This is a genomic window from Dokdonella sp. (genome assembly GCF_041395345.1).
Classification (GTDB): domain Bacteria; phylum Pseudomonadota; class Gammaproteobacteria; order Xanthomonadales; family Rhodanobacteraceae; genus Dokdonella.
In genome coordinates this window covers 57,672-114,627 of record NZ_JAWLAR010000007.1, presented here as the reverse complement: position 1 = coordinate 114,627, position 56,956 = coordinate 57,672, and the positions used below count along the sequence as shown (strand labels likewise).

Below are 56,956 nucleotides of genomic sequence, written 5' to 3'. Positions count from 1 at the left end.
TGCCGATCAGGGCGCGTGTCGTGCGCGTGGGTGCCTGATTTTTTTAACCTCGATGCGAGCGTTGGACTATCATGCAGTTCGTCTTCCGGATCCGGATTTCGGCGACGGTCGTGGATTGACGTGTAGCACAGCCCAGTCGAGGAGAGCTCTGGTGTCTTTGAATGTCATCGGTGTTGGTGTTGGACGTACCGGTACCTATTCGCTGAAGCTTGCGATCAACCAGCTGGGTCTGGGGCCGTGCTTTCACATGGAAGAGGTTCTCAAGAACATGGCGGTACAGGTTCCGCTCTGGTCAGAGGCCCTGCAGGGACGCGCGGACTGGGAAACGATCTACAAGGGCTTTACTGGTGCCGTGGACTGGCCGACTGCCGGCTTCTTCCGCGAGCTGCTCAAGAAATATCCGACAGCGAAATTTGTGCTGACAGAGCGCAGTCCGGAGAGCTGGGCGGACAGTTTCGGATCGACCATCTTCAAGCTGGTTGCGGGCAAGGACAAGGCGCCACCGGAAATGCGAGCCTGGCTCGACATGGCTGAAGCGGTCATCGCCTGGACGGGATTTCCTCCCGATCTGGACAGAGAGGGCTTGATGGAGGCGTTCGTTGCGCACAATAGAGCTGTCAGGGAGTGCATTCCGTCCAATCAGCTGCTCGTGTTCGAGGTCAGGCAGGGCTGGGAACCCCTCTGCGACTTTCTGGGCACGCCAATACCGGCCGAGGAGTTCCCGCGATCCAATGATCGCGGAGAATTCTGGGATCTGGTCAACGCAGGCGCCTGAAGCTGATCGATGCAAACGGAGAAACTGCAGCAATTGATGAGCAAGGCCATCCGGCTCCATAAGGCCGGGGAACTGGAAGCGGCGAAGAACCTCTATGCCAGTATCCTCGGATTTCAGCCCCGGAATCCCGATGCCCTCCACCTGTACGGATTGGCCTGTCACCAGTTGGGCGATCACGCTACGGCGGTAGCGTACATCCGGCAGGCAGTGGATCTGGTTCCCGACCAGCCCGTGCTGCGGAACAACCTCGGCGATGCCCTGCACAAGTCTGGTGATCTGGTCGCTGCAACAGAGCACCTACGAGAGGCCTTGGCGCTGCGTCCGGACTATGCCGGTGCGCACATGAACCTGGGCTCGGTTCTGGCCGATTCGGGTGATCATGATGCCGCGCTAGAGCACACTCGCGAATCCACGAGACTGGATCCCGGGCGCGCCGAGGCCTGGTTCAACCTCGGCATGCAGCTGCTCGATCATGTCGAACTTGAGGAATCCATAGCCTCTTTCCGGAGAGCCCTCGCGCTTCGAGCGGCTTATCCCGCTGCAGCCAATAGCCTGCTCTACGTACTCAATCTCCTGCCCGATGCGGATCCCGTAGAGGTGGCCGACGAGCATCGCCGTGTCGCCTCGGACTTGTTCGGCAACGCTGAAATTCGGTCCAATCGGGCTGATCGTTCGGAAAAAATCCGCATCGGCTATGTCTCGGGTGATTTCTGCGCCCATGCGGTCAACTATTTTTTTGAACCGATCCTGGAACACCATGACAGGACGAAGTTCGAGATCTACTGCTACTCCGATGTGGCGAGACCCGACCGCGTGACGCAGCGCCTTCAATCGCATGCGGATCATTGGCGCGAAATTTCGGGTGCGTCCGATGATGACGTCGCGAAACTGATCCGGTCGGACAGGATCGACGTGTTGTTCGACCTCGCCGGTTATACCGAACACGGGCGACTGGCCGTTTTCTCTCGCAAGCCCGCTCCGGTCCAGGTCAGCTGTCTCGGCTATCCCAATACCACCGGTCTCGGTGCCATGGACTACCGGATCGTGGATCAATTCACGGCACCCGCGGGTGAAGCGATGCCCGGAACCGAATCCCTGCTGCGCTTGCCCGATGCGTTCGCGTGTTTTCGTCCGCCTGGCCATGCGCCTGACGTTCGGGCAGCTCCGCTCGAGAAGAATGGCTTCGTCACGTTTGGCAGTCTGCACAAGCTGGAAAAACTCAATGCCACGGTAGTCGAGGCGTGGGCGAAAATTCTTCTGCAGAATCCGACGGCGCGCCTGCTCATCGCGCGCGACCAGCTCGATGCCTGGCATCAACGCCGGCTGCATGAACGTTTCACCGCGCTGGATGTTGGGCCGGAACGCATCGAAATGGTGCACCTGTCCGATCCGGCACAGAGTTTCTTCGATGTGTTTTCCCGAATCGATGTCCTGCTCGATGTGTTTCCGTGGAGCGGACACACGATCGCCTGCTGCGCGCTCTGGATGGGAGTGCCCGTTGTCACCTTGCGCGGCAATTCCCACGCCGGTCGAATGGTCGGCAGCGTGCTCGCCGGCTTGGGCTTGAACGAATGGATCGCTGCTGATGTGGACGCCTATATCCGCATGGCTGGGGACATTGGCCGTGACCCTGCGCGGATTTCCGAACTGCGCGCCAGCCTGCGCAACCGCATGGAAGCGTCGCCACTTCGCGATGAAGCCGGATTCACGAGGGGGCTGGAGTCGAAGCTTGTATCCCTGCTGGGGCACGGTTTTGCATCATCGATTTGATTTCCCGATGACCACCGGCACTCAGGATGCCTTGCCGGCCCTGTACATGTCCCGTTCCAGGGCGATGGCAGCGCCAACGCATGGGCGCGCCACGACACGTTCACAGTAGGCTGTGAGAGCAGGCCAGGAACCGAGTTCGACACCCGCTGCCTGAATCAGCAGCAGCGCCCAGATCAGATAGGCATCGGCCACGGTGAATCGATTGCAGATCAGGTAGTCGCCGGTCTTGTCGAGTCGGCTTGCGGCGAACGAAAGAGGCAGGACCAGTTGTTCGCGTACCCAGGCCTTGACTGTATCCGGCGTGCCCTTCGCGAAAGTGGGGAACAGGAAACCCTTGTGCAACTCCGTGGCGACGAAGCTCAGCCATTGCTGCAGTTCGTAGCGGGCGGGGTCAAGCGCGGAGGGAGCCAGTCCTGACCCCGGGTTCAGATCTGCGATGACCTGCAGTACGGCCGCGTTTTCGGTAAGGATGCCGCCATCGTCGAGTACCAGCACGGGAACCTTTCCCAACGCCGATATCGCGCTGAGGCTGCCGGCTTCTCCAACGAGTGATTTGTCGCCGAACAATTCGACGCGGTGATAGTTCAGTTCGATGCCTGCCTCAAGCGCGGCAATCCGGCTCGCCAGCGAACACGCCATCGGGAAGAAGTAGAGATCAGCCATGGTATCTCCTGCACGGGCGAAGTTCCTTCGCCGAATCGGACGAAATGGGAAAAGCGTTGCTCAGGCGGCGCGGTCGGGCCATTCCAGGGTCAGGCCGGCGAAAGGCGGGGTCGAGTCGAGCAGATCCCGTGCACTGGTCCTTTCGAAGAAATCCACCGCTTGCTGAGCCGAACGCGGGGCTTCGGCGGGCGAGGTTCCCGAAAGTGGTGGCGCAGGGTAATACTCGATGCCGAACTGGATGGCCTGCGCAATGGACTCGCCACCGATCAACTGGGCAAAGTGGAGTGCAGTGTCGATGCTGGCCGACACGCCTGCGCCGGTCAGGTATTTTCCATCGCGAAGATAGCGTTCGGCCACGAACTCGGCACCGTGGTCGGCCATGCGATGGCGATCACGCCAATTGGTCGTGACCTTGCGCCCCTTCAGCAATCCCGCGCAGGCGAGCAGGGTGACGCCATTGCAGATGCCGATTGTCCAGGTGGACGTGCTGTCGAGGCGACGCAGGCTTTGCAGGAATTCGGGATCCTGCTCAAGGGAACGACCACCCGGTCCACCCGGGACATAGAGGATGTCGGTGCGGGTTGTCTCGTCCAGATCCCGAAAGGCCAGTAGTCCAAGCCGTCGTGTATCGGCAACCACGACGCCGCGCGAAGCGGCGACGAATTCGACGTCGATACCGGGCAGGCGCGCAAGTACTTCGTAGCCGCCAACCGCGTCCAGGGTCGTAAGCCCGTCGAAAATCACGATGGAAAGTTTCATGGAAGGGATTCCGCAAGTTGGAGGGATCAGGTCGCGCGGCGCGATTACGTCTTCAACGGTTGAAAGCGCTGTCGATAGTCACGAGGGGAAACTTTCAGTTCATGCAGGAAATGACGCCGCAAGGTCTCGGTGCTGCCGAGACCGCATTGATCGGCAACGAGTCCAAGGTTTTCGTGACCGTCCTCAAGCAGGCGCCGTGCCGCCTCGAGGCGCAGGCGAAGGATGTAGCGTGCCGGCGTCATGCCCACTTCGCGCCGGAAGCAGCGGGCGAAATGGCGCGGACTCATGTGCGCGTTCTCTGCAAGCCGATCAAGCGACAGGTCGGCGTTAAGATGATCGGCAATATGCGCCTGCACCCGACGCACGGGATCGTGATCGGCCAGTTGCGCGGAGAGTTGCGCGCTGAACTGTCGCTGCGTACCGGGCCGACGCAGGAACAGCACGAGCCAGCGCGCGATGCCAAGGGCGATGTCGCGGCCCAGGTCCGCTTCGACCAGCGCCAGCGCAAGATCGATGCCGGCGGTAGCGCCAGCGGACGTCCACACGTTGCCGTCGCGGGTGTAGATAGGGTCGGCGTCTACTTCGACTTCCGGATAGGTGCGGGCAAGGCGCTTGGCGAAGGCCCAATGTGTCGACGCACGTCGTCCGTCGAGCAGGCCGGCTGCGGCGAGCAGGAAGCTGCCCGTGCAGATCGAGGCCACTCGTTCGCTGTTGCGCGCAAGGCGCTGAACCTGCCGGAGCGTCGCTTGATTTCTGGTCTGCTCCTCGACACCCGTACCGCCGCAGACGATCAAGGTCTGCAGGGGGCCGCGAAGGCGAGCCCAGGTCGTCGTCGGATTCAGCGACATGCCGCTCTCGGTGGCCACGGCCTCTCCATCCGGTGATGCAAGGCTCAGGCGATAGAAGGCGGGGCGTCCCTGCGATGCCAGCCAGCGGTTGGCGCCGGCAAAGACTTCGAACGGGCCACTGACATCAATGCCCTGGCAGCCGGGGAATATCAGGAAGGCAATGTGGCGGGTCTTCATGCAGCCAATCTAGTGCGATACCGGGATGGCTGCAATGACTGAAAACCCACAAAAAAGGACAGCTCAACAGCGGTATTGCGCACTCCGTCATCGCGCCCATTGGCGGGGGCGCGATGACGGGGCTTGTTGCGCGCTGCTTCAGGATCGCGGGGAGGCCTGGGCCGCGATGCACCGAGCGCATGGTTCTGCGACATTCATGGCGGGCCGCTCAGGGTTGCTCGAAGCCATTCGCAAAGATGGCGTCTGGCGGCGGTGGACCCACGAGGAATCCGGCGGCAGCACTCGGCCCGTTGTTGTAGGCACTGTCGACCGCTTGCACTGTCCAGGTGTAGGAACCGTCCGGCAGGCCTTCGAATGTCCATGCATTGGCTCCGCGCACGCCGCCGGGTTCGGGATTGCGCTGGGCAGTCGATATGGCTACGCCATTGCGATACAGACGCACATCGTAGGTCAACGAGTCGACTGGAGTGAGGTCATCGCTGGCCGGAGCCCATGACAGCGAAACCGTGCCATCGCCGGCATCGACTGCTCCGAGCGTGTTCGGCGCTGACGGTGGCAGGTTCTGTGCAGGGACAGTGTTCACATAAAGGTGCATCTGTGTTTCGATGAGTCCGTTGCCACCTGGCACGAAGTAGGAACCGGCAATGAAATAGTCGAGATCGCCTTCGCCGTCGATGTCGAGCCAGCTGAAGGAGCCACCGCTGAAGCCGCTCGCCCGTGGTGCCGGCAACTGGTTGCCCGAGTCAACGAAGATTCCGCCGTCGTTGTTGTAGACCTTGGCTCGACCTTCGATCTGCGATCCCGAGTTGTAAGTTCCGGCAAGCAGGATGTCGATGTCGCCATCGGAATCGTAGTCTGCCCAGGTGGCTGCCGTGAGATCCCACCAGCCTTCGCAGCGAACGCAGTCAATGACCTCGAATGGCACAAAGTTTTCGTCGTCATTTCGATAGATGCGGAGCACGGTGTCGAAGCTGCCATCGGTTTCGCGGATGTTTCCCGCGATCAGGATGTCGAGATCGCCATCGTCGTCGTAGTCGCCCCATTGTGCCTCGCCGTGCTCGACGCTCAGCGTGCCGAGAATGTCCTCGCCGACAAACACGCCGTTGCCATCATTGCGGAAGCGACGGATGAAACCGTCGTCGGTCAGCGGCGCGAGATGGACGATCAGCAGATCAAGATCCTGATCGCCGTCGTAGTCCGCCCAGCTGGTCTGGGCGTGGCGGGATTGGCCGAAGCCGGCGTCGACTTCAGTGAATAGCCATCCACCCGTGCCGTTGCTGCCGTCATTGCGCATCAGGGCGGTACGAAAAGTGAATGTGGTGTCGTCGTAAACGGATGGAAGCAGGAGATCGAGATCCCCGTCGTTGTCATAATCGGCCCAGGTGATCGAGTTGAGATCAAAGTCGGCCTGGTCGTTGTCCTCCCAGTAGCCCGGCAGCTCGGTATCGGTTGCGACCAGCGTACCGGCATCGTTGCGGTAGAGCACGGTCAAGCCATTGCTGCCGACCAGCAGATCCTGATCACCGTCACCGTCGGCATCACCCCAGGCAAGATCGGACGCCCCGGAGCTCAGATCGCCCAGCGGCATTTCAATGTAGGAAAACTCCCATTCCGTCTCGCTGACAGACCCGTCATTGCGCAGCAGGACCAACTGATCAACCGCACTGACGTTGTAGACCACGTAATAGCCGAAGACCGCGATGTCGAGATCACCGTCACCGTCATAGTCGGCCGGCGCGGCTGAGGTTACCCAGAAGTCCTCATCCTGCGGCGTGACGAAAAGGGGGTCTAGCGGCGTGACTTCCGTGAAATCACCAAAAGTGCCGCCCGGGCCGGGCTGGACAACGATAAAGCGAAGGCTGTCGTCGCTGTCGCCGTCATCGTCGGTAACGGTCAGGCGAACGTGATAGGTGCCCTCGACCGTGAATACATGAGTGGGATTCTGCTCGGTCGAAGTGGATTCATCGCCGAAGTCCCACAACCAGCTCTGGATGCTGCCGTCATTGTCCGTGCTGGTATCGGTCAGGCTGACCGCGAGTCCGGTGGTCAGGTAGTCGTAGGAGGCCATCGGCGGCTGGTTGACCGGCTCGCCGGGTGGCCCGGAAAAATGACGAATGGCGCCGCGCCAGCCTGCAATCCAGGCGTCACCCTCGGGACTGGCCGCGAGACTCGCGAAGCTGCCGAGTCCGGGATCTCCGGAATCCATCACGGCCCAGTTCTGGCCGCCGGTCGCGGAGTACATGGCGATGCCATCCCGCGTCGATACCCAGAGTTCGTCCGGGCCGATCAGCACGATGTCGGTAATCTGATCCGTGGTGTTCGGCGTGGGCAGGGTCTGCCAGGTCAGGCCGCCGTCGTCGCTTCGCACGGCGTAGCCCGAGCCGCCCACGGCATAACCGATGTTCGTATCCCAGAAGTCCATGTCCCTTATGGAAAGCGCGGATCCGGGAAGTTGGACGCTGGACCACGAAGCGCCTGCATCGACCGATCGATAGAGCAGGCCGGAACTGCCAGCCGCCCAGCCACTGGTACCGGCGAAATCCACGGCGACATAGGTTCCCTGGAAATCGGTGACCGGGGTCCAGCTGCTGCCTGCGTCGGTGGTGTGGAAGAGTGCGGCGCCGCTGAAGCCGCGGCCGATGACCCAACCATCGTTCAAGCTGCTGAAGTGGAGATCGGCGGCGGTCAGGCCTGCCGGGGCCGCCGAAGCTGCGGTCCACGAAGCGCCGGCATCGTCGCTCGTGAACAGGGTTCCCGTTTCGTTCACGGCGACAATCTGTTGCGGCCCGACGATCTGCACAGCCTCGAGATTGTCCGATCCCAACGCGGCTTCAACCAGCCATTGCGCAGAGTCCGCTGCACGATGCATGACCAGGCCCGAGTCGCCAACGGCAATCATGTCGCCATTCGCGAATCGCTCGATTGCATTGACCGATGTTCCGAGACCACTCGATACCTGCGACCAGCTGGCTCCGCCGTCAAGAGTGCGAATCACGAATCCGTCGCCGAAGCCGAAGTAGCCGGTTTGTGCATCGGAGAAAACCGGCACCGCGGTGGCGAGAAAGCCCGGCCTTGGTCCGGGTGTCGAATAGGTTTGTGACCAGGTCAGGCCTGCGTCGGCAGATCGGTGCAGGTTGCCTGCTCCGTCAGAGGCAATCACGATGCCGCTGGCTGGCGCGCTAAAGGCGAGCGGTGTGGCGAATTCATCGGAAGGGATTACTTCGCCCAGGTCGGACCAGCTTGAGCCCGCATCGGCGGAACGGAAAATGCGGTCGTCGAAGTCTGGGAAAGTGCCGCTGCGGCCCCAGGCGAGTACCACATCGGACCCCAACACGAACAGGTGGTCCCGACCTTCCGCGTCGATGCCCGTCGACCAGGTGGCACCGGCGTCGGTGGAGCGCACCAGAGTGTCATCGACAATGGCCACCGCTACCGAAGTCGACAGGAATTCAACGGCGACTGCATTGCCGGCAAAGACTGGAAGGAATGACGTGCCTCCATCGGTGGTTCGAAAGATGCCCGTTGTCGAGATGCCAAGGCCGGTTTGAGCGTCGGCGAACGAGAATCGCCTCATGTTTTCGGGCGAGGGTGACCATGACAAGCCGCCATCCACGCTGACGAAGGCCTCGAAGTTTCCAGTGGCGACACCAAAATCCGGAGTCTGGAATTCCATGAAGTAGGCTGATCCGAGAAGTGGCAGTTCTTCCCATGTATTGCCGCCGTCGGTGGTGCGATAGTTGACGTTGCCCCAAAGCCAGCCATGCTGGCTGTCGAGGAAGAAGATGCCATTCAGTCCGGTATTGAGATCGAAGGGAATATCGCGCTGGACCCAGGTTTCGCCACCATCGACGGAATCGAACAGTGCGCCGCCGTCATCGAAGGAATCATCATCCGTGGCAACAAGGACGCGACCCGGTGTGGGTGCTGCGATGCCGCGGATCTGGAGATACGTCGGCAGCGGGCCTTCTTCGTTCCATTGCGCCGACACGGGTGCCGCCTTGAATGCTGCCAGCAGAATCGTGGCAAGCAGAACCGACCACACGTATCGCGTTGCCGGATTCGCGCAGGCGGAATGACCTGGTTGGAATGCATGAATCATGATCGGGCTCCTGGTCTTGCGACCACGGTTGGCTGCGAACACTGCGATACCAGAAACAATTCGAGATCGACCGCAGGAGTTGGAACGGGGATCCCGGCACGGGAACCCGCTTGAGTGTCCCTTAACCATTCTGTGTCGGACGACCGCTGGGTGTTTTCCCCCGCGGACTCTGGTTTCTTTCCCGCAACGGCGAAGACAGGGGACGCGCGGACGGCCTGTGAGCGGGCAAGCCGTGCCTGGAACCGAGCAGCTCGAACCAGTTCCTGATGCGGCAATGTCATTCGTGGGTATTGGGAATGCGTTGCTCAGGCGCTTCGCAGCATCAAGCCGAAATGCTCGTGGGCTCGATCTTTCTCAATGGTGCAGCCTACACGCCGTCTGGAGAATGCGTGCTGAATAGACTGGCCGGATCAGGTGTTGACGGAGCAATGGGAATTGCTGCGTCGGGCAGCTCAGGTCGGTCGCTCGACTGGCCTGCGGCGGGAACGAAGCATGCCGTCGATGGCAAAGATCGCCAGTGCCAGCCAGATCAGTACGAACCCGATCATGCGCTCGCGACCAAACGGTTCGCCAAGAATCAGCACGCCGCAAATCAGTTGCAGGGTCGGGGCGATGTACTGGATCAGGCCGACCAGCGAGAACGGTATGCGCCGCACGGCATCAGCGAATGCGATCAACGGGGCGGCGGTCAGTGCGCCACCAAGAATCAGCAGCAGACCTGCCCATGCGCCCCAGCCGCCTGCCTCGACCGCTGTGAGAAACCCGCCTCGACCCTGCGCCTCGCTCCAGAGCAGGAATCCGAGCACGGGCAGGAACAGGTAGAGGCTTTCGACTCCCAGTCCGCGCACGGGGGGAACGGCCACGATCTTTCGCACCAGTCCATACATGCCGAAGGAGAACGCAAGCGCCAGCGCAATCCACGGAAAGTTGCCGTAGTTGAAGGTCAGCCAGAGTACGCCACAGGTCGCGATCAGAACGGACAACCATTGCGCGCGATTGAGCCGTTCACCCAGCAGTCCGACACCGAGAACCACATTGAGCAGCGGATTGATGAAATAGCCGAGACTGGTCTCGACGACATGCCCGGCATTCACCGCCCAGATGTACAGACCCCAGTTGACAGCGATCAGTGTTCCGGACAACGCCAGCATCCAGATCGCTCGCGGTTGCTGCAGCGTTTCGCCCAGCCAGCCCCGCCCGTAGCGCCAGAACAGCCAGCCGACCACCATCAGGGTGCTCCAGACTATGCGGTGGGCAATGATCTGCAGCGACGGTACGGCCTTGAGCAGATGCCAGTACAACGGCATCAGGCCCCAGATGCAGAATGCGATCAGGGCGGCGATCAGGCCGCGGCGATCCACTGGTTGAGTGCTCAGGGGTCTTGCTCCTTTCGTATGCACATTCTTGCGCGCTGGCTGGCTGGAGCCGCCACAGTTCTGCAATGCAGCAAGCATCGCATCAATTTCTCGGCAAGTCGCGAAGGCAGGATGATGGTAATTGTCCGGCACGGCGTTAGAGTAGGGCCACTCTTGCCGCTTCCGGAGGTTCCATGTCCACACCTGACCGCAAGACCGCCAAGGACTTCGATCCCGAAGTCTTGCGCCTGTTCGATCAATACGTCCACGGCATGATTGATCGTCGCGGATTCCTGAAGGGCGCCGCGCGATTTGCTGTCGGCGCGAGCACGGCGGCCGGCCTGTTGGCTGCACTGTCGCCAAGGTTCGCAGAGGCGCAGAAGGTGAAGCCGGACGATGCCCGGCTGGTTACCCGGTACATGGAGTTTCCATCGCCCGAAGGGTATGGCACGGGTCGGGGCTATCTGGCGCGGCCCGCCGGGGTGGATGGATCGCTGCCGGTGGTTCTGGTGGTGCACGAGAATCGTGGCCTGAACCCACACATCGAGGATGTCACCCGTCGGCTTGCGCTGGAGGGCTATATCGCCTTTGCCCCCGATGCGCTGTTTCCGTTGGGCGGCTATCCGGGTGATGAAGACAAGGCGCGTGCCCTTTTCCAGGAACTCGACCAAGCCAGGACCCGGCAGGATTTTCTTGCCGCCGTGAACATGCTCAAGGACATCGATGGCAGCAACGGGCGCATGGGTGTGGTGGGATTCTGCTACGGCGGCGGCATGGCCAATTTCCTCGCCACCCGGCTTCCGGATCTCGGTGCTGCGGTGCCTTTCTATGGGCGTGCGCCGGACCTCGAAGCGGTGCCTGACATCAGGGCCGAATTGCTGGTTGTGCTGGCCGGGAATGACGAACGTGTCAATGCGGGCTGGCCGGACTACGAAGCGGCGCTGAAGAAGGCGAAGGTCCGCTATGCGCTGTATGAGCCTGCAGGTACACAGCACGGCTTCAACAACGACACGACGCCGCGCTATGACGAGGCGGCCGCAGCCGAAGCATGGAAGCGCATGCTGGCGCTGTTCGACAGGACGCTGGTCGAGGCGTAATCGAGGAATGCGTGCATGTCGATTGTTCTGACCGAATTCGCCCGCACGCGCCTGTTCCCACGCGAGTCGCGACGCAACACCATCAGGGATTGCACGGCGGAGGAATTCGAGCGTCACCTCAATGAGCAATTGCCGGAAAAAGTGCTGGACGGCTACGCGCCGTTCTGCAAGTTGCATGTGCATCGCAACTGGACCTCCACGCGTTGTATCGCGATGCCAATTACCGACGAAAACAGGTGTCATCTGCGCTCGACCTACGAAGCGCGAAGTTCGGACGAATTGCCGGTGCTGGTGCGCTGGTTCGAAGGTGTCGAACCTCCGGTGGCCAGCTATCTGATCGCAATCCTCTACAGTCGTGACCAACTGGAGAAGGAAGCTGCGCCGATCACGTCAGACTGGGGCGTAGTGGGTTGTCTCTACACATCCGAGCCCGCGGAAATACCGATGGCGCCGATCACGATGATGCGAAATGCGTTGGGCGTGGAGCAGGGCGGATCCGGCGTTCCGCTCGATCGGCAGGCCTACTATCGCAGCGTGGCCTACTGGAATGCGCATGCGAACTGGCGTGGTTAGCCGTCTGTCTTGTGCAGACGTCCCGGAGGCGCTGCGATCCCTCCTGGTCAGTGCCGGACTCCTGCTGTCGGCGAGCGCCGTTGCCGCAAACCAGCCCTCCATTGTCGTGTTGATGGCCGATGACCTCGATGTCGCCACACTCGATATCGCACTGGAGCTCGGCCTGATGCCGACACTGGAGTCCGAACTGGCTGCGGAAGGTCTTCGATTCGACGAATCATTCGTGACCGATTCGCTCTGCTGTCCGTCCCGTGCAAGCTTCCTGACCGGACAATATCCGCACAATCATGGTGTGCGGCGCGGCCAGTCGGCACCGGGGGGCGACGGATCGTTCGCTGCATTCGATGACAACCTGACCGTGGCAAACGTGCTCCTCGATGCAGGCTACCGGACTGCGCTTGTCGGGAAGTTTCTCAACGGCTACGGCTACGAAATTCCGCGCAATCACCCGGAGTGCAACAGTACCGAGTGCAAGATGCGCTACGTGCCGTCGGGCTGGAGTGACTGGCAGGGATTGCCTGACTACGGCGAGTTGAATGGCACGCCCGGCTACGCCGGTGCCTACTGCATGTACAACTACACCGTGAATGACAACGGCAACCTGGTGACCTACGGCACGGCGAGCACGGACTACCAGACCGACGTTATTGCAGAGAGAGCCGGGGCGTTGATTGATGAGGTTGCACAAGACGGTGCACCGCTGTTTCTTGTCGTCAGCCCGCTGGTGCCTCACTATGAGTTGTGTGTGCCTGCGTTCGGATCGTTCGACTGGGACATTCGCCCGGCGCCTCGCCATGTGGGCTCACTTCCGCTCAATGTCAGCCTCGATACGAGCAAGCCTTCGCTCGGCGAGGCGGATGTCAGCGACAAGCCGTACTGGTTCGCGGACGAATATCCCGTGCTGCACCCAAAGCAGATGTTGACGCTGAACCGCCAGTTCCGGCATCGACTCGAAGCACTGCGATCGCTGGACGACCTGTTTGCCAGGATCAGGCAACGCCTGCTGGTGGCCGGTCGCTGGCATGACACCTATGTGTTCTTCACCTCCGATAACGGTTGGCTGTACGGCGAGCATCGTGTGCCCGGAAAGGTCCTCGCCTACGAGGAATCGATTCGCGTACCGCTCATGCTGCGCGGTCCCGGTATCGCCCAGGGAGAACGGCGCGCAGCGATGGTACTGAACAATGACCTGGCACCAACGATTGCGGAGCTTGCCGGTGTCTCGCTAAGTGCTGGCGCTGACGGGCGCAGTCTCGTGCCGCTGTTCCTGCACGACAATCCGCCGGACTGGCGTCGTCGCTTTCTTGTCGAACATTTTCGTGATGTCGCGCCGGCGCCAGGTTCCTATCTCGACTATCTGGCCGTGCGCACGGCAGCGGGCGATTCCAACAATACGGGCAACCAGATCCTGATTGACTGGCGTACGGACTGGCTGGTTGACCCGTCACCGGCCGGGATCGAGCATTACGACCTCGCCAGTGATCCCTACCAGCTGGATGCGCTGCCTGCAGATTCGTCCTTGCGTGCCACGCAGCGCGCTGTGCTGAAAGCGGGACTGGCCTTGCTGCAGAACTGTGGGGAGGCGGGCAGGGTGACCTGCATGGATGCGGAACGCATTCCGGAGCATCTGTTTTTTGCCGGCTTCGATTGAGTCCGGGTCCGGGTCTGCTGAAGTTCGCTCCATCCTCATTCCGCAGTCGACCGCCGCGCTGGGCGGTCGATGCGCCTTTTCCGCCCTGCGCGGCTCCGACTTACACGACGCCCTGGGCGATCATTGCGTCGGCAACCTTGACGAAGCCACCCACGTTGGCACCCTTGACGTAGTCGATGTAGCGGGACTCTCCGGCGACACCGCCGTAGTGCTGACAGCGGTCGTGGATCTCCTGCATGATGTCGCGCAACAGGCGCTGGAGTTCCGGCTCTTTCCAGGTGATTCGAGCGGAATTCTGGCTCATCTCGAGGCCGGAAACGGCGACGCCGCCGGCGTTTGCGGCCTTGCCCGGCGCAAACAGGATTTTCGCGCTCTGGAACAGCTTCACTGCATCCAGCGTCGAAGGCATGTTGGCGCCTTCCGCGACCGCAACGACACCGTTCTTCAGCATCAGTCTGGCATCCTCGTCGCTGATTTCATTTTGCGTCGCGCACGGAAAGGCGAGCTCGCCGGGTACCGACCACGGGCGATGGCCGGCATGGTATTCGGCACCGAACTCCTTCGCATATTCGCTGATCCTGCCGCGACGCTTGTTCTTCAGATCCTTGACGAAGGCCAGCTTCTCGGTCGAGATACCATCCTTGTCGAAAATGAACCCCTCCGAGTCGCTGAGCGTGACCGGCTTTCCGCCCAGGGCCAGAACCTTTTCGACGGCATGCTGTGCCACGTTGCCTGAGCCGGAAATGATGCAGGTACGACCATCGATCGCTTCACCGACGCGCTTGAGCATGTCTTCCATGAAGTAGACCGCACCATAGCCCGTCGCTTCCACGCGAATCGGACTGCCGCCAAACTCCATGCCCTTGCCGGTCAACACACCGACATAGCGATTGGTGATGCGCTTGTACTGTCCGAACATGTAGCCTATCTCGCGGCCCCCGACGCCGATGTCGCCGGCCGGAATGTCGGTGTCTTCGCCCAGGTGACGATACAACTCGGTAATGAACGACTGGCAGAAACGCATGATTTCCGCGTCGCTCTTGCCCTTGGGGTCCAGATTCGCGCCACCCTTGGCGCCGCCCATCGGCAAGCCGGTCAGGGCATTCTTGAAGGTCTGCTCGAAGGCCAGGAATTTCAGGACGCTCTGGTTGACTGTCGGATGGAAGCGGATGCCGCCCTTGTACGGGCCGATCGCGTTGTTGTTCTGAATGCGGTAGCCACGATTGACACGCACATGGCCTTCGTCATCGTGCCAGCAGACCCGAAACGAAATGACGCGATCCGGTTCGGCCATGCGCTCGAGGATCTGATGATCGTTGTACTTCGGGTGATCCCTGACATGCTCGAGGACATTCTCGGCAACTTCCTTGACTGCCTGGATGAATTCAGGCTGTCCGGGATTGCGCTTTTCCAGACCTTCGACGAATTCCTGCAGCGTGGGTACCTTGTCGCGTGTCATGACCATTCTCCCCTGTGAATTGGAGCTCACCTGGAGCGGCAAGCTGCCGTCATCTGCCTGTGTTGTTCGCTGGGTTCAGCCGGTTCCGCCTCAAGCTGCAGAATGCAGCCAATCCGCCGCGTACTCTTTCGTGGATCTGGCCGAGCCCCGTCGCTTGAACACCATACTCCCGCGACCTGCACGACAACAACAAAAAGGCGGATCTTTGCTATTGAGTAGTACGCTGGCCGACTCGCAACTTCGATGCCCGAGTCCGCATCATGTGCAGGAGTTCCACATATCGCGTGCGAACCTGCGGGGAATGTCCATGCTGATGATGTCCGCAAATCGCCGCGCTCAGTTGCCGCAATTCGGACCATGGAGGAATTGACTGGCGTGAGTGCTCGCCCGGACCGAGTCGACGACCGCTGTCGCCCCCAACTTCCAGAATTGACCCGCCCGGAGCTACTTTTTCGACTTTCCGGTCTTCCTCGCGCCGCTCTTTTTTGGTGTCGCGTCTTCGGCCTTCGGAAAATCGCCGATGACGCTCTTCACAGGACATACGGACACGACGGGGCACTTCTTGCAGCCCGCGACGATGGCAATCGGACAAATGGTCATTTCATTTCACCTTTTGATTGTCCGTGTTCGGGACCGGTCAGCGCATTCTAGCCCTTTGTGTGTCGCGTGCATGCCTGTTGAGTATCAAACGAGGTATCCCAAGCTTGCGCATTTCACGAGGCGCCGGCCTCGCCGTCGTGGACAGGCGCAGTCGGCATTGCTGTTCGAGCTCGGCTTGCTTGCCCTGCCGATGATCGTCGGCAGCGTCCGGGCCTTGCGGCGAGCGACGAGGCAGATTGGGGGCATGTACGGCGGAGCTGCAATGCACAACGACAGCAGCGGGATCCCCGCATCGAATTCCCGCAGCAGGGCCGGCGCAATGCAGGTCTGTACGGGTTGCGGCTTGAATTGGCCAGTGATTGGGCGTATTCAGTTCTCGGTGCGGGCTTTGGCGCGGCGGATGCTGACGCGATATCAAACCCCAATGGCTGGACAGGCGAAGCGGTGGCTGCGATGAGAACAATCGTGCTTGGTGTCGCCTTGCTATGCGCCGGCTGCGCCCAGACCCCATATCGTCCCATCGTGGACAGCGGCGTCAGCCGTGGGAACTACGAAGACGATGTCATGGACTGCCAGCAACTGGCCGCGCAGCGACCTGCGGCAGCGCCCGCTGCCAGCGGTGCCACCATAGGCGCTCTGGTGGGTGCATTGTTCGGGCTTGCCGTGGGGCTTGATGGTGACGATGTTGCCGAAGTGGCGGCCTGGGGTGCGGTCAGTGGCGGTATCAACGGTGCAGCCTATGGCTCCGCTGTACAACAATCGATCGTGGCACGCTGCATGGAAGGACGCGGCTACTACGTGATCGCCGAATAACCGAGCAGCGTGGTTTTCGGCAAGAGTAGGCAAGGAAGTACTTGGACATTCCTGTCGCTCGTCAATTGGACACCAGGGAGATGTCATGGCTCTTTCCACAATGGAAGCCTTTGGAAAGAGCCTCTTGCCGAGATGAGTTCGCTTTTTCTGTTGGCTTTTCCTTGTGGCTGGAGCAGTTGCGCCGCTCACTCTCGTGATCTGGATGTTCTGCAAAGGACCCCTGCAGTTCGGCCTTTTTGGCTGGGAGCATCCGGGCTCTCCGTATGATCTGTTCTCTCTCATGGTCCTCGCCTACTTCGGTTGCTCGGGCGTCGCTTCATTCGGTCTGCTGTGAGGCAAACGATGGAGATGGACTGTCGGACACCTGGTTGGAGCAGCAGGGTTGCTGATTGCATTGGGCCACGTATTCATGCACCTGCTCATGGAAGGAAGACAGGGCCGATTTCAACGGGAATTCGACGCTGATGCGATTGCGTCCAGTATCCAGTCGGATAGCGCCATCGAGGGAAGGCGACTACCGTTGAACGACGGATGCACCGACTGGATGTGACCAGTGCGCCTCGTCGCCAATTTCGAGGACGGCAGGCGCTGGCTTGCTGCTTTGCCGGCGGGCATTCCTCAACGACCACCAGCAAACCAGACCGACAAGGACGGTGACCGCCAGGGTGACCAGGTCTTTGTGAACCGGAGATGTGTTCAGGGCCAGGTTGCTGATGACACCCTCCTGTATGGAATTTCCCGCGCCATGTGCAATCGCTGCCGGCCAGAACGAGCCCGCCCGCAATGTCAGCCACGCCATGAACATCGAAACCGCCACAAGCTGGATGGGCGAGATCAGAAAGGCGCCGAGGATTGGAGTTTCCGGGTAGTTGTAGCCGTAGAGAAGCACCGGCAGATGATAGAACGACCAAACCAGGCCCAGCACAACGATTCCTCGACCGAGCCCCCACCTTTCAATCAAATGTTGTTGCAGAAAGCCTCGCCAGCCGAACTCCTCACCAACGGCGACGAGGGCGCTGATTCCAGCGAACAATGCGCCGGTCACCGCGATGTTGGTCAGCAACAGGGGCCATGACTGGTTGCCTGTGCCCAGTAGCCAGGGTCCGCCAGAAATGTCGGCACCCGATGCCGAAAACTGAAACCAGCCCGAGTGTCCCCAGCCTGCCGCTTGAACAATGGCAAGAACCGCGAATGCAGTTGCAGCCGGTATCGCGATGCCGAGAGCGATCATCGGAATCATGGGAATGGAGGGCTTCCAGAGCAGCCCAGTTCGCGACGGTTTGAATACCGCAATGAATGCAAGGGCAACGAGCCCGGGTACAAACATGGCCGCTATCAGCCAAGGCATTGCCGCGGGTGAATCAGGCTGTCCCAGCGAAACACCAATAGCGACCGTTTGCAGACTCCATGACAAGGCAAAAACGAGTGCAATGTACGTGGCGATGGCACGCGTGCTCATGACGAATTCCTGTAAGGTCGAATCGTTGAAGAAGAGGCGGGGCCTAGCCTGCGCGCGCAAACATTCGAAGTACGCGGGTGAGTACAAGGCTGCACAGAAGCCAGGCGCAAACGGCAACGAAAATTGAAATCGGAAACAGCCAGTTGCCGAGCAGGTCCTGCGCCGTGGATGGATCGTCGATGTATCCAAGAAAAGCAAAGCTTGAACCTGCCCAGAGGCCAACATGTCCAGGTTCAAACAGCTTCCAGACGGCTGCAACAAGGGCGCTGATACCGGCGCCGGCGATGCAGACAACGAGCGCGAATCCAAAGAGGGCAATCAGGCTTCGGTGAATGCGCCGCGCGACAAACATGAATAGATGTGTGGTGTGACCGGTGCCCAGCGCGGCGGCCGCATCGCGTTCGTCGATGAAATGCCGCGCATAGAGATCTGCGCTGCCAAAATCCGCAAGAATTTCTTTCGCCGAGGTGCCGGCATCGAGCGCCTCACTGATATGTGCGGCCGCTTCCGAGACGATCTCGTCGCGTTCCTGTACAGGAATGCTTGAGAGCGCCCATTTCAAGCGACGTAACCACTCATTGGTTGATCCATCCGCTGTGTCGGGGGTCATGTGGTTCTCCGGACAAGAAAGCGATTGAGATCGCTACTCAGTCGCTGCCACTCGCTGGCCTGTTCAGCGAGCTCGGACTTCCCTGATTCACTCAACTGGTAGTACTTGCGTGGTCTGTTGGCGGTGTCGTCCAGCGTCCAGGCAGAACTGACAAGGCCGCTGCGCTCGAGGCGGTGGAGCAGGGGATAAATCGTGCCAGCGGCCATTTCCATGCCCGCTTCTTCTCGGAGACGTTCGAGAATTTCGAGGCCGTAGTGCGTTCGTTCGTCGAGCAAGCTCAACAGCGCAAGTTCCGCCAATCCCTTCAACAACTGGGACTTTCGGTTCTCGGCGTTCGACTCAGATGGTGTTTTGCGTGTCATCTTGTATTGCAAGATATCAAATCAAGCATGAATGTCAATATCGCTTGCCCGCTTTTCGCAACGAATGGGCCTCGGGCAATGCGCGAAAATTCAGTCTCCGCGGACACTTGGTCGTGGTTCAGGCACCAGGCAGAGGGCACGGACAGAACATCTCTCGGGGCTTTCTGGAGCGGGAACGAGGAGCAGGGCCTTCCCCTGTGCGGCAATGCCGGGTACTTGTCGCGCTTGCCGGCTATGCGGGCAACGTGGCTGGCACCCTGCGCTCTTTGGCGTGTAGCAGAGGTGCCCGTGCGCGAGTACCGGCTGGCAATCCAGACAGCATGCCGGCGCTCATTTGCGGCTAGAAAACGGCTGCAGGCAACTGTCTTGAGTGGCGGCCCCGATACGATTCGAACGTACGACCTTCCCCTTAGGAGGGGGACGCTCTATCCAGCTGAGCTACGGGGCCGCAGTTCCCAAATGCAGCGGTCGGATTGTCCCATAACGTCGGCCAGAATCCGAGTCGATAGCCCGACCAGATCGCGCTTCGTGATCCGCATGCGTGTGACGTTGCGCTGCGTGTCTTCCCCAGGCTGGCCGAAAGGTTCGCGATCAGTAACTGCTGTCCGACTCTGGATTCAGTCCAGATCCACGCGCAGGTTGAGCCCGAACGCGATATCGGTGGAGCGCAGGGCAGGAAAGTCTTCGCTGAACCAGGCGATGAATTCTGCCGAGTCACCGAAGCGCCGACTTGCTCCGATTGTCAGCTGGCTGCTCGCCGCGAAGAAATCGGGGAGACCCTCGTAGAGGGCGCCGTGGGCGTCGATCTGGGTCAGGTAGCTCCAGTACTGTCGAGGCTTGTAGCGAAACAGAACGCTGGCAAACGGAACGTTGTCGCGAGCCTGGGCACCGAGCAGATCGTTGTCGCCCTGGATCAGGAATCCGGCACGCGCACCGAGTGTCATCCGGCCATTGTTGTAAAGCGTATGCGCTGACAGCGAGAAATCCGTGCTGCCGGTGTCGGTCAGCTTCGAAGTGCTTCCGGTTGACCACTTGCTGCCGAGCGATATTCCGGCCTGGCTGTTCTGGCCGTAGGTCCAGGTCCGGGTCAGGTCGATCAGAAGCGGACCCGTGCCTGATACGTCATGATCCAGGGAATACAGGGTGGCCCCGTCCAGTTCGACACGTATGCTGGGTGCCTTTGTGCCCAGCAGTCCGCGATCGCCATTGCTGAACCCGAACAGGCGGTGGTAGCCCTCGATGGTCGAGTCGAGGAATCCGTCGTTGATGCTCAAATGGCTGATCGACCCGCGCAAGCTCCAGCACTCGTTGAATGCGTACGCTGCGCTGAATCGAAATTCTTGCGTTTCCGCATCGAACTGCAGAAAGGATGGCCCGCTGGTTTGTTCAAGCTCGGTGTTGGCCACGGTGAACGTCGCGTCAAGCTGCCAGTTGCCCGCGGGTGGAACGGTCGGTGCGAGCGGCAGGCCACTGGCCAGCACAAAGGGATTCTGATCGCGGGCTTGCAGCCAGCCGGGGAGCACCTCGGCCGCCTGACCACGATTCGGCAGTGCAGCGACAAGCAGCACGATGAGCGCGCCGTACCGAGAAAGTTTCGACATAAATTCTGCAGATATCTGATTTAGAATGGAAATTTCGATACCTACATGCGGAAGACGCCGTAGCGTCCCTGCTCGATGGGCGCGTTGAGCGACGCCGAGATGGCCATGCCCAATACCCGGCGTGTATCGATCGGGTCGATCACGCCGTCGTCCCAGAGGCGTGCACTGGCATAGTAGGGGTGACCCTGGCGTTCGTACTGGTCGCGTATCGGATCCTTGAAGGCAGCCTCTTCGTGTTTCGACCAGGTCTTGCCCGCGGCCTCAATGCCATCGCGCTTGACCGTGGCTAGAACACTCGCTGCCTGCTCACCGCCCATGACGCTGATGCGCGAATTCGGCCACATCCAGAGGAAGCGGGCACCGTAGGCGCGACCGCACATTGCATAATTGCCGGCGCCAAAGCTGCCGCCGATGACGACCGTGAACTTGGGCACATGCGAGCAGGCCACCGCGGTGACCATCTTCGCTCCGTCCTTGGCGATTCCCGCGTTCTCGTACTTGCGGCCGACCATGAAGCCGCTGATGTTCTGCAGGAAAACGAGCGGAATATTGCGCTGATTGCACAACTCGATGAAGTGCGCGCCTTTCAGGGCCGACTCTGCGAACAGGATGCCGTTGTTGGCGACGATGCCGACCGGATAGCCGTGAATATGGGCAAAACCGGTGACCAGGGTTTTCGCGTAGCGTGCCTTGAACTCACTGAACTCCGAGCCGTCGACAATGCGCGCAATCAGTTCGCGAATGTCGAACGGGATTCGCGTCTCGCGTGGCACGATGCCGTAGATTTCCTCGGCCGGATAAGCCGGTTCGCGCGGTTCGGCAATGCTCAGCGGGATCTGCTTCTTTCGATTCAGGTTGCGGACCAGGTCACGCGCGATGCCCAGGGCGTGTGTATCGTTCTCGGCGAAATGATCGGCCACGCCGGATATCGAGGTATGCACATCAGCGCCGCCCAGGGACTCTGCATCGACCACCTCGCCGGTCGCCGCCTTGACCAGCGGCGGGCCGCCGAGAAAGATCGTTCCCTGTTCCTTGACGATGATGGTCTCGTCACTCATGGCCGGGACATAGGCGCCGCCGGCCGTGCACGAACCCATGACCACGGCGATCTGGGCAATGCCTAGCGCGCTCATGCGTGCCTGGTTGTAGAAGATGCGACCGAAATGTTCGCGGTCAGGAAACACTTCGTCCTGGAGCGGCAGGAAGGCGCCACCCGAATCGACGAGATATACGCAGGGCAGGCGGTTTTCCAGGGCGACTTCCTGGGCGCGAAGGTGCTTTTTCACGGTCATCGGGAAGTAGGTGCCACCCTTGACCGTCGCGTCATTGGCGACGATCAGGACTTCCTGGCCGTGCACGCGCCCAATGCCGGTGACAAGGCCCGCACAGGGTGCCGACCCTTCGTACATGCCATGCGCTGCCAGTGGTGACAGTTCCAGGAAAGGAGAGCCCGGGTCGAGCAGGGCACGAATGCGCTCACGCGGGAGCAGCTTGCCACGCTCGGTGTGTTTCGTGCGCGACTTTTTCCCACCGCCCAGTGAAGCCTGCAGCAGCTCTTGCTTGAGATCATCAACCAATGCGCGCAGATGGGATGCGTTGGCGAGGAAATCCGGTGAACGCGGATCGATATGGGAGTCAATGCGGGGCATGGCGGCGCAACGTGGTCAACAAATACCGATCAGAGCACAGGGAAGGCCGACTGACAAACCCCCGCCCCGATGCCGGAAACGCAACCGGCCGCGCAAGGCGGCCGGTTGTTGAAGCATCCAGTCAGGATTAGTGCTTGGTGGCTTCGTCTTTCTTTTCTTCGGCGGCTTCCTTGGCCTTGTCCATGGCATCATCAGCCTTGTCCATGGCTTTGTCAGTCGCGTCGCTGGCCTTGTCCATGGCATCGCCAGCCTTTTCCATCGCATCGTTTGCAGCCTCGACCGCATTGTCGGCGGCCTCTGCCGTTGCCGATGCTGCCGAGTCAGCGGCGGCCATGGTCGAATCAGCGGCGCTGTCGACGGCGATGGCGGCTGCTTCGGTTGCTTCCTTGGCTGCCATTGCTGCCTGGTCGGCCGCTGCCTGTGTCGCAGCTGCGGCTTCCATGGTGGCCTTGTTGGCGGCTTCTGCGGCTTCCTCGGCTTGCTTCTGCGAGTTGTCGCAAGCGCCCAGGGCCAGTGTCAATGCTGATGCCAGAATAATACGGTTGAAGTTCATGGTGTCCCCTCGAATGGAAGCGGCGAATCAAGAATCAAGGCGCACTGCCCACCGCATTGGCAATCGCCGTAACCTGGCACCGGCCAGATCGGGTTTGTTGGTCAGCTACCTGACGCATTCATCAATCATCACAAGTTGGTAAATGTTACGACAATTCGATGGCGATCGCTGTAGCTTCGCCACCACCGATGCACAGCGACGCCACACCGCGCTTGCCGCCATGCTTGCGCAGGGCGTTGATCAGGGTGACGACAAGACGTGCGCCCGATGCTCCGATCGGATGGCCGAGTGCGCAGGCGCCGCCATGAACGTTGACTTTCTCGTGCGGAATGCCCAGCTCGCGGATCGGCGTCATGGCGACCACGGCAAAGGCTTCGTTGATCTCGAACAGGTCGACTTCCTCGACTTTCCAGCCGACCTGCTTGAGCACTTTCTGGATCGCCCCGACAGGCGCGGTCGTGAACCATTCCGGCTCTTGGGCATTGGTCGCGTGGCCGACAATTGTCGCTAGCGGCTTGAGTCCGCGTTTGGCGGCCTCGTCGGCGGACATGACCACGGTTGCCGCAGCGCCGTCGGAAATGCTCGAGGAACTGGCAGCGGTGACCGTTCCGTTCTCTTTCCGGAATGCCGGCCGCAAGGTCGGAATCTTGTTGATGTCCGATTTGCCTGGTTGTTCGTCCGTGGTGTGCTCAACATCGCCCTTGCGCGTGGAAACCTTGACCGCGACGATTTCATCAGCGAATGCGCCGGAAGCGATGGCCGCCTGCGCACGCTTGACCGATTCGATGGCGAATGCATCCTGCTCCTCGCGCGTGAAGCTGTACTTGTCGGCAGTGGCTTCGGCAAACACGCCCATGGACTTGCCGTCATAGGGATTGGTCAGGCCGTCCCAGGCCATGTGGTCAACGGCTTCGAAGTTGCCGTAGCGATTTCCCGTGCGGGAGTTGGGCAGCATGTGCGGTGCATTGGTCATCGACTCCATGCCGCCGGCAACGACCACGGATGCCGAGCCGGCCTTGACCAGATCATGGGCCAGCATGATGGCCTTCATGCCCGAGCCGCAGACCTTGTTGATCGTGGTGCAGCCGGTTGCCTTGGGCAAGCCGGCGGCCAGGGCGGCCTGGCGGGCCGGGGCCTGACCCAGGTTGGCCGGCAATACGCAGCCCATGATGACTTCCGAGACGTCGGCAGGAGCAACGCCGGACTGTTCGACCACGGCCGCAATGGCGGTGGCGCCGAGAGTGGTCGTGGGAACGCCGGTGAATTGGCCGAGAAATGAACCGATGGCGGTGCGCTTGGCGCCGACGATGACGATGCCGGACATGTTGAAGCCTCCATTGAGCGAATTCGAGCGCAACGATGCCGGTGCACCGTCGCGGTAAGCAGCTGATTATTGCACGTTGTCTGCTGCCGGGCGGAACAGGGTCTGCCAGGAAAGCCGGGATGGCGGCAATGTTCAGCATGCACCGGGCATAATCGTGAAGTTCTCGAGCTGCAGGAAGGAATGATGCGTATCGCATTGATATTGTTGGCCCTGAGCCTGTCCACAGGTGCAGATGCAGCGACCATCAATGTCACCACAACCGACGACACGATTGCCGCGGACGGGCAGTGCAGCCTGCGCGAGGCGATTACCGCGGCCAATACCGATGCGGCATTCAACGGCTGCCCGGCGGGTAGCGGCGTTGACCAGATTCTGCTCGCTGCCGAGGATTACCGACTGGAGATCACCGGTGCTGGCGAGGACGCGAATGCCAGCGGTGATCTGGATATTCGCAGCAGTCTCGAGATCCTCGGGGCGGGAGCCGATCTGACCCGGATCCGCGGAGACCGGGAGGACAGGGTCCTGGACGTGGGAGGAGCCGGTACGATCGCCACCGTGGCTGGAGCGCTGATCCGCAACGGCGCAGGAACGCTTGGTGCCGGAATACTGGTGGCTGCGGACTCCAGCTTGCTTCTGGATGGCTGCGTGCTCACCGGCAATGCCACATCGAAGGGCGATTCGGGCGCGGCGGGCGGAGGCATTGCCTCACTGGGAATGCTGACCGTTGTCGACTCGACCTTTCACGCCAACGACGCGGGCACTGGCGGTGGCATCTGGACCGGAGGTGCGGGCAGCACGACGTTGCGCAACGTCACGTTCGATTCGAATACAAGCCTGGCGTCCGGCGCGGCGCTTTCCCTGAATGCGGCCGCGACACTGAACAACCTGACATTGAGCCTGAACTTGTCCGACAACGATTTCAACGGAACCGGTGATGGCGCGCTGGAAGTCAACGCGCCGGTACAGATTTCGAACAGCATTGTCGCGGGCAATGTCGATTTCAGCATCATCGTGGCCGGACCCGTCAACAACGATTGCGCAGTGGGTCCCGCCGGAACCTTGACCTCGGCCGGCTACAATCTTTTCGGTGTGCTCGGCAATGCCTGCGTGCTCTCGGCCGCGCAGCCAGGCGACCAGGGCGGTACGCCGGGCGCTCCACTGGATCCCCGACTGCAGCCGTTCGATATCTACGGCGGTACCGTCGAAGTGTTCCTGCCGATGGCATCGAGTCCGGCCGTCGAAGCCGGCAGTCCGGCCGCTTCTGGCAATCCTGGTGCCTGTGAGCCCGCAGACGCACGTGGCGTGCTTCGTCCGCAGGGCGCGCGCTGCGATATCGGAGCCGCAGAGCTGGATGATCTGGTCTATCGCGATGGATTCGATCCGCCGTTGCCCTGATCGCCGAGCTTGCGCATGATCCGTGCATGACTCGAACTCCGGCGACGACACGGGCGCTCACTGCGCAGCAGGCTCGCAACCTGCACCTCGAAGCGCAGGGGCTGTTGCGCAAGCCCTCGGTCAAGCCATCCCGTGCCGGTCTGCTGTCCGCGATCGAGCGCATGCAACTGCTGCAGATCGACACCATCCATGTCGTCGCGCGCAGTCCCTATCTGGTGCTGTTTTCCAGGCTTGGGAATTATCCCTCTGCCTGGCTGGACGAAGCGCTGGAACGGGGCGATCTCTTCGAATGCTGGTCGCACGAGGCCTGCTTCGTGCCAAGCTCGGCCTTCGACTTGCACCGCGAGCATCTTGATTGCGGTGGCAGGTCCGGTCACTGGGCCAGCAGGAACGCCGAGCGCGCACACGGCGTGCAGCGTGCAGGCATGAACGCGGTCCTGGAGCGCATCCGCGAGCAGGGGCCGCTGAAGGCATCCGATTTCGAGGGAACGCGGCGCCAGAAGACCGGCTGGTGGGGCTGGAAAGACGAAAAGCGCTGGCTTGAGGCCCTGTTTGCGCGTGGCGAACTGATGGTGGCGCGTCGCGAGCGGTTCCAGCGCGTGTACGACCTCACTGAACGGGTCCTGCAGCGCATGGGCGTGACGCCCGAGCCTCTGGATCGAGACGAGGCTGAGGTATCCCGCAGCCTGATGCAAAACGCGGTCAGGGCGCTGGGCATTGCCCAGGCACGCTGGATCGCCGACTACTATCGCACCCGACCGCGATACAAGGATTCGGATCTTGACGGCCTGGTCGATGCCGGCGAGCTGATCCGACTCGAGGTTCGCGGCTGGGAGAATCCGGCCTATGTGCACCCGGAGCATGCCGGGCTGCTGCAACTTGCCTTGCAAGGTCGGTTGCGTGCGACGCATACCACGGTGCTTTCGCCTTTCGATCCGGTTGTCTGGGATCGCGAACGGGCCAGCGCGATGTTCGGGTTCGAGTATCGCATCGAGTGCTACGTGCCGGAGCCCAAGCGCCGCTATGGGTACTTTGTGTTGCCGATCCTGCATCGTGGGCGGCTGATCGGTCGTCTCGATGCCAAGGCGCATCGCAGTGACGGCCTGTTCGAGATCAAGAGCATCCATTTCGAAGCCGGCGTTGACACCGATGCCAGTGTGCTCGCAGCAGTCGCACGGGCCCTTCGGGATTGCGCCGAATGGCATGAAACGCCGAAAGTCCTCGTGCGTCGAAGCGATCCGCGGTCGATAGCGGCGGAACTGCGCAGGGCGTTGCGCGCAGGGTGAACGGGTCAACTCGTTTCCCTTGGCAGCCAGCAATGCGATCATGGCTACAGATTGTTTTCCGCGGCGGGCATTCATGGATTTCGAACATGGCATTACGGCGATCGACACCGGCTTCTACCGGCCAGAGTTCGATGCCAGTCACCTGATCATCGAGAACGGCCGTGCCGCGTTCATTGACGTCGGTACGAACTTTTCGATCCCGTTCCTGCTCGCCGAGCTCGAGGCCAAGGGTGTCGGGGTCGAGGCGGTGGATTATGTAATTGTCACCCACGTGCATCTGGATCACGCAGGCGGGGCCGGCGAGATCCTGCGCCAATTGCCGAACGCCCAGCTTGCGGTGCATCCGCGCGGCGCACCCCACATGATCAATCCGGCCCGGCTGATCGCAAGTGCATCCTCGGTCTACGGTGCGGAAGAAGTGCGCCGAACCTACGGCGAGCTCGTGCCCGTGCCGGCGGAGCGTGTCATCGAAGTCAGGGACGAGACGATCATCAACCTGGCCGGGCGGCCGCTGCGATGCCTGGATACCCCCGGACATGCCCGTCATCACTTCAGTCTCTGGGACGCCGCCAGCCGTTCCTTTTTTGCGGGCGACACGTTCGGCTTGTCGTATCGGCAATTCGATACCGAGAAGGGGGCCTTCATTCTGCCCACGACAACGCCGGTTCAGTTCGATCCTGTCGCACTCAAGGGCTCGATTGCGCGCATGTTGCTGTTCAATCCCGAAGCCATGTTCCTGACCCATTTCAGTCGGGTCACCGACGTCGAGCGACTGGGCCGAGACCTGTTCGAGCAGATCCGGGCCATGGTCGCGATCGCCGAGTCACTCAACGGCGTTCCCGAGCGGCACGAGCGCATCAAGGAAGAGCTGACGCGGTTCTATCTCGACCGGGCAGTGGCACACGGCTGCACGCTTTCACGGGAACACATGCACGAGTTGCTGATGATGGATATCGAGTTGAACGCGCAGGGCCTGGCGATCTGGCTGGACCATAGCCGCAAGTAGGCCGGTAGTTGTTTCGAGCAGCGATGATCTTGAACTTCTGACTTCGCTTTCAGAAGGCCCGCCAGCCGCACCGCGCGTCCTGCCCAGGCCACCCGCCTTCACTCAGCCTCGCAGCACGACTGGCAGACCTTCTGAATGCCATGACGATTGTGCCACTTGTTCAGTGTTGCATTAATTGACTTCAATTCGGCGAATTGAAGCCGAACACCCATTTCCAGGCGTCGCCATCCTTCCTGTAGACGGTGGTTCCGAAGATCTTCGTTCCGCTGATGTCCTGCCCGCCGCAGGTTCCGCGAACGGTGCCCGTGAATGTAAGAATGCCGATTGTCGGTGAAACGAGTGATCCGACCCCGTTGCCCAGCATGAAGCTGCTGACTTCGCATGCCGTGCTCGTCCAGTCCGCGATTGCGCTTTCCTTGTCCGGAAGGTAGGTTCCAAACAGATTGACGAACGCGATCTCTTCGGCAGTCAGTTGCCTGATCTTTTCGGCATCGTGCTTCATCCAGGCATCCCAGATGGGGCGCTCTGCGGCCATCAGGGCGTCGCTGATCGGGTCGGAAACCGGTTTGCTGCGCACCCGTGACGCCGCCGCATCGGCCGCGACCTTGTTGTCGGTTGCCGACGGCTCCTCTTGATCGGGCGCTGCGGCGGCCCCTTGATCAGGGATCGGAATCTCCCCATGAAAGACCACCTGCCACGCATCATCGCTTCTGGCCCAGATGGATGATGCGCGTACGCTGCCGGGCAACTTTTCAGTGGTGCCATTCCGCGTGCAACTGCCCTCCCTGCTGGACTTGTAGGTGAGCACGTAGGTGTCATCGTCGATCTTCGACAGCTGCGGCTCGGTCAGCGTCCAGCCATCCTTTACCTCGCACTGGACAGCGGCAATCATGTCGACGACGTCGGTCTTGCCGTGACGGGAGCCGCCGGTCTGCATCACGAACTTGTCGCTGAGGATCTTCTCGAAAAAAGTGCCATCAGCCTCGATGTAGGCCTCGGTCGCCTGCTTTTCCAGCGCAAGCAAAGATTCGGCAGTGGGCGCCATCACCTCCGCTACGGTGGACGGGGCACCGGTTGCCTTGTCGGGCGCACTGTCACTGGATGGGGAGCACGCCGAAATCCCGGTCATGGCGACCAGCAGCAAGCTCAGGTGTCTGGAAATGTTGAACATCGTCGCGTCCTCCGGGGAATCGTGTTCATGTCGGGTTTGTAGTGTGGGACGTCGGGTCAACCGGACTGCAGCCGACTCGAACCTATTGCCGGAACTGCCGGCTATCTTGCGTGATCCACGTAGATGAGCTTTTCCGTGTCGAAACCTCGTGCCTTCGACATGGCAATGAACTTCTGCATCACGTCTTCATCAACCACAGGGGTTCTTGACAGCAGCCAGAGGTAGTTCGTATCCGGTCCCGAGACAAATGCGTACTGATAGTTCTGCTGATCCAGCTCGAAGATGACATAGGACCCATAAAACGGGCCAAAGAAAGAAACCTTCAGATAGCCCTCGGTCTGCGCGCCGACAAGATACGCCTTGCCCGTGGACTCCCTCCATTCTCCATCGGCGACGGAATAGCCGCGATTGACGACAACAACGCGTCCATCGGTGCCCGGACTGTACTCGGCGGTCACCTGACTCAGGCCTCGCTCGAAGGGGTGGTCAAGCCGGGCGATTTCATGCCACTTGCCAAGATATCTGCTCAACTCGAAGTTCGACACGGGCTTTACCGATTCAGGCATTCCCAGACATCCGCCGAGAAGCAATGCAGCTGCAAGTATCAACAAGCTTTTCAATGTGATCTCCGGGAGACTGGCGATAGGGTCTGGTGTCGAGCGCCCGATACTGCGATCGGATCGTCAGCCGCTGCGTTCCCGCCAGGCCTTTCGCAGCAACTCGTGGAAGTGATGAACTCCGCTTTCCCGTTTCGGATTGAGCCGGCCCGCTTCGTAGGAACCCGATGCCAGTCCCTTTTGCACGGCTTCGCAGATCTGGATGTCCTCGATCTGGATTTCGTCGCTGAATTCCAGGTCACGCTGTCGCCGCTGAAGTTCGGTCTTGTCTGATGTCTCCGGATAGTAGAAATCGAAATCGACCCGGCAGCGATTCGCCGAGAGGGCCACAACCCGATTGGTCTGCAGCCTGTCCGGCAAAATGTTGAGCATCGTATTCGGGTAGATGAAGTAGTACAGCGCTTCACCGCTGCCATAAAAATTCTCGGCCGTGTCCATCGGGCTTGACTGCAGCGAGTACCACGCCGCGATTTCCGTCGTGTAGCTGCGGTAGTCGAGCAGGCGACTGAGCCCGGGGTGGATGTGCGGAAGATGGTAACCCTCGAGGAAATTGTCCACATAGGTCTTCCAGTTCGCTTCGATCGCATAACTGACGCGCCGATCAAACCGATATCCCTCGATCGCTGTCTTGCCGAGCCGCGCATCGATGCCAGCCAGCAGCTCTTCAAGGGAAGGTGTTTCACCGATGGCGACAAATACCAGACCGTGCCAGCAAGCCACCCGCACCTGGGGCAGCCGGATAACGTCGGTTTCGAATGCCTGCGCTTCGGCCATTTCCGGAGCACTGCGCAGCTGGCCCTCCAGGGTGTAGGTCCAGCCGTGGTACTGGCAGCGAAGGGCGCGCGCGCCCTTGCCATTGCACGTCGCAAGCGGGCCGGCACGATGACGGCAGACGTTGTGGAATGCGCGCAGCTGGCCGTCCTCGCCACGAACCAGAATCAGCGGCAGACCGGCGATGTCCGTGACCACATGGTCACCCTTCGCGGCCAGGTCGGAAACGTGTGCCGCGAGCTGCCAGCTACGGGCGAAAACGCATTGCTGTTCGACTTGAAACGCATCGGAGTCCGTGTAGAACGGAGCAGGCAGCGCGGTTGCGGTTTCAAGCACTTTTGGCGCAAGCCACTCGGCTTCGGGCAGGAATGACATCGGGGCCTCCGGTCAGGTGAGTTGCCGCATGTGTGCAAGGCGCTCAGTTTTCATGGGGCCACCGCACATCGCCGCTGATCACGGTTTGTGTCTGGCCACCGACCCAGACCGTGGCATCTTCATCGATGCGCAAGACGAGTTTTGCATCGTGGCCGATTTCACGCCCCTGGCTCACCGTGTAGCCGCGCGCCAGTGGGCCATCGGGTTCCGCTTCCGCAATATAGGCAGCGACTAGACCATTGGCTGCGCCCGACGCTGGGTCTTCGACAATGCCCACACCGGCAGGAAAGGCTCTCAGCACGATTTCGTGACCGGGCTCATCACTGCGGGCGAATACGCACAGTCCGAGACTGTCGCTGTCGAGCGCAATCTTGCGGATCGCCGCGTGATCGGGGTGCCAGGCACGCAGGGTCGCCTCGTTGGCCAGCTCGGCCAACCACCAGCGTCGTCCACCTTCGACAAAGGCGGGTGGCAACTTTCCGAGTCGGACTTTCTTCAGGGTTGTGCCGAGCAGGCTCTTTTCGTCGACGCCTGTCTTGAGCACGGTCGCCTTCGGAGCCTGGATGTAAAGCCGCCGGTGCTCGGCGTCACCTTCAACACGCACCGGCAGCAGCCCGGCCTGGCACTCCTGGATCAGGACGCCATCCCTTGGCGATGCAAAACCCGAGAGCAGGGCGACGTGCGCACTGCCGATCGAAGGGTGGCCGGCAAAGGCCAGTTCCCGGCTCGGGGTGAAGATGCGCAGTCGATAGCTCGCTTCGATGCTGTCGGGACGTAGCAGGAAGGTGGTTTCGACGATGTTGGTCCAGGCAGCGAACGACTGCATCGCCGACTCGCTCCAGTGATCCGCGCCGACCACGACGCCCAGGGGGTTGCCGCCGCCGGGACGTTGCGCGAAGACATCTAGCTGAAAGTAGCGATTGGATGACATGATCAGGTGTTGGCTGGAGTTTTATGGGACGGCAGGCGGATTGACCGGATACCTGGCGGGTCCTGCGACGAAACCGAATGTGTAGTGCAGGTTGGCGACGTGATTGGTACGGTTGCCAAGCTTGCCACGTCATCCGCTCCCGGAACATGACTTCTACCACCCCATCCTTCACAAGGACTCCCATGATCACCGTACATCATCTGAACAATTCGCGGTCGCAGCGCGTTCTCTGGTTGCTCGAGGAACTCGGGCTCGACTACGAAATAGTTCGCTACCAGCGCGATGCGAGGACCATGCTGGCTCCCCCGGAACTGCGCAAGGTGCATCCGCTCGGCAAGTCCCCGGTGATCACCGAAAATGACCTGACGATCGCCGAATCCGGCGCGATCGTCGAATACCTGGTCGATCGCCATGGCAGGGGCAAGCTCAAGCCCGAAAGAGGAACAGCCGAGCAATTGCGCTATACCTACTGGTTGCACTACGCCGAGGGTTCGGCCATGCCGCCCCTCCTGATGAGTCTGGTCTTCAGAAGAATACCGACCCAGCCGATGCCGTTTTTCGTTCGGCCGATCGCCAAGGGCATTTCCGACAAGGTGCTGACGAATTTCGTGGAGCCGCAACTCAGGCAACACCGTGACTACCTTGAAGGCGAATTGAAGCATCGCGAATGGTTTGCCGGAAACGAATTCACCGCGGCGGATATCCAGATGAGCTTTCCGGTCGAGGCGTTTGCTGCCCGAGGTGGCCTTGGAGGCGAGAAGTCGCGTCTGGCCGAATGGCTCAAGCGCATCCAGGCGCGGCCGGCTTACCAGCGCGCGCTCGAGCGTGGCGGGCCATACGATCTGATGCGCTAGGAAGGTCTCATGGGGCGTAGCGGGAGTTATCGAGTTCAGCGGGGCATGCCGTCTTCGCCGCATGCCGAGGCTGAACGGCGCGCATCGTATCGTGCAGGACGTCAAGCCTCGTGACCATGGTGGAGTTTTGGCCAGGTCTTGCCGCACCGCTGTTCAATGGTGTCGCGCTGATGCTGGCGCTCGGGTTTCGTCGCAATCGTGCAGCCGTCATTCTGGCATTGCTGACTTGCGCTTCGCTGGCAATCTGCGGATTTGCCGGCCCGCATCTGAACCAACGAGGAGCCGAGGCAACACGCATGTTCCTGCCGTGGCTGCTGCTGATCGCGGCGGCACTTCCCGAAAGGCGGCTGCTGGCAAGACGAAATCTGCTGCTCCTCGCTCTGCTGGCGATCACCGTCTGGCTGACCCTGTACGCTCCGGAGCATATCTGGCCGAAATTGCGCAACATGTTTCCACTCGGATGGCTGCCCTGGAAAAGTGGCCTTGTGGCTACCGGGATGGTGTTGATCGCCTCTGTTTTCTGCCTGAGCCGATGGCTGCTGGCCCGCTTGCCGATGGAATTCTCGCTCGGCCTAGTCTTGCTGGTCGTCGGTGTTTCTCTATTGCCGCAGGTGTCGAGTCCGGCGGCGAGCACCTTGATGATCGTGTGCGGTGCAATTGCCGTGGTCGCGATTCTGCATTCCTCCTATCGAATGGCGTTCGTCGATGGCCTGGCCGGCTTGCCGAACCGGCGCGCGCTTGACGAGGCACTGGCGAGATTGTCGGGTGACTTCGCTCTGGCGATGATCGATGTCGATCACTTCAAGATGTTCAATGATCGAAACGGGCATGCAGCAGGCGATCGGGCCCTGAAGGCGGTGGCCGGGCAACTGAAGACGACGCGCGGTTGCGACGCGTTTCGCTATGGGGGCGAAGAATTCTGCCTGCTGTTCACGGGAGCCCGTACGCGTCATGCAAGGGAAGCCTGCGAAGACTTGCGCAAACGTGCTGCCGCGCTGCGCCTGCCGGTCCGCTCGCAATCGGACGCAAAGCGCAGGCAGGCATCCGCACGCCGCGATGCCGGCACGGTCAAGCTAACGATCAGCATCGGTCTGGCCGTACGCACGGAACGCGTACGTGCTGCAGTCGATGTCCTCAAGGTCGCCGACAAGGCCCTGTATGCGGCCAAGTCACAGGGGCGCAACAGGGTCGTGTCGAAGTGACTCGATGTGCAGGGCACGGCGGCCTGGAGATCGCCACGACATGCAATTCCGGCAAATCCGCCGAAATGGTCGTTCGGGTCAGCGGCGTTGGGCAGGCAGAAATCGGCTGTTGCGCAACAACCCGGCAGATACGAGTGACACGAGCAGCCCGATCGGGAAGATCTCGGTAAATGTGAGTGGCATGCGGAACAGCGGGTTGGTGTAGTCGGACGCCAGTTGCTGCATTTCCTGGGCAAGTGCAGCGATCGTCTCGGCACTGGCTCCCTGCGCTTTCTGCTCCTCGATCAGTGTTTCACTGTAGGCAGCGATGAAGTCCACGCCGGTCGTGGCCAGCACGGCCTCCCAGCAGAGGACATAGATGATGCTGGCGACAACACTGATGCCGAGGCCGAGTCCCAGCGCCGGCCAGAAGCCTATGACCCCGCCATGCTCGATATCACGCTTGCGCTTTATGGCCAGAAAGATCGTGGAGAAGGCGATCAGCATGGTCAGGTAGCCTATCGCCATGCCCCAGGCAGTGGGAGGATGGTCCTTCATCGCCAAGGCCAGGCCGAACATGGGAATGCCGACGATCAGGCCGGCAATCAGGCCGTACTTCAGGATTTGCTTGAGCATGGGATCGGTCTCCGTGTGGGTCTTTGACCAGCAATAAACTGGTTTCCGCTCGGCCGGGCAATCGCCCAAAAGGATGATTTCGCCAGGTTCACCCGTTTTTCCTGGTGGTCAGGCCACGATTCCCAGCTCGCGAGCCCGGTTGATCGCCTCGGTTCTGCGTTTTGCGCCCAGTTTCTCGAACAGTCTGGCCACGTGTGTCTTGACCGTGTTGGGCGAGACATTCAGCTGCGCGGCTATTTCCTTGTTCGATCGACCTGCGGCGATTTCCTTGAGGACGTCCAGCTCTCGAGGACTGATGCCGAGCGCCTCGCACGCTCTTGGATTGCCATCGAACGACTCGGGCTTGCGCGTGCCGAACAGATGTGCGCCCACGCCGAGACCAAGACCGAGAAATGCCAGGGCGATCAGGAAAATGTAGAAGTCGCCGGTATGGGTCCGGACCAGCCTTTGATAGTCCAGCCATTGCAGGACAAGTGTCCCGATAGCGAGCAGTGCGCCGTATAGAAGGACCTGCCTGGTCATGGGTTCACCCGGGTCTGCGATTCATCACCAGCGGCTATTGAGCAACGAATTGGCACGCGCGACAAGATGCGACACGAACACCTGGTTCGATCAGCGAACGGCCATCGGGATCAGGCGTTCGTGCGCGCGAACCTCGCGGCAATCGGGACCTCCCATGTCGAAATCACGGCAGACTCGAGGCCGCAAGGCATAGATCGAGCAACGCATCGTGTTGCGGTCCAGTGCGGTACACCAGCCATCGTCGAGCCGGCGCATCACGTCCATGCCGTTCTCGTCCTGATCGATGAGGTATTCGGGAGTCGGATCATCGGACATGACGTAGACTGTCAGTCGGCAGCAGGTCGCTTCGCAATGACTGCACTGGACCGAGTCGTCGATGTCAGGATCTTGCGGGCGCAGTCTCGCTGCCGTCGTCGGCAAGGGATGTGTCATGTCGATCCGCCAGCCTGTTGCGCACGCCACGCAGCCAGTACCTCGGCCTCGCGTCCCGGTTCGATGCCCGCGTCCAGCTTCGCCTTTCTTTCTGCCGGAAGCGCGCTGAACCATTCCAGCGTTTCGATGGCCGTGGTCGACAAGGGGCGAAAAGTGAGTCCCGCCGCGAGCGCGCGAGAGATATCACGCGAGCCGAATCCGGCTGTCTTGCCCTGACCGGGAAGCCAGGCAGGCATGTCCGACCAGGGAGCCACTTTTTGACCCTTCAGGAATTCTGCAGACACCCAATTCAATTTCGCACCCGCGGAATTGGTCGCACGAATACCGTGCAGCATTGCGGCCATGCTCATTCGGTAGTTCGGACCGGTGGCATTGAACGTGCCAAAGGTGCGCGACTCGGCCATGCGGATCATCCATTCGGAAAGATCACGTGCGTCAATGATCTGGACCGGATCGTGGCCATCTCCCGGGGCAAGCACTTCGCCTCCGCGGGCAAGACGAACCGGCCAATAGGTAAAGCGGTCAGTCGGATCGTTCGGACCGACGATCAGGCCGGGTCGAACGATTGTCGTGATCCCGGTGAACCACTTTTCCGCCTCGCGCTCGCAGGCCGCCTTGAGCGGGCCATACAGGCTCTTGTCGGCAGCCAGGCTCTTGCTGGTTTCCTTCATGACATCCTTGCCCGGGTAGGTTTCCAGGGTCGAATCTTCGCTTGCGTTCGGCTGGCTGTTGTCCGCATAGACCGAGATCGTGGATACGAAAATGTATTGCCCGACCTGGCCCTTGAGGATCTGACCGGCATCGCGAACCCAGAACGGAACCCGGGTCGGATTGTCGATGCAGACATCCCATTCACGCCCCTTGAGCGCATCCAGAGACCCGTCGTCGCGGTCGCCCCTGAGGAATTCCACAGCGGCGGGCAGGTCGGCTTCGCGCTGACCGCGATTGAAAACGGTGACCTGATGACCGCGAGACAGGGCATAGCGGACCTGATAGGGGCCGATAAAGCCGGTGCCGCCAAGAATCAGGATGCGCAAGGGATTGCGTGCCCTTCCGGCTGCCTGGCCGGCGAGAATTTTCTGGCTGGAAAGACCAAGGGCGCCGGCGAGGGCCCCCAACTTGATAAGATTGCGGCGGCTGATCGACATGGCTCGCTTCCGTTGTTGGCGATTGAGTGCAGAGTGGTTCAACCGGGCCCGGCCATGACAGGCACGCGTCAGGTCCGCAGCAGCGTCGCGCAAGGCCCGGGTCATATTACAGTGCCATCCGTCCTGTTGCCGGAATTCGACTCGGGCTGAAGGACGGGTCGGGTCAGCAACACCGACTACGCATTTCCTGCGCAGTTGCCACACATCCTTTCATTCCCTGCGGTAGACCATGGCTCTGATTGAACTACGCAAGCTCGACTTCAGTGTCGGCGGTCCCTTGTTGCTTGATGGCGTCGAATTTGCGCTGGAGGCGCGTGAACGCGTGTGCGTGGTCGGTCGCAACGGTGCCGGAAAGTCGACATTGCTCAAGTTGCTTGCCGGAGAATTGAAACCCGACGACGGTGAGGTACGCGTGACACCAGGCGTGATTGTCACGCGTCTCGCACAGGAAGTGCCGCAGGGCACCGAGGGCACGATTTTCGATGTCGTCGCCACGGCACTCGGTGATATCGGCAGGTTGCTCGCCGAATACCATCACCTTATCCATCATCTTGTCGAAGACAGCGACATGCGTGCCTTGTCCGACGTGCAGGCAAGCATCGAGGCAGCCAACGGCTGGGATCTGGATCGCAGGGTAACCCAGGTACTGAGCAAACTCGAACTGCCCGAGGACGAGGAATTCTCGGCCCAGTCCGGCGGCATGAAACGACGCGTTTTGCTGGCCCAGGCGTTGGTGCTGGAACCAGACGTCCTGTTGCTCGACGAGCCGACCAACCATCTTGATATCGAGGCGATTGCCTGGCTGGAGGACTTTCTCAGGAACTTCGCCGGCAGCGTGATCTTCATCACGCATGATCGACGCTTCGTGCGCGCGCTGGCCACGCGCATCGTCGAGATCGATCGTGGAAACCTGACCAGCTGGCCGGGCGACTACGAAAATTATTTGCGTCGGCGTGAGGAGCGGCTGCATGCCGAGGCCCAGGCCAACATATTGTTCGACAAGAAGCTGGCACAGGAAGAAGTCTGGATCCGGCAGGGCATCAAGGCGCGGCGGACCCGCGACGAGGGGCGCGTGCGTCGACTCGAGGCCATGCGTCGCGAACGCAGCGAGCGCCGCAGTCAGGCAGGCAATGTGCGCATGCAGGCGGGTAGTGCACAGAATTCCGGGCGCAAGGTCATCGAGGCCAGGGGCATCAGCTATTCGATTCCCGATCGTACGTTGATCGAAAACTTCTCGACCCTGGTCATGCGCGGCGACCGTATTGGCCTGATCGGCCCCAACGGATCGGGCAAGACCACGCTGATCAGGCTGTTGCTCGGTCAACTGAAACCGCAGTCCGGCGAGGTCATCATCGGCACCCAGCTCGAGATTGCCTACTTCGACCAGCACCGCGCACAACTGCGCGAAGACCTGAGCGCACTCGACAACGTTGCCGATGGGCGTGAGTTCATCGAAATCAATGGTGCACGCAAGCACGCCATCGGCTATCTGCAGGACTTCCTTTTCACGCCTGAGCGCGCACGTGCACCGATCTCCGCGCTTTCGGGTGGCGAACGCAATCGACTTCTGCTGGCGCGACTGTTCGCAAAGCCGTCCAATCTGCTGATCATGGATGAGCCGACCAATGACCTGGACGTCGAGACCCTGGAGCTGCTCGAGGAGTTGCTGGTGGAATATCAAGGAACCCTGCTGCTGGTCTCGCATGACCGAGAATTTCTCGACAATGTGGTTATCAGCACGCTGGCTCTCGAAGGCGAGGGCAGGGTTGGCGAATATGTAGGCGGCTATGCGGAATGGCTGCGACAGAGGCCGCAGGCCATGTCGATGCGCCCGCGCAATGAGGCCAGCGCCGCATCCGCCCCCGTGCTTGCCCCGAAGCCGGCGAGGCGCAAGCTTGCGTACAAGGAGATGCGCGAGCTGGAAGCGCTTCCCGTCGAGATCGAACGTCTGGAGACGGCAATAGCAGAAATGACTGCTGCCATGAACGACCCGGCATTCTTCAGGCAATCCGCTGAAGCCATTGTCAGCGCCAACGAGGCGATGGCCGGCAAGCAGTCGGAGCTCGATGCGGCCTACGCGCGTTGGCAGGAGCTTGAAGCCGCGAGCGCGCAATCCTGATCGTGCACAGGGTTGCCCTCAACAGGACCGCTGGCAAAATGCAGCACGGCAGCTGGCCATGCGATCAGGGTTGTGCTGCCCAGCGCTCGTATTCGGCTGCAGAGATCAAGCCGCTTTCATCGCTGTCGGCCTTGAGAAAGTCGTTTGCCAGCAGCTTGTATCCCTTGGCTTCCAGCGGACTCAGGTTGGCATCTCCATCCTGGTCCAGTTCGGCGAATGCAGGGGCGGGACCCGACGGGGTATAGCCCGTTCCTCCGCTGCGGATGATGACCGTGGTCTTGTCCGGCGGATTGGCCGTTGTCTGATCGGACTGCGCTACCGCGCAAGTCACCACACCGGCAGAAAGGATCAGGGCGCTGCAGAAGACAGAATGCTTCATTGGAGTACTCCAGGGTTCAGATGCAGCCCATTAGTCACCGAGCTGCATTAACCTTGTCCGAACGGGCCATTGCTGTAGGCTATCCATTTATTCTTCCGAGAGGTTTACATGACCACTGCGTACGATTTTTCCGCTCGTGACATCGATGGAAAGGAACAGCCGCTTTCGAAATACAAGGGCGAAGCCTTGCTGATCGTGAACGTGGCTTCGAAGTGCGGGTTCACGCCGCAATATGCGGGCCTGGAGACCATCTACCAGAAGTACAACAAGCAGGGTTTCGAAGTGCTCGGGTTTCCCTGCGACCAGTTTGGCAACCAGGAACCGGGGGACGAAGCCGAGATCAAGAATTTCTGCTCGCTTACCTACGATGTCAGCTTCCCGATGTTCGCCAAGATCAACGTGAATGGCAGCGACACCCATCCGCTGTACGAGTGGCTCAAGAAGCAGAAGTCCGGCTTGCTCGGTATCGGTGCGATCAAATGGAACTTCACCAAGTTCCTGGTCGACAAGCAGGGCAGTGTCATCAAGCGCTATGCGCCAACCGACAAGCCCGAAGACATCGGCAAGGACGTCGCGAAACTGCTCGGGTAGCTGCCCCGGCTATTTCTGCACGGGCAGGGCCTCCGGCTCCCCTGACAAATCAGGTGTCGCCGATTTGAACTCCACTGTTCCGGCATCGGGGAGTGATTTCTTCCAGCTTTCGAGCTTGGCCTCGATGCTCCGCGAACTGGCGATCTGCGGTTCGGAGTGCTGGCCTTCGTTATCGCGTTCCTCCCACGCATCGACCTTGGCCTTGGCCAGGTCGAAGGCGTCGCGAATCGAGCGGGTCTCGTTGAGGGCCTCGGCCAGGAATGCCTTGCCGAACCAGGTGATCTCCGATTCCGCTCCGCAGCCGAACGAGGTTCGATCGCTGCGTGCTGCGGTAATGACCATGGTCGAATCGTCGCGGAGCGCATCGATGAAGCCGCCCGAGTAGCAGGCATTGACGACCAGCACCTTCCAGCGCAATGACGGTTCGGTATCCAGCGCGTCCGCCAGGTCTTCGGGAGTGACCTGATTCAGCGGTAACAGACCCATCGACACATACAGTTCATGGTCGCGTGAGCCGTGTGAGGTCAGATACACGAGCAGGATGTCCTCGGCCGGATCCATGCGTTCGGCGACTGCCGACAGGGCCAGTCGCAAGTTGGTCAGTGTGGCCAGCGGGCGTGTCGTCAGCGTTGCCGGATTGTTCTCGAGTACGATGACGTGGCCTTCTGCCGCGAATCTGCGCGAAAAAAGTTCATCGACAAATTCCACTTCATTGTGGAACACGTTTTCTCCGCCATCACCGGCAAAGGCGACTACAAAAAGATTCGGCTTCCCCGGCCGGCGTGACAGCAGGCCATCAATTGCTGACGCCATCAATCGTGGCTGGTCATAGATAACGGCTTCCGCGTCGAAATCGAACCAGGTTTCCTCGATGTCGTCTGCCAAGTCGTCGAATCCGGCGTCAACGATCCGGTCGGGAACCTCTTGCATTCCCTGCGCCGCCAGGGCGGCCTGGTCCTGGACGATGAGGCTCGCGCCTGGCAACCACCACCATGGGACCGCCGATATCGCGTAGGCAAGAATCGCGGCGAGCAGGGACCGGGGCAGACGGCCCGGAGCCAGCCAGGTCGCGAGGCGCAGCAGGACGGGAAACCACCAGAGGAAGGAAAGCCAGGCGACGACCATGGATGTCACATCCCGGCCCTGCTCGTAGAGCCAGCCGGCCAGAGTCAGCAGGGGCCAGTGAACCAGCAGAGACGTCATGGCTGTTGCGAACAGGGCGACTGAAGCCACGCCCCAGGTAATGCTCTTGCGCCCCGACATCCGGACCAGAACCCAGGCGGCAACAAGGGTCAACAGGCTATCGGCGAGAACGACGATCGCACCCCAAGGCTGAAAAATCCTGGGCGAATCGGAATTGAAGTAGGCGCCGAATGCCTCCAGCAACAAATAGGCAATCAGTGCCGCCACAAACGTCCCGGCGCCGGCCAGGTTCGGTTTTCCGAGCGGACGCAGCAGCAGCGAGGCTCGAATGCCGTCGCGCAAGGCTCTCAGAACAACCGTCATGCGCTCAGCAAGCTCCTACGTCGATGCCATCAAAGTTCACCGCACAGGGATGTCGAGAATCCGGTGGGCAACCCTCGGCATCGCGCGCCAGAAGTGTGGTCCGCATGCCCGCAGCGCGAGCGGCATCCAGTTCCTCGACGATATCCGAAAGAAACAGGATCTCGTCTGCCGGCATGCCGATGGATTCGGCAATTCTGGCGTACGAGGCGCTCTCGCGCTTGGCGCCGGTCTCGGTGTCGAAATATCCGGAAATAATCGGCGTCAGATCGCCCGACCCGGTGTTGGCGAACAGCAGCTTCTGCGCTGGCACCGAACCCGAGGAGTAGATGTACAGGGGCAATCCCATTGCGTGCCAGGCGTGCATGCGCCGGGCCGCGTCTTCGTAGATGTGCGCGCGGAAATCACTGTCGCGGTAGCCATCCTTCCAGATCATGCCTTGCAAGGCCTTGAGTGCCGTGGACTTTCGATCGCTGTCTATCCAGCTGATCAGCAGGTCGATCATTTCCTGTTCGCTGGCCGAAACGAGTCCCGCCTCGCGCGCCGCCTCATGCAGCCAATGCTGCACCTCGGCCTTGTCGCCGTGGGTGACCACGAACGCGGGCAGGCGCTCCCGGGAGTAGGGGAAAAGGACGTCCTTGACGAAGCTGATCGAGCTCGTCGTGCCTTCAATATCGGTGAGAATCGCGCGTATCTTGGGCATGTCTGCGTTGCCGGTTCCGGATCGAGTTGAAATCGTAGCAGTCAAGAGAAGTCGAATGGCGCCGAATGCAGCCATATGGCGTCACGCGGCCTGATCCATTCAGCATCCAGGGCGACAGCCTGAGCCTGGTTCAGGCTTGACCCATGCATTCAGTGCGATGACGCGGGCAGCGCCGGAATCATGCGGGGAAACTTGAGGGCAATGTCGTCGCCGGTAAATTCGGCGACCCAACCGGCTGGATTGTTGAACAGCCTTATCGCGACAAAATGCGGCGACTCGCTCATGTCAAACCAGTGTCGGGTTCCGTCCGGTACGCCAATCAGGTCGCCTTGCTCGCACAGGACATCGTAGACCTTTCCCTGGATATGCAAGGTGAACTGGCCGGAGCCGGCAACGAAGAAGCGAACTTCGTCTTCGCAGTGGGTGTGCTCGCTGAGGAATTTCTGGCGTAGCGCGGCACGGTCCGGGTGGTCGGGTGTCAGGCTGATGACATCGACCGTCTTGTATCCTTCGTCGCGCATCAGGCGATCAATGTCGGACCGATACGCGGCGATGACTTCGTCCTGGCTTGCACCGGGCGCAATGGCTCGGGTCGCTTGCCACTGTTCGAATCGCACTCCGACCGCGCTCAGCGCCTTGGTGATTTCGGCATGCGACGTATAGGTGGCCAGTGCGGTCGACCCATCGTCCTCGGCAAAAATGCGAAGTCGGCTCACGGTGAAAAGCTCCTCAGGTCCAGCTCGCAATTGAGCAGAAATTCAAATGCTTCAAGGTGGCGACGCGCCTCGGCCATATCAACACCCCAGGCATAGATGCCGTGCCCGTCGATCAGATAACCGTGCAGCGGCTTGCCCGAATCAAGCCAGGTATCGATCTGGTCGACCAGCACCTGCATGTCCTGCGTGTTCGGAAACACGGGCAGGTCGAGGACACTCTCGTGGGTGTCATGGCCGGAGATGGCCTTCTGCAGTTCCCAGCCTTCGAAGCGGACGCCACCGGCGTTGGCAAACAGTCGAGATGCCACGCTCTGCGCACGCGAATGCGTATGCAGCACGGCGCCGACTTGTGGAAACCGCCGGTAGATCTGGGTGTGCAGGGCGACCTCGGCAGACGGACGCGCTGATGTGGCAACAGGCCGGTTCTCGAAGTCGACGACCATGATGTCATCAAGGCCCAGTTTTCCCTTGTCCCGCCCGGATACCGTCACGGCGGCCAGTCCATCGCCCAGACGCATGGAAAAGTTGCTGCTGGTCGCGGGGGTCCATCCCAGCATGGAGAGGTCGCGGCCAGCATCCACAATGGCCTGCGCATTGCGTTCAAACTGGGCGCTGTCGTATGGCAGGGTAGTGATGGAAGGTCTCCGGATGGGCTCTTTTCGGAGGCCAACTATACGATAGCCGACGGGCTGATTTCGTCAATCTGAACGGATCGGCGCTACACTGCATGCGCAAGCCCGGAATGGGGACGCCTGTGGAAAACCCGAGTGGCAAGCGACATGGTCGCCTGATCACGATTGCCATCGTGACCGTACTGGTTCTGCTGGTGATCTGGCAAAACAGCCAGACCACGACCTTGAGCATTCTCTTCTTCGATGCCGACTTGCCGCTGATGGTCTGGTTGGGCGGCTTTCTGGGAATCGGATTCCTGCTCGGCGTCACATTGATGTGGTCGCACCGTCGTCGCCAGTGAGGCGGGCTGAAGTCCGAACCATGACGCTCTCGCTGACACATCCAGACCGCGTGCGGACCGGGTCTGGAAACCTGCATCGATGCCTGCTCAGGATTCGATCTTTGCCGTACCGCCTGTTTCTCCGAGCCAACGCAAGTCGTAGAGCGACGGCAGGCGGTCCTTGAGCGTGGTGACCGCACCATGCTCGTGCAGGGTGCGCAGCAAATCGAGATTGACCTCGGCAACCAGCAGGGCCTCCGAGTTGGGTGCGGCCTCGGCGATGATCGAATCTCCGGGGAATGAAAAATCCGAAGGCGTGAACACGGCCGACTGGGCGTAGTGCGTGTCGGATGCCTGTACCTTGGGAAGATTGCCTACGGCGCCGGCGATGGCCACATAGCACTCGTTCTCGACGGCACGGGCCCGCGTACACAGGCGTACTCGCATGTAGCCATTCTTCATTTCGGTCAGGAACGGAACAAACAGGATCTGCATGCCCTGGTCGGCCAGCAGACGCGGCAGTTCGGGGAATTCGCTGTCGTAGCAGATCAGGATGCCGATCTTGCCGCAGTCGGTATCGAAAGCTTCCAGCTTGGTGCCGCCCTTCATGCCCCACCAGCGCCGCTCGCCCGGCGTGATGTGGATCTTGCGCTGCTCGGCACGTGTGCCGTCCCGGCGAAGCAGATAGGCCACGTTATACAGGCTGCCATGTTCAAGATAGGGCAGGCTGCCAGCGATGATGTTGATGTTGTAATTGACCGCCAGTTGACTGAGCCGGTCGCAGATCTCGGGCGTGAACTCGGCCAGTCGCCGAATCGACTCCGATGGACTCACATCACCGAACTGCGCCATCAGTGGCATGTGGAACAATTCGGGAAACAGCACGAAATCCGCACGTACCGCACCCATGGCGTCGACGAAGAATTCCGCCTGCTGCAGCAAGGATGACAGCGAGTCTATCGGGCGCATCTGCCATTGAACGAGTCCGATGCGTACCAGACTGTGCTGGCGCTTGAGCAGATCGGGCTTCTCCTGATAGTAGATGTTGTTCCATTCGATCAACGTCGCGAATGCCTTGGACTCCGCATCGAATCCCAGGTAGTTCTTGAGGATCTTGCGCACGTGAAAGCCGTTTGCGATCTGGAAACTCAGGACCGGATCGTAGAGTTCCTTCAATGCGACTTTCGCGATGTATTCCTTGGCGGAAAAGCTGCCGGAATGCAGGGCGTAGCCGGGTATGCGCCCGCCAGCAAGAATGGCGCGCAGGTTCAGGTTCTCGCAGAGCGCCTTGCGCGCCTCGTACAGGCGCCGTGCGAGACGCATGTTGCGAAAGGCCGGATCGACCATGATCTCGAGGCCGTAAAGCACGTCTCCTTGCGGATCGTAGGTGGAAAACGTGTACTTGTCCGTTATGTCCTCGTAAGTGTGCGCATCGCCGAACTTGCTGTAGTCGATGATCAGGCTCAGGGCGAAACCAACCGGTCTTTCGTTAACCGTCACGCACAGCTGTCCTTGCGGAAACAGGTCGAGCAGTTTGGCGATGTGCTGGCGACCCCAGGGCAAGCCACCGATGCCCGCATAGGCGGCCCGGGTCACATCGACCATGGCCTCGTAATCTTCAATGCGCAGATTGCGCACCTGGATGAATTCTTCACTCACTGGACATTGCCTCGATGAATTTCTTTCGGATTGCGCTGCAAAGCGGGGCGGGTCACCAGTGTAGTGCCTGTCAGAGAGAGATGTCTGGACATGCAAGGACAGGCATGTGGACTTCGTTCAGGCTAGCGCTGCTCCGGCGCCCATTCGAATCTCAAGGAATCGGCCATGTCCCGACGCCAGCACGGACGATAGATGCGCAGACGCGTTGGCTGGCCTGGGCGCAGACTCACGATTGCGTTCTGGTCGAAGCGACGCGCGACCTCGTCGACGAAGTCGACATCGATTGCGGACAGAAGCAGCAGAGGTTCACGCCAGGCTTCTCCGGGTACGTGGCCTACTCCGGGCAGGCACTGGCAACCTGCCGAGTTCACTTGCTGCAACAGACGTTGCATGAGGAGACGATTTTCGGCGTTTGACAAGCGTTTCGAGCGCGGATTGCATGCTGTTATCAGGAATGCGTCCGATGTCCGCCCGATGACTTCGATCACGCTATCGGGCACGCGCTGACCACAGCGTAGCGTGGCCCTTGCGCCTCCCGGCAATCGAACATCGTAGTGGGTATCGAGGTACGGCCCGAGCAGAGCCTGAACGCCAGGTCCGGATCGCGGTCGCTCAGGCATCCGTGGGCAGGAAATCGAGTTTGTTCCGGATCTGCATGTCGATGGCGGGCAGGTCGAGCTGGTCGATACTGGATACTCCATCGATCCACTCGCGCAGCCAGCTGGATTGCAGTGCGCCGCGTTCGAAAGCCGTGAGATATGGAATTCGCGAGAATGTCACCATCCAGTAGCGCGGTACCCAGCGACCGGGATGACGGTCCGCAAGCAGCCGATCAAGCTCGCGCATGAGCAGGTAGTCGGCATCGTCCACGCGATCGCGCATCTCGACGTAGTTTTCGAGGGCCATGGCCGCAATGGCGTCCGCATTCGGCTTGCGCCGGCGCTCGAATTCCGCGAATACCGCCGCGCAGTCGTTCGGTCTGGATTCGAGAAGGTCTGCCAGTTCGACGGCGTCCTCGAATCCGGAGTTCATGCCCTGGCCGTGGAATGGCACGATGGCATGCGATGCGTCCCCGACCAGCAGCGCGCGTCCTTCGTAGTGCCAGCGATCGAGGTAAAGGGTGCCCAGGAGTCCGGTCGGATTACCGACGAAATCCTTTTCGAGCTCCGGGATAAGCGGCACCGTGTCGGCAAAATCGCGCTGGAAGAACTCGCGCGCCTGTTTCGCGCTGACGACAGTCTGCAGGCTTGGCTCGCCCTCATTCGGCAGAAACAGGGTTACCGTGAAACTGCCTTCGGCATTCGGCAGGGCGATGCACATGTAATTGCCGCGTGGCCAAATGTGCAGGGCGTGTGGTTCGATGGCATAGCGCTCGCCTCGGGCGAGTGCATCTGCAAGTTCTGCGGGAAGCTGCTCTCTCGGGAAATCGGCAAGCGCGGGAATTTCCAGTTCCTTGTAGCCATGTCCGAGCGGTTCAAAGCGTTCGCCGAGTTCCTGCTGCGCCGCCATGGCACCGCGCAAGGCCGAGCCGGCACCATCGGCGCCGATGACAATGCCCGCGTGATGCGAGTGTTCGGTTCCGTCGGAGTCGCGAAACTGCAAGTCCATACAGGCCCAGTCGACCGACACGAGTCCTCGATCGAAATGGACTGTTGCGCCCGCGGCCTCGGCTGCATCGAGCAATGCCATGTTGAGGGCACCGCGACTGACCGACCAGATGACCTCGGAGTCGTCGCGGCCATAGCGCTGCAGGTTGGTGCGGCCATTCAGGTCATGCACCATACGCCCCCGCATCATCACGGCAATGGAGCGCATCCGTTCCTGCATCCCGGCAACACGCAGGCCGTGCCAGCCACGCTCGGCCAGGGCAAGATTGATCGAGCGACCTCCGAGAAAGCCGAACTTGCGAGGATCCGGACGTCGCTCCAGAACGGTAATCGGGAATCCGCGCTGGGCAAGCAGGGTGGCAAGCAGGGATCCGACCAGACCGGCACCGATGATCGTGATGGCGGGCTTCTGCATCTCAATTTCGCCGTGCGTCGCGCCAGCTCGCGATCGAGCCGACCAGGCGTTGGCAGTCCATGAACCGGTTGTACAGCGGTGTCGGAGCCGCGCGGATCACGTCGGGCTCGCGCCAGTCGACGACGATTCCATACTGTTGCAGATGTTCGAACAGGGAGCGACCGGAATCGCGGGGTCCCTTCACGCGCAGCGAAAGCTGGCAACCGCGCCGATGGGAATCGGCTGGAGTGGCAATCTCGAGTACGTCGCGCAGGCGATCATTGATCAACCACTCCAGGTAGCCGGTCAGCAACTCGGACTTGCTGCGCAGGGCATCGAGGCCGGCACGCCTGAATACCTGCAGCGAAATGCGCAATGGCGCCAGTGCAAGGATGGGCGGATTCGAAAGTTGCCACCCGTCCGCGCCAGGAGTCGGCCTGAACTCCGGCCCCATCTGAAAGCGCGTCGATTTCTGGTGACCCCACCAGCCGGCAAAACGCGGCCGGTCCGTATTCGCGTGGCGTTCGTGCACGAACGCGCCGGCAACGGCGCCGGGTCCGGAGTTGAGGTATTTGTAGCTGCACCAGACGGCGAAATCGCAACCCGAGTCGTGCAGTCCCAAACGGATGTTGCCAACTGCATGGGCAAGATCAAACCCGACGATGCAGCCCTTGGCATGCGCTTGCCGCGTAATCGTGGCCAGATCGAGAGCCTGTCCGGTCAGGTACTGGACACCAGGCAGCATGACCAGAGCGACGCGGGATCCGTGTTCGTCGATGGCGCGCAGTATCGCCTGGTCAGAAATCGTTCCTCCTGGCTGGTCGGGTGCGATTTCGATCAACGCCGTTGCTGGATCAAAGCCGTGAAATCGCACCTGAGCTTCGACCGCATAGCGGTCTGATGGAAACGCGCTCTTCTCGATGAGGATGGCCGGGCGCTCGGGGGTCGGTCTGTAAAAACTGACCATGAGCAAATGCAGATTCACGCTCAACGTGTTCATGGCGACGACTTCGCCAGGTTGCGCGCCGGTCAGCAGGGCAAGGTCGTCGCGCACGAATTCGTGATAGTCCAGCCACGGCAAGCGACCGCGAAAATGGCCTTCGACGGCCAGTTCGGCCCAATAGTCGAGTTCGTCGATAACGGCTTGCCTGGCGGCACGGGGCTGCAAGCCCAGTGAGTTTCCGCAAAAGTAGCCGATCTCGTGGCCCTCATGGCTGGGGATGAAAAACTCGGAACGGAAATCCGCCAGAGGATCAGCCGCGTCGGCGGCCAGCGCCCATTCCTCGGTCGCCGAATACGCGTTTGCGTTCATCATTTCACCGAAGAGGCGACGCTGTTGCAGCCGGCATCGAAACGGGCAATCCAGTCCTGGGTTGTACCGTCCAGAATCGGGCGCTGGCAGCGTACCTGGACAGCGACGTTGCCGAGCATAGTGAAGCGGTCGCGAATCGTGTATCGGGTCTTGCCGCGGGTTACGAAATAGCGGTGGACATTTGCATTGTTGCCTTCCGGCTCCGCTTCATAACCGGTTTGCGCCTTGGACAGGGCCAGTTCGTTCTGGGTGGCCTCGGCGAAATCGTTCGGCGAGTTCAATCTGCGCGTCTTGACCGTGACACTTGCCGTATCGTCGGTGCCTTCGGTTGCGGGATCGGGCACCCAGAAAATGATGGCCTGCGGATTGCCATCGGACTTCTCCATGATCGCGCTCCAGCCGGAGGGCACGCTGAAGTTGACCCGGCCCTCGTTGAGATTGTAGTCGGTGCGCTCCTGCGCGAACGCAGTGCCGATCGATGCAAGCAGGAGCAGGGCAGAAAGTTTCATCGGATCACTCCGTATCTTCGTTGGCAAAACGTGATTGGGGAAGGTTCAGCCATTCCAGGGCGGTGCCGTGGAACAGGCGGGCCTGATCGGCGCGAGACAGATTCAGGGCGCTGATTCCGGCGCCAGGCTCCTGTTCGCCCAGCGGAAACGGGTAGTCGGTGCCAAGCATCACGGTTTCAACGCCGGCAACATCGATCAGATAACGTAGCGCGGCATCATCATGGACGCAGGAATCAAAGTACATGCGACCGAAATAGTCGCGTGGATTGCGTGAGTTGTCAGTGGCGACGAGGTCCGGGCGCATGCGGAATCCATGCTCGATGCGACCGATCGAATAGGGAAAGGATCCGCCGCCGTGAGCGAAACAGACCCGCAGCTTCGGCAGTCGCTCCAGCACGCCGCCGAAGATGAGGCAGCAGGCTGCGCGAGCCTGTTCGGCAGGCATGCCGACCAGCCAGGGCAGCCAGTATTTGGGCATGCTTTCCTTGCCCATCATGTCCCAGGGATGGACCAGAATGGCTGCGCCCAGATCCTCTGCTGCCTCGAAAAAGGGAAACAGCTCGGGCGCATCAAGGTTCCAGTCCTCGATGTGCGAGCCGACTTGCACGCCGGACAGGCCCAGCTGATCCACGCAGCGCTCCAGTTCCTGGATGGCGAGCGTGGGAGATTGCAGGGGCACCGTGCCAATGCCGGCGTAGTGCTGGGGGTAGCGCCTGCAGACCTCGGCGGTGTGATCGTTCAGAAATCGATGCAGCTCCAGCGCCTGGCTGGGCCTGGCCCAGTACGAAAACATGACCGGGACGGTCGAGACCACCTGCACGTCGACGGCAAACCTGGCGTAATCGGCAATGCGTACTTCCGGATCGAAGGCATTGGCCCAGATTTCACGAAAGAACTTGCCATCCTTGTAGATGCGGTGGCGTCCCTCGGCGTTGACCATGACCGGAAACCGGTCATCGTGGTATTTCTCCGCGAGATTTGGCCATTTTTCAGGCAGGATATGGGCGTGGGTGTCGATCTTGAGCATGGGCGCGAGTGTAACCCGAGGCGCCCCGGCTCGGGCAGTCGCAAATTGCTGATCGAGTACCGGTATTGGCCCGGAAATACGTGTCAGCGGGACTTTTCGTAACGCTCGGGCGCCGGATTCACGTGGCCACAGGAATCGCAGGTCCGTGCATCAAGGGAGCCGTAGAATCGATCAAACACCGGTGGAAAATCCGCCTCGATGTCCCTGAGAGTGAAAAACTCCTCGTACAGCTTGTGATTGCAGCGTTCGCAGTACCAGAGCAGTCCGTCCTTTTCATGGTCGAGACGCTTGCGCTCGATGACCAGTCCGATCGAGTTTGCTGAACGCTGTGGGGAATGCGGAACGCGCGGCGGCAGGTAGAACATTTCTCCAGCCTTGATCGGGATGTCGCGAGGTCTTCCGTCTTCCTGGATCTTCAGCACCATTTCGCCTTCCAGCTGATGGAAGAACTCGGGACCTTCGTCCCAGTGATAGTCGGTGCGCAGATTCGGGCCGCCAACGATCATGATGAAGAAATCGCCGGCAACGATGCACTTGTTGCCCACGGGGGGCTTGAGCAGATGGCGGTGCTCGTCGATCCATTCCTGCAGATTGAAGGCGGGGCTGATCATGATGAAGGCTTGCCGGCAGCGCACGGGGGCGGACCGTGGAATGCTAACGGATCGCGGACTCGCCGTCCCGCGCCCGCAGGAGTCGCCATTGTCCGCAGACTCAGGCCGTCTGTCCGAGTACGGCCACGCACTTGAGTTCGATCGCGATCGGCGTGGGCAGGGCGGTTATACCCAGTGTCGTGCGGCAGGGTTGCGCCTCGACAAAGTGTTCGGCGTAGATCCGGTTGTAGGCGGCGAAATCGTCCTCCATGTTGGTCAGATACACGGTAACGTCTACCAGATCTTCCCAGCGTGCACCGCAGGCTTCCAGCACGGCGCGAACATTGGCGAATACCTGTCGGCATTGTGCCTCGATGTCATAGCTGAGCAAGTTTCCGTTCGCGTCGAGAACGTTACCCGGTACCGAATCGTCATCGCGCTTGCGCGGGCCGACGCCGGACAGGAACAGCAGATTGCCTACGCGACGCGCATGTGGATACGAGCCGACGGCCTTTGGCGCTGCGTCAGCATGGACGATAGTGCTCACTTTTCCTTTCCTGCAGCCTTGACTTCGATGGTCTGACGATAGCGCACCTGATTGTCCATGTTCCTGGCAAGCATCTGGTAGCGACCGGGCCGCAGCCAGAGTTCGTAGATCGGGTAAGGATCGCTGCTCTGGCGGACCTTGTCGCCATAGCCTGCGGTGCGTCCCTTGAATTCGACAACGAGACGATCAGCCGGTATCGCCGCATCCGGCTCACCCTCGTAGCGGGCTTCGATCATGCAGGGATAAGCGTCATCGCACATTCTCGCGGAAACTGCGAACGGAACCCGCAACCCGCCCAGTGCAAGCCAGGTGGGTCGATTGCGTTGCAGCACTTCTTCGGGGAAGAAGACGCTGACATCGTAGGCCTTTTCCTTGAGCGACCATGGCTCGCCCTTGTCATTGACGAACACGATCGGCTCTGTGGGGGCCAGGGTTTCCATCACCGCGCGGTAGTAGGGATGATCGCTCGCAAGCTTGTCGTGCGGGATCAGCATGGTTTGTTCGACAGTCAGCGGATCGATGCCGGTGATGCGCTCGAAATGCTGGGCCATGGAAGAGCCGCCCAGGTACTTGCCGTGCTCCTGAATATGCGCATAGCCCGCATTGACCACGAGACGCGCATCCTTGTGATTCTTGAAGACATCGCGCTTGAGGTTGTGCGCTTGCTCGGATTCGCGCGCATCGGCCGTGGCATTCGACAATGCCTCGTAGGCGACCACACGATAGCCGAGTTTCAGCGCCTCATGAACCATTTCCGAGTAGATCGGCTCCAGGGTATAGAAGCCGGTCTCGTCGATTGCATAGCCGCGACCGGGAAGCGCCTCCATGTCCGCCTGGTTCAGCGTTTCCGAGGCGAACGTGTCGAAACCTTCCTCGCGAAGCCGCTTCAGCATCTGAACGGTCAGGGTGCGGGTCAGCGGATAGCTGTGGTTCTCGTTGAAGAAGACGGCCTTCCTGCCCTTGGCCAGCCGAGCGATCACGTCGACGGCACTCTCGGGTTTCCAGCCGGCTTCCTTCAACGGCGAAGCGGCATCGTCAGACGCCTGTTTCTGGATGATGGAAAAACTGTTGCGGGCGCCGACGTAGTCACCGACCCAGGTCTGATACCAGCTCAGATACTGATTGAAGATGACCCGGAATGCGAAGTTGTTGCTGTTCGCATACGCGTCCCGCATGAACACATATTGCGCCAGCAGGCCGTTGCGACGTTGCGCTTCGCCCATGATCTTCTCGGACTCCGCGACAGCTTCGCGTTGTTGATGCACATTGGCCGATCCCGTCGGCGCCGGGCTTTCCTCGGCGTCGGCCATGGACGCGCTCAACGCCAGCGCAAGTCCTGCAGCCAATGACAAGCGGCGTGCGCAGGCTTTCAGCCGCTTGCCGTGGTGTTTGCTGTTGTTCATTCCGCTCCTCCAATGCAATCAGCCGGCACGTATCCAGTGCGGGCAGTTGACTCAACGAGATTCGATGCAAATGTTCTTGGGCTCGGTGAAAAAGCGCAGGGCGTCGACTCCGCCCTCGCGTCCGATACCGGAATTCTTGACGCCGCCAAAAGGGGTTCTCAGATCGCGATTCATCCAGCAATTGATCCAGACGATCCCGAAGTCGAGCCGGCTGGAAAGTCGCTGGGCCCTGCCGAGGTCATTCGTCCACAGGGAAGCGGCGAGACCGTATTCGGTGTCATTGGCGATGCGGATGGCATCCTCATCGTCTTCGAAGGGCATGAGGCTGACGACCGGGCCGAATATTTCCTGCTGATTGGTTGCGCTGCCTGATTCGAGCCCCTCTATCACGGTCGGTTCGACGAACCAGCCCTCGGCGCAGCGCCCGCCAGGCCGGACCGGGTTGCCGCCGCAACTGATCTTGCCGCCTTCCTCCCTGGCCTTGCCGATCGCCTTCATCACCTTGTCGAAATGAGCGCGCGATACAAGGGCACCGAGGTCGCTTCGATCATCCTGCGGATCGCCCACCGACAATGCGCGCACCTTTTCCAGATAGCGCTCGCGAAATCTGGCGTAGATCGAACGTTGCACAAGCAAGCGCGATCCGCACAGGCAGATCTCTCCCTGATTGGCGAAGCCGGAACGCACGATGGTGGCGAGACTGGCTTCATTGAAATCGAAGTCCTCGAAGACGATGGCCGGATTCTTGCCGCCCATTTCAAGGGACAGCTTCTTGAACATGGGTGCTGCAGTCTGTGCGATGGCGGATCCGGTCATCGTGCTGCCGGTAAATGAAATGGCCTTTACCAGCGGCGATTCAACCATGGCCTGGCCGACTTCCGGACCGGTGCCATGCACGATATTGAGTACGCCTGCGGGGAATCCCGCTGCGATACTCAGTTCGCCAAGCCTTGCTGCCGTGCACGGCGTGATCTCGGATGGCTTGGCAACCACCGTGTTGCCGGCGGCAAGGGCGGGAGCGATCTTCCAGGTGAACAGATAGAGGGGAAGGTTCCAGGGCGAAATGCAGCCGACCACGCCGAGGGGTTGGCGCAAGGTGATGTTGATCGATCCGGACCTGCCGGAATGCGACTCGCTTGCCCACTGCATGATGGCCGAGGCAAAGAATCTCAGATTGGCGATCGCGCGCGGGATGTCGACGCTGCGGGCAACATGTACGGGCTTGCCGTTGTCACGTGATTCAAGCGCAGCCAGCGACTCGAGTTCGGCCTCAACCAGATCGGCCAGTCTTGCGAGCAGGTGTGCACGCTCTTCAACCGGGGTATTCGCCCAGGCGGGCGCCGCCCGGCGTGCTGCGGCGATCGCGCAATCGACGTCTTCGCGGGTCGATGCCGGACACTGGGCGAAAACCTGTCCCGTGGCCGGTTCGTGGACATCCAGTACGCCAGCTCCGGCGGCAGGCTGGAGTCTTCCATCGATCAGGTTGGCCAACGGCATGCGCTTGCTCATGGGGCGAGCTCGGTCTTCGAAGTCGGTTGTCGATGGCGATTGTACGTGCGGCTGCCGTCCTGATCGAACGGCAGCCATGTCTGCTTCGCTACTGCTTCGCTCCGGTCAGACCGCGGCGCTCAAGCAGGGGTTGCACGTCGGGTTCGCCTCCGCTGAAGTTCCTGTACAGGGTGATGGCATCTTCCGAACCGCCACGCGAGAGCAGGGTCTTGCGGAAGTGGTCACCATTCTTGCGCGTGAGACCGCCATTCTCCTTGAACCACTTCACGCTGCCGGCATCGAGCACTTCACTCCAGATATATGCGTAGTAGCCGGCCGAGTAGCCACCCATGATGTGCGAGAAATAGGTTGTCCGGTAGCGCGGTGGTACGGGTGCGTAATCGATACCGGCCTTCTTCAGCGCAGCCGCCTCGAAGGCGAGCACGCCATCGGCATCCGGGGCTTGTGCCGCGGTGATCTGATGCCAGGCCTGATCGAGCAGGGCGGCGCCAAGATATTCGGTCGTGGCAAAGCCCTGGTTGAATTTTTCCGAAGCAATGACCTTGTCGAGCAGGGACTTTGGAATCGGCTCGCCGGTCTTGTAGTGCTTGGCGTAGTTTTGCAGGACTTCCGGCCAGGCAACCCACATCTCGTTGACCTGGGACGGATACTCGACGAAATCGCGCGGCACCGTGGTGCCCGAGAAACGCGGGTACTTCACATTCGAGAACATGCCATGCAGGGCGTGGCCGAATTCATGGAATGCGGTATTGACCTCGTCATAGGTCATCAGGGTCGGTTCGCCGTCGGCAGGCTTGGGAATATTGAGATGATTGCCGACCACAGGCCTGGTGCCGTCCAGTTCCGACTGTTGCACATAGGCATTCATCCAGGCGCCGCCGCGCTTGTTGCTGCGCGCGTAGTAGTCAACGATGAACAGGGCCAGCGGATCTCCGTTCTCCTCGAACACTTCGAAGACCTTGATGTCCGGCAGGTAGACCGGCAGGTCCTTGCGCTCCTTGAAGGTCAGTCCGTAGAGCTTGTTGGCAGCGAAGAACACGCCATTCTGGAGCACGTTGTTCATCTCGAAATAGGGGCGCAACTCCTCGGCATCGAGATCGAATTTTTCCTTGCGGACCTTTTCCGTGTAGTAGGCCCAGTCGGCGGCACTCAACTGGAAATCGCCACCCTCCCTGTCGATCATCTTCTGGATGTCGGCACCTTCGGCACGCGCATTCGCGACCGCTGGCGGCGCCAGCTGCGAGAGCAGCTTGTTGACTGCCTCGACCGTACCGGCAGTCTCGTCCTCAAGCACGTAGGCGGCGTGATTGGGGTAGCCCAGCAGGGCGGCGCGCTCGGCGCGCAACTTGGCCATCGAAGCGACAATGCCGCGATTGTCCCATTCACTGCCCTTGCTGCCGCGGGTCAGTGACGCCTGCATGATCCTCTCGCGCAGGGCACGATCCTGCAGCGAAGCCAGCGGCGGCTGGCCACTGGTGTTTTTGAGCGGAATGACGTACTTGCCCTCGAGTTCGCGACTCTTGGCGGCTTCGCTGGCGGCACCAATGGCATCGTCGGTGAGGCCAGTGAGCTTGCTTCGATCATCAACGATGACCGCGGAGGCGTTGGTTTCCTTGAGCAGGTTCTGGCTGAACTCGGTCGCAAGGCTGGCCATCTCCGCGTTGATGGCCTTGAGGCGCGTCTTGTCGGATTCCGAGAGCTTGGCGCCGGCACGCACGAAATCCGTGTGATAGCGCTCGACGAGCCGCCTCGATTCGGGGTCGAGTCCGAGCGAATCGCGCTGGTTGTAGACAGACTCGACACGCGCGAATAATTTTCCGTTGAGCAGGATCAGATCGTTGTGGGCCGACAGCTTGGGTGCCATGTCTGCCTGGATGGCCTGCATCGTGTCGTTCGTATTGGTACCGGCCAGCCCGAAGAAAACGCGTGCAACGCGATTCAGCAGGGCGCCGCTGCGCTCCATGGCGACAATCGTGTTGTCAAATGTGGCTGGTTCCTCATTGTTGGCGATCGCATCGATTTCCGCGCGGTTGTCGGCCATCCCTTTCTCGAAGGCCGGTGTGTAGTCGGCATCCCTGATCTTGTCGAACTGGGGAAATTGATAGGGCAGCGGGCTGGGCGCGAAAAAAGGGTTGATTGCGTCGGATGCGGGGCTGCTGCTCTTGTCCGCTGACTGGGCGGACTTGTCGGTTTCTTCCGCCATCACGGGCGCAGTAATGCCGAGAGACAGCGCAAGGGCGGCTGCCAGGGTCAGGCAATGGGTCATCTTGAAGGTCTTCCGGAATGCAGTGGAACCTCCAGCCTAGGGCATGTGGCCCGGATTTGCGCGTGACTAAAGTCAGATACCCGGGGACTTGGCCAATCGTGCCGGGAATCCCGCGCGCGCTGCTCGGCAAGGGGACTGCGATTGCGATGCGAATTCCAGGATCCTGCTTGTCGGATAGCGGAAGCCGACAGTTCCCGGAATGGACCGCGACGTCCCGGTCATGCCAGCATCCTCGCCCCGAGGCCGATGGCCGCGGCCACGAACCTCAAGTCCGAGCAGATTCATGCGACTCAACAAGTTCATCAGCGACACCGGGTACTGCTCACGGCGTGAGGCCGATCGCCTGATCGCTTCACGCAAGGTCACTCTCAATGGCCAGCCGGCGCGCATCGGCGATGTCTATGCGGAAGGTGACGATGTGCAGGTCAATGGTCAGGCGTTGCGGATGCGTTCAAGCGTCGCAGGGACTCGAAAGCACGTCTACATCGCCCTCTACAAGCCAATTGGGGTGACCTGCACGACCGAATCGACGGTCAAGGGCAATATTGTCGATTTCGTCGATCATCAGCAACGCATTTTTCCGATCGGCCGGCTCGACAAGGATTCCGAGGGCCTGATCTTGCTGACCAGCAATGGCGATATCGTCAA

Annotated in this window: 52 protein-coding genes and 1 tRNA gene (1 of these 53 running past the window's edge); 15 read left to right on the top strand and 38 right to left on the bottom strand. The window is 60.7% G+C overall.

Annotated features, from left to right (window positions below; genetic code table 11):
- The first annotated feature begins 151 nt into the window (after positions 1-151).
- Both R3F00_RS08115 and R3F00_RS08110 read left to right on the top strand, forming a co-directional pair.
- Positions 152-775, top strand: a complete 624-nt coding sequence (locus tag R3F00_RS08115; RefSeq protein ID WP_371281275.1) for a sulfotransferase family protein — start codon at positions 152-154, stop codon at positions 773-775.
- 36 nt (positions 776-811) lie between these two features.
- Positions 812-2,545 (top strand): tetratricopeptide repeat protein, encoded by a 1,734-nt coding sequence (locus R3F00_RS08110; protein ID WP_371281274.1) that lies wholly within the window; start codon positions 812-814, stop codon positions 2,543-2,545.
- A gap of 21 nt (positions 2,546-2,566) precedes the next feature.
- On the opposite strand, the gene R3F00_RS08105 is transcribed toward R3F00_RS08110, so the two are convergent.
- From R3F00_RS08105 to rarD, 5 genes are all read right to left on the bottom strand, one after another.
- Positions 2,567-3,208, bottom strand: a complete 642-nt coding sequence (locus R3F00_RS08105; protein WP_371281273.1) for a glutathione binding-like protein — start codon at positions 3,206-3,208, stop codon at positions 2,567-2,569.
- A gap of 60 nt (positions 3,209-3,268) precedes the next feature.
- Entirely contained in the window at positions 3,269-3,967 is a 699-nt protein-coding gene (locus R3F00_RS08100) for a DJ-1/PfpI family protein (RefSeq protein WP_371281272.1), read from the bottom strand.
- A 44-nt stretch (positions 3,968-4,011) separates the two neighbouring features.
- Positions 4,012-4,992, bottom strand: a complete 981-nt coding sequence (locus R3F00_RS08095; RefSeq protein ID WP_371281271.1) for a GlxA family transcriptional regulator — start codon at positions 4,990-4,992, stop codon at positions 4,012-4,014.
- 208 nt (positions 4,993-5,200) lie between these two features.
- Positions 5,201-9,091, bottom strand: coding sequence for a YCF48-related protein (locus R3F00_RS08090; RefSeq protein WP_371281270.1), 3,891 nt, complete (start codon positions 9,089-9,091; stop codon positions 5,201-5,203).
- Between the two features lie 452 nt (positions 9,092-9,543).
- Positions 9,544-10,398, bottom strand: a complete 855-nt coding sequence (gene rarD, locus R3F00_RS08085; RefSeq protein ID WP_371281356.1) for an EamA family transporter RarD — start codon at positions 10,396-10,398, stop codon at positions 9,544-9,546.
- 242 nt (positions 10,399-10,640) lie between these two features.
- Between rarD and R3F00_RS08080 the strand changes: the two genes are divergently transcribed.
- Genes R3F00_RS08080 through R3F00_RS08070 form a run of 3 tightly spaced genes read left to right on the top strand, consistent with a single transcriptional unit; the run spans position 10,641 to position 13,767 of the window.
- Complete coding sequence (locus R3F00_RS08080; RefSeq protein ID WP_371281269.1) at positions 10,641-11,543, top strand: dienelactone hydrolase family protein; 903 nt, start codon at positions 10,641-10,643, stop codon at positions 11,541-11,543.
- Between the two features lie 15 nt (positions 11,544-11,558).
- Positions 11,559-12,116 (top strand): DUF3228 family protein, encoded by a 558-nt coding sequence (locus R3F00_RS08075; RefSeq protein ID WP_371281268.1) that lies wholly within the window; start codon positions 11,559-11,561, stop codon positions 12,114-12,116.
- Positions 12,097-13,767 carry a sulfatase gene (locus tag R3F00_RS08070; protein WP_371281267.1) on the top strand — a complete coding sequence of 557 codons (1,671 nt, stop codon included), beginning with the start codon at positions 12,097-12,099 and terminating at the stop codon, positions 13,765-13,767. The genes R3F00_RS08075 and R3F00_RS08070 overlap by 20 nt, the downstream gene beginning before the upstream one ends.
- Before the next feature lie 100 nt (positions 13,768-13,867).
- Here the strand turns inward: R3F00_RS08070 and gdhA are convergent, their stop codons facing one another.
- Positions 13,868-15,226: an NADP-specific glutamate dehydrogenase gene (gene gdhA / locus R3F00_RS08065; protein ID WP_371281266.1), complete on the bottom strand. Its 1,359-nt coding sequence runs from the start codon at positions 15,224-15,226 to the stop codon at positions 13,868-13,870.
- A 1,053-nt stretch (positions 15,227-16,279) separates the two neighbouring features.
- On the opposite strand from gdhA, the gene R3F00_RS08060 reads away from it, so the two are divergent.
- On the top strand, positions 16,280-16,639 hold the full coding sequence (locus R3F00_RS08060; protein WP_371281265.1) for a hypothetical protein: 360 nt from the start codon (positions 16,280-16,282) through the stop codon (positions 16,637-16,639).
- A gap of 514 nt (positions 16,640-17,153) precedes the next feature.
- Here R3F00_RS08060 and R3F00_RS08055 read toward each other — a convergent pair.
- The 8 genes from R3F00_RS08055 to R3F00_RS08020 form a co-directional block, all read right to left on the bottom strand.
- A complete protein-coding gene (locus R3F00_RS08055; protein ID WP_371281264.1) occupies positions 17,154-18,098 on the bottom strand; it encodes a lysostaphin resistance A-like protein in 945 nt (314 codons plus the stop codon).
- A gap of 43 nt (positions 18,099-18,141) precedes the next feature.
- Positions 18,142-18,708, bottom strand: coding sequence for a hypothetical protein (locus R3F00_RS08050; protein ID WP_371281263.1), 567 nt, complete (start codon positions 18,706-18,708; stop codon positions 18,142-18,144).
- Positions 18,705-19,070 carry a PadR family transcriptional regulator gene (locus tag R3F00_RS08045; RefSeq protein WP_371281262.1) on the bottom strand — a complete coding sequence of 122 codons (366 nt, stop codon included), beginning with the start codon at positions 19,068-19,070 and terminating at the stop codon, positions 18,705-18,707. Before R3F00_RS08045 ends, R3F00_RS08050 begins: the two co-directional genes overlap by 4 nt.
- A gap of 371 nt (positions 19,071-19,441) precedes the next feature.
- A tRNA-Arg gene (locus R3F00_RS08040) sits at positions 19,442-19,518 on the bottom strand.
- Between the two features lie 169 nt (positions 19,519-19,687).
- Complete coding sequence (locus R3F00_RS08035) at positions 19,688-20,671, bottom strand: DUF3187 family protein (RefSeq protein ID WP_371281261.1); 984 nt, start codon at positions 20,669-20,671, stop codon at positions 19,688-19,690.
- Between the two features lie 41 nt (positions 20,672-20,712).
- Positions 20,713-22,320 carry a carboxyl transferase domain-containing protein gene (locus R3F00_RS08030; protein ID WP_371281260.1) on the bottom strand — a complete coding sequence of 536 codons (1,608 nt, stop codon included), beginning with the start codon at positions 22,318-22,320 and terminating at the stop codon, positions 20,713-20,715.
- Between the two features lie 127 nt (positions 22,321-22,447).
- Positions 22,448-22,873 carry a hypothetical protein gene (locus R3F00_RS08025; protein ID WP_371281259.1) on the bottom strand — a complete coding sequence of 142 codons (426 nt, stop codon included), beginning with the start codon at positions 22,871-22,873 and terminating at the stop codon, positions 22,448-22,450.
- A gap of 145 nt (positions 22,874-23,018) precedes the next feature.
- Positions 23,019-24,197, bottom strand: coding sequence for an acetyl-CoA C-acyltransferase (locus tag R3F00_RS08020; RefSeq protein ID WP_371281258.1), 1,179 nt, complete (start codon positions 24,195-24,197; stop codon positions 23,019-23,021).
- A 183-nt stretch (positions 24,198-24,380) separates the two neighbouring features.
- Here R3F00_RS08020 and R3F00_RS08015 point away from each other — a divergent pair, with 183 nt between their 5' ends.
- From R3F00_RS08015 to R3F00_RS08005, 3 genes are all read left to right on the top strand, one after another.
- The gene (locus R3F00_RS08015) at positions 24,381-25,592 is read left to right on the top strand and encodes a choice-of-anchor Q domain-containing protein (protein ID WP_371281257.1); all 1,212 of its coding nucleotides are present in this window, start codon (positions 24,381-24,383) and stop codon (positions 25,590-25,592) included.
- 26 nt (positions 25,593-25,618) lie between these two features.
- Positions 25,619-26,878 carry a winged helix-turn-helix domain-containing protein gene (locus tag R3F00_RS08010; RefSeq protein ID WP_371281255.1) on the top strand — a complete coding sequence of 420 codons (1,260 nt, stop codon included), beginning with the start codon at positions 25,619-25,621 and terminating at the stop codon, positions 26,876-26,878.
- A gap of 73 nt (positions 26,879-26,951) precedes the next feature.
- Entirely contained in the window at positions 26,952-27,884 is a 933-nt protein-coding gene (locus R3F00_RS08005) for an MBL fold metallo-hydrolase (protein ID WP_371281254.1), read from the top strand.
- A 181-nt stretch (positions 27,885-28,065) separates the two neighbouring features.
- Here R3F00_RS08005 and R3F00_RS08000 read toward each other — a convergent pair whose 3' ends face one another.
- From R3F00_RS08000 to R3F00_RS07985, 4 genes are all read right to left on the bottom strand, one after another.
- Positions 28,066-29,055, bottom strand: coding sequence for a DUF4440 domain-containing protein (locus R3F00_RS08000; RefSeq protein WP_371281253.1), 990 nt, complete (start codon positions 29,053-29,055; stop codon positions 28,066-28,068).
- A gap of 101 nt (positions 29,056-29,156) precedes the next feature.
- On the bottom strand, positions 29,157-29,621 hold the full coding sequence (locus tag R3F00_RS07995; protein ID WP_371281252.1) for a lipocalin family protein: 465 nt from the start codon (positions 29,619-29,621) through the stop codon (positions 29,157-29,159).
- Positions 29,622-29,738: 117 nt separating this feature from the next.
- On the bottom strand, positions 29,739-30,818 hold the full coding sequence (locus R3F00_RS07990; protein WP_371281251.1) for an aromatic ring-hydroxylating dioxygenase subunit alpha: 1,080 nt from the start codon (positions 30,816-30,818) through the stop codon (positions 29,739-29,741).
- Positions 30,819-30,861: 43 nt separating this feature from the next.
- Positions 30,862-31,749 (bottom strand): PhzF family phenazine biosynthesis protein, encoded by an 888-nt coding sequence (locus R3F00_RS07985; protein WP_371281250.1) that lies wholly within the window; start codon positions 31,747-31,749, stop codon positions 30,862-30,864.
- A gap of 182 nt (positions 31,750-31,931) precedes the next feature.
- Here R3F00_RS07985 and R3F00_RS07980 point away from each other — a divergent pair, with 182 nt between their 5' ends.
- A complete protein-coding gene (locus R3F00_RS07980; RefSeq protein ID WP_371281249.1) occupies positions 31,932-32,603 on the top strand; it encodes a glutathione S-transferase family protein in 672 nt (223 codons plus the stop codon).
- A gap of 116 nt (positions 32,604-32,719) precedes the next feature.
- Positions 32,720-33,805 carry a GGDEF domain-containing protein gene (locus R3F00_RS07975; protein WP_371281248.1) on the top strand — a complete coding sequence of 362 codons (1,086 nt, stop codon included), beginning with the start codon at positions 32,720-32,722 and terminating at the stop codon, positions 33,803-33,805.
- 78 nt (positions 33,806-33,883) lie between these two features.
- On the opposite strand, the gene R3F00_RS07970 is transcribed toward R3F00_RS07975, so the two are convergent.
- The 4 genes from R3F00_RS07970 to R3F00_RS07955 form a co-directional block, all read right to left on the bottom strand.
- A complete protein-coding gene (locus R3F00_RS07970; RefSeq protein WP_371281247.1) occupies positions 33,884-34,420 on the bottom strand; it encodes a DUF4199 domain-containing protein in 537 nt (178 codons plus the stop codon).
- A 108-nt stretch (positions 34,421-34,528) separates the two neighbouring features.
- Positions 34,529-34,942: a response regulator transcription factor gene (locus tag R3F00_RS07965; RefSeq protein WP_371281246.1), complete on the bottom strand. Its 414-nt coding sequence runs from the start codon at positions 34,940-34,942 to the stop codon at positions 34,529-34,531.
- A gap of 90 nt (positions 34,943-35,032) precedes the next feature.
- Positions 35,033-35,374, bottom strand: a complete 342-nt coding sequence (locus R3F00_RS07960) for a YkgJ family cysteine cluster protein (RefSeq protein ID WP_371281245.1) — start codon at positions 35,372-35,374, stop codon at positions 35,033-35,035.
- Positions 35,371-36,522: an NAD-dependent epimerase/dehydratase family protein gene (locus R3F00_RS07955; protein WP_371281244.1), complete on the bottom strand. Its 1,152-nt coding sequence runs from the start codon at positions 36,520-36,522 to the stop codon at positions 35,371-35,373. The genes R3F00_RS07960 and R3F00_RS07955 overlap by 4 nt, the downstream gene beginning before the upstream one ends.
- 229 nt (positions 36,523-36,751) lie before the next feature.
- Here R3F00_RS07955 and R3F00_RS07950 point away from each other — a divergent pair, with 229 nt between their 5' ends.
- Positions 36,752-38,641 (top strand): ATP-binding cassette domain-containing protein, encoded by a 1,890-nt coding sequence (locus tag R3F00_RS07950; protein WP_371281243.1) that lies wholly within the window; start codon positions 36,752-36,754, stop codon positions 38,639-38,641.
- Between the two features lie 64 nt (positions 38,642-38,705).
- On the opposite strand, the gene R3F00_RS07945 is transcribed toward R3F00_RS07950, so the two are convergent.
- The gene (locus tag R3F00_RS07945) at positions 38,706-39,020 is read right to left on the bottom strand and encodes a hypothetical protein (RefSeq protein ID WP_371281242.1); all 315 of its coding nucleotides are present in this window, start codon (positions 39,018-39,020) and stop codon (positions 38,706-38,708) included.
- 108 nt (positions 39,021-39,128) lie between these two features.
- On the opposite strand from R3F00_RS07945, the gene R3F00_RS07940 reads away from it, so the two are divergent.
- On the top strand, positions 39,129-39,611 hold the full coding sequence (locus tag R3F00_RS07940) for a glutathione peroxidase (protein WP_371281241.1): 483 nt from the start codon (positions 39,129-39,131) through the stop codon (positions 39,609-39,611).
- A gap of 9 nt (positions 39,612-39,620) precedes the next feature.
- Here the strand turns inward: R3F00_RS07940 and R3F00_RS07935 are convergent, their stop codons facing one another.
- The 4 genes from R3F00_RS07935 to R3F00_RS07920 form a co-directional block, all read right to left on the bottom strand.
- Positions 39,621-41,117: a C13 family peptidase gene (locus tag R3F00_RS07935; RefSeq protein ID WP_371281240.1), complete on the bottom strand. Its 1,497-nt coding sequence runs from the start codon at positions 41,115-41,117 to the stop codon at positions 39,621-39,623.
- A 4-nt stretch (positions 41,118-41,121) separates the two neighbouring features.
- Positions 41,122-41,817 carry an acireductone synthase gene (gene mtnC / locus R3F00_RS07930; protein WP_371281239.1) on the bottom strand — a complete coding sequence of 232 codons (696 nt, stop codon included), beginning with the start codon at positions 41,815-41,817 and terminating at the stop codon, positions 41,122-41,124.
- 149 nt (positions 41,818-41,966) lie between these two features.
- Entirely contained in the window at positions 41,967-42,533 is a 567-nt protein-coding gene (locus R3F00_RS07925; RefSeq protein WP_371281238.1) for an acireductone dioxygenase, read from the bottom strand.
- Complete coding sequence (locus R3F00_RS07920) at positions 42,530-43,168, bottom strand: methylthioribulose 1-phosphate dehydratase (protein WP_371281354.1); 639 nt, start codon at positions 43,166-43,168, stop codon at positions 42,530-42,532. The genes R3F00_RS07925 and R3F00_RS07920 overlap by 4 nt, the downstream gene beginning before the upstream one ends.
- 92 nt (positions 43,169-43,260) lie before the next feature.
- On the opposite strand from R3F00_RS07920, the gene R3F00_RS07915 reads away from it, so the two are divergent.
- Positions 43,261-43,506, top strand: coding sequence for a LapA family protein (locus R3F00_RS07915; RefSeq protein WP_371281237.1), 246 nt, complete (start codon positions 43,261-43,263; stop codon positions 43,504-43,506).
- An 87-nt stretch (positions 43,507-43,593) separates the two neighbouring features.
- Here R3F00_RS07915 and R3F00_RS07910 read toward each other — a convergent pair whose 3' ends face one another.
- From R3F00_RS07910 to R3F00_RS07860, 11 genes are all read right to left on the bottom strand, one after another.
- Positions 43,594-45,144 (bottom strand): nitrilase-related carbon-nitrogen hydrolase, encoded by a 1,551-nt coding sequence (locus R3F00_RS07910; protein ID WP_371281235.1) that lies wholly within the window; start codon positions 45,142-45,144, stop codon positions 43,594-43,596.
- A gap of 122 nt (positions 45,145-45,266) precedes the next feature.
- Positions 45,267-45,764: a DUF3293 domain-containing protein gene (locus R3F00_RS07905; RefSeq protein WP_371281234.1), complete on the bottom strand. Its 498-nt coding sequence runs from the start codon at positions 45,762-45,764 to the stop codon at positions 45,267-45,269.
- The gene (locus R3F00_RS07900) at positions 45,757-47,166 is read right to left on the bottom strand and encodes an FAD-dependent oxidoreductase (protein WP_371281233.1); all 1,410 of its coding nucleotides are present in this window, start codon (positions 47,164-47,166) and stop codon (positions 45,757-45,759) included. The genes R3F00_RS07905 and R3F00_RS07900 overlap by 8 nt, the downstream gene beginning before the upstream one ends.
- Position 47,167: 1 nt before the next feature.
- Entirely contained in the window at positions 47,168-48,457 is a 1,290-nt protein-coding gene (gene kynU, locus R3F00_RS07895) for a kynureninase (RefSeq protein ID WP_371281232.1), read from the bottom strand.
- On the bottom strand, positions 48,457-48,966 hold the full coding sequence (locus R3F00_RS07890) for a hypothetical protein (RefSeq protein ID WP_371281231.1): 510 nt from the start codon (positions 48,964-48,966) through the stop codon (positions 48,457-48,459). Before R3F00_RS07890 ends, kynU begins: the two co-directional genes overlap by 1 nt.
- A 4-nt stretch (positions 48,967-48,970) precedes the next feature.
- Positions 48,971-49,993: an amidohydrolase family protein gene (locus tag R3F00_RS07885; protein WP_371281230.1), complete on the bottom strand. Its 1,023-nt coding sequence runs from the start codon at positions 49,991-49,993 to the stop codon at positions 48,971-48,973.
- An 83-nt stretch (positions 49,994-50,076) separates the two neighbouring features.
- Positions 50,077-50,604 carry a 3-hydroxyanthranilate 3,4-dioxygenase gene (locus R3F00_RS07880; protein ID WP_371281229.1) on the bottom strand — a complete coding sequence of 176 codons (528 nt, stop codon included), beginning with the start codon at positions 50,602-50,604 and terminating at the stop codon, positions 50,077-50,079.
- A gap of 100 nt (positions 50,605-50,704) precedes the next feature.
- Positions 50,705-51,130 carry a RidA family protein gene (locus tag R3F00_RS07875; protein ID WP_371281228.1) on the bottom strand — a complete coding sequence of 142 codons (426 nt, stop codon included), beginning with the start codon at positions 51,128-51,130 and terminating at the stop codon, positions 50,705-50,707.
- Complete coding sequence (locus tag R3F00_RS07870; RefSeq protein ID WP_371281227.1) at positions 51,127-52,533, bottom strand: hypothetical protein; 1,407 nt, start codon at positions 52,531-52,533, stop codon at positions 51,127-51,129. The genes R3F00_RS07875 and R3F00_RS07870 overlap by 4 nt, the downstream gene beginning before the upstream one ends.
- A gap of 51 nt (positions 52,534-52,584) precedes the next feature.
- On the bottom strand, positions 52,585-54,042 hold the full coding sequence (locus R3F00_RS07865) for an aldehyde dehydrogenase (protein WP_371281226.1): 1,458 nt from the start codon (positions 54,040-54,042) through the stop codon (positions 52,585-52,587).
- 88 nt (positions 54,043-54,130) lie between these two features.
- Positions 54,131-56,308: a M3 family metallopeptidase gene (locus R3F00_RS07860; protein ID WP_371281225.1), complete on the bottom strand. Its 2,178-nt coding sequence runs from the start codon at positions 56,306-56,308 to the stop codon at positions 54,131-54,133.
- 283 nt (positions 56,309-56,591) lie between these two features.
- On the opposite strand from R3F00_RS07860, the gene R3F00_RS07855 reads away from it, so the two are divergent.
- Positions 56,592-56,956, top strand: the 5' portion of a protein-coding gene (locus R3F00_RS07855; RefSeq protein ID WP_371281224.1) for a pseudouridine synthase. It continues 349 nt past the right edge of the window; 365 of the gene's 714 nt are visible here — the first part of the coding sequence; it begins with the start codon at positions 56,592-56,594; its stop codon lies off the right edge, out of view.

Bases quoted from the DNA above. Each gene is read 5' to 3' on its own strand.
- R3F00_RS07985 (WP_371281250.1), bottom strand. From the start codon at position 31,749: ATGTCATCCAATCGCTACTTTCAGCTAGATGTCTTCGCGCAACGTCCC.
- R3F00_RS07935 (WP_371281240.1), bottom strand. From the start codon at position 41,117: ATGACGGTTGTTCTGAGAGCCTTGCGCGACGGCATTCGAGCCTCGCTG.
- R3F00_RS08010 (WP_371281255.1), top strand. From the start codon at position 25,619: ATGACTCGAACTCCGGCGACGACACGGGCGCTCACTGCGCAGCAGGCT.
- R3F00_RS07865 (WP_371281226.1), bottom strand. From the start codon at position 54,042: ATGAGCAAGCGCATGCCGTTGGCCAACCTGATCGATGGAAGACTCCAG.
- R3F00_RS07880 (WP_371281229.1), bottom strand. From the start codon at position 50,604: ATGATCAGCCCCGCCTTCAATCTGCAGGAATGGATCGACGAGCACCGC.
- R3F00_RS08060 (WP_371281265.1), top strand. From the start codon at position 16,280: ATGAGAACAATCGTGCTTGGTGTCGCCTTGCTATGCGCCGGCTGCGCC.
- R3F00_RS07915 (WP_371281237.1), top strand. From the start codon at position 43,261: ATGCGCAAGCCCGGAATGGGGACGCCTGTGGAAAACCCGAGTGGCAAG.
- R3F00_RS07965 (WP_371281246.1), bottom strand. From the start codon at position 34,942: ATGACCAGGCAGGTCCTTCTATACGGCGCACTGCTCGCTATCGGGACA.
- R3F00_RS07905 (WP_371281234.1), bottom strand. From the start codon at position 45,764: ATGCCTGAGCGACCGCGATCCGGACCTGGCGTTCAGGCTCTGCTCGGG.
- R3F00_RS08025 (WP_371281259.1), bottom strand. From the start codon at position 22,873: ATGAACTTCAACCGTATTATTCTGGCATCAGCATTGACACTGGCCCTG.
- R3F00_RS08055 (WP_371281264.1), bottom strand. From the start codon at position 18,098: ATGAGCACGCGTGCCATCGCCACGTACATTGCACTCGTTTTTGCCTTG.
- kynU (WP_371281232.1), bottom strand. From the start codon at position 48,457: ATGAACGCAAACGCGTATTCGGCGACCGAGGAATGGGCGCTGGCCGCC.
- R3F00_RS07860 (WP_371281225.1), bottom strand. From the start codon at position 56,308: ATGACCCATTGCCTGACCCTGGCAGCCGCCCTTGCGCTGTCTCTCGGC.
- gdhA (WP_371281266.1), bottom strand. From the start codon at position 15,226: ATGACACGCGACAAGGTACCCACGCTGCAGGAATTCGTCGAAGGTCTG.
- R3F00_RS08050 (WP_371281263.1), bottom strand. From the start codon at position 18,708: ATGACCCCCGACACAGCGGATGGATCAACCAATGAGTGGTTACGTCGC.
- R3F00_RS08095 (WP_371281271.1), bottom strand. From the start codon at position 4,992: ATGAAGACCCGCCACATTGCCTTCCTGATATTCCCCGGCTGCCAGGGC.
- R3F00_RS07955 (WP_371281244.1), bottom strand. From the start codon at position 36,522: ATGTCGATCAGCCGCCGCAATCTTATCAAGTTGGGGGCCCTCGCCGGC.
- R3F00_RS07980 (WP_371281249.1), top strand. From the start codon at position 31,932: ATGATCACCGTACATCATCTGAACAATTCGCGGTCGCAGCGCGTTCTC.
- R3F00_RS07890 (WP_371281231.1), bottom strand. From the start codon at position 48,966: ATGAAACTTTCTGCCCTGCTCCTGCTTGCATCGATCGGCACTGCGTTC.
- R3F00_RS07975 (WP_371281248.1), top strand. From the start codon at position 32,720: ATGGTGGAGTTTTGGCCAGGTCTTGCCGCACCGCTGTTCAATGGTGTC.
- R3F00_RS08105 (WP_371281273.1), bottom strand. From the start codon at position 3,208: ATGGCTGATCTCTACTTCTTCCCGATGGCGTGTTCGCTGGCGAGCCGG.
- R3F00_RS08030 (WP_371281260.1), bottom strand. From the start codon at position 22,320: ATGCCCCGCATTGACTCCCATATCGATCCGCGTTCACCGGATTTCCTC.
- R3F00_RS08100 (WP_371281272.1), bottom strand. From the start codon at position 3,967: ATGAAACTTTCCATCGTGATTTTCGACGGGCTTACGACCCTGGACGCG.
- R3F00_RS08090 (WP_371281270.1), bottom strand. From the start codon at position 9,091: ATGATTCATGCATTCCAACCAGGTCATTCCGCCTGCGCGAATCCGGCA.
- R3F00_RS07995 (WP_371281252.1), bottom strand. From the start codon at position 29,621: ATGCCTGAATCGGTAAAGCCCGTGTCGAACTTCGAGTTGAGCAGATAT.
- R3F00_RS07870 (WP_371281227.1), bottom strand. From the start codon at position 52,533: ATGAACAACAGCAAACACCACGGCAAGCGGCTGAAAGCCTGCGCACGC.
- R3F00_RS08070 (WP_371281267.1), top strand. From the start codon at position 12,097: ATGCGAACTGGCGTGGTTAGCCGTCTGTCTTGTGCAGACGTCCCGGAG.
- R3F00_RS08110 (WP_371281274.1), top strand. From the start codon at position 812: ATGAGCAAGGCCATCCGGCTCCATAAGGCCGGGGAACTGGAAGCGGCG.
- R3F00_RS07940 (WP_371281241.1), top strand. From the start codon at position 39,129: ATGACCACTGCGTACGATTTTTCCGCTCGTGACATCGATGGAAAGGAA.
- R3F00_RS08015 (WP_371281257.1), top strand. From the start codon at position 24,381: ATGCGTATCGCATTGATATTGTTGGCCCTGAGCCTGTCCACAGGTGCA.
- R3F00_RS08020 (WP_371281258.1), bottom strand. From the start codon at position 24,197: ATGTCCGGCATCGTCATCGTCGGCGCCAAGCGCACCGCCATCGGTTCA.
- R3F00_RS08035 (WP_371281261.1), bottom strand. From the start codon at position 20,671: ATGTCGAAACTTTCTCGGTACGGCGCGCTCATCGTGCTGCTTGTCGCT.
- R3F00_RS07945 (WP_371281242.1), bottom strand. From the start codon at position 39,020: ATGAAGCATTCTGTCTTCTGCAGCGCCCTGATCCTTTCTGCCGGTGTG.
- R3F00_RS07950 (WP_371281243.1), top strand. From the start codon at position 36,752: ATGGCTCTGATTGAACTACGCAAGCTCGACTTCAGTGTCGGCGGTCCC.
- rarD (WP_371281356.1), bottom strand. From the start codon at position 10,398: ATGCCGTTGTACTGGCATCTGCTCAAGGCCGTACCGTCGCTGCAGATC.
- R3F00_RS08005 (WP_371281254.1), top strand. From the start codon at position 26,952: ATGGATTTCGAACATGGCATTACGGCGATCGACACCGGCTTCTACCGG.
- R3F00_RS07970 (WP_371281247.1), bottom strand. From the start codon at position 34,420: ATGCTCAAGCAAATCCTGAAGTACGGCCTGATTGCCGGCCTGATCGTC.
- R3F00_RS07885 (WP_371281230.1), bottom strand. From the start codon at position 49,993: ATGCTCAAGATCGACACCCACGCCCATATCCTGCCTGAAAAATGGCCA.
- R3F00_RS07900 (WP_371281233.1), bottom strand. From the start codon at position 47,166: ATGCAGAAGCCCGCCATCACGATCATCGGTGCCGGTCTGGTCGGATCC.
- R3F00_RS07990 (WP_371281251.1), bottom strand. From the start codon at position 30,818: ATGTCATTCCTGCCCGAAGCCGAGTGGCTTGCGCCAAAAGTGCTTGAA.
- R3F00_RS08075 (WP_371281268.1), top strand. From the start codon at position 11,559: ATGTCGATTGTTCTGACCGAATTCGCCCGCACGCGCCTGTTCCCACGC.
- R3F00_RS08045 (WP_371281262.1), bottom strand. From the start codon at position 19,070: ATGACACGCAAAACACCATCTGAGTCGAACGCCGAGAACCGAAAGTCC.
- R3F00_RS08080 (WP_371281269.1), top strand. From the start codon at position 10,641: ATGTCCACACCTGACCGCAAGACCGCCAAGGACTTCGATCCCGAAGTC.
- mtnC (WP_371281239.1), bottom strand. From the start codon at position 41,817: ATGCCCAAGATACGCGCGATTCTCACCGATATTGAAGGCACGACGAGC.
- R3F00_RS07960 (WP_371281245.1), bottom strand. From the start codon at position 35,374: ATGACACATCCCTTGCCGACGACGGCAGCGAGACTGCGCCCGCAAGAT.
- R3F00_RS08000 (WP_371281253.1), bottom strand. From the start codon at position 29,055: ATGTTCAACATTTCCAGACACCTGAGCTTGCTGCTGGTCGCCATGACC.